A 53,812-nucleotide genomic window follows, 5' to 3' on the forward strand; every position below is an offset into this window, starting at 1 on the left:
CCCAGGCGATCGTGCGCGAGGGCATGAAGTCGGTCGCGGCCGGCATGAACCCGATGGACCTGAAGCGCGGCATCGACCTTGCCGTCTCGAAGGTGGTTGAGGATCTGAAGGCCCGCTCGAAGCCGGTTGCCGGCTCGAACGAGATTGCCCAGGTCGGCATCATCTCGGCCAATGGCGACACCGTCGTCGGCGAAAAGATCGCCGAAGCGATGGAAAAGGTCGGCAAGGAAGGCGTCATCACGGTTGAGGAAGCCAAGGGCCTCGAGTTCGAGCTCGACGTCGTCGAAGGCATGCAGTTCGACCGTGGCTATCTGTCGCCCTATTTCATCACCAACCCGGAAAAGATGCAGGTCGAGCTCGCCGACCCGTATATCCTGATCCACGAGAAGAAGCTGTCGAACCTGCAGGCGATGCTCCCCATTCTGGAAGCAGTCGTCCAGTCGGGCCGTCCGCTGCTGATCATCGCGGAAGACATCGAGGGCGAGGCACTCGCCACCCTCGTCGTCAACAAGCTGCGCGGCGGGCTGAAGGTTGCCGCCGTCAAGGCACCGGGCTTCGGCGATCGTCGCAAGGCGATGCTGGAAGACATCGCCATCCTGACCAAGGGCGAGATGATCTCGGAAGACCTGGGCATCAAGCTTGAGAATGTCACCCTCGGCATGCTCGGCCAGGCCAAGCGCGTCACCATCGACAAGGACAACACCACGCTTGTCGACGGCGCGGGCGACCATGACGCGATCAAGGCGCGCACCGACGCGATCCGCCAGCAGATCGAAGTCACCACCAGCGACTATGACCGCGAGAAGCTCCAGGAGCGTCTGGCCAAGCTCGCCGGCGGCGTGGCGGTGATCAAGGTCGGCGGCTCGACCGAGGTTGAAGTGAAGGAGCGCAAGGACCGCGTTGACGACGCGCTGCACGCCACCCGCGCGGCCGTTGAAGAAGGCATCGTCCCCGGCGGCGGCACCGCGCTGCTCTATGCAACCAAGGCCCTGGAAGGCCTGGCCGGCGCCAATGACGACCAGACCCGCGGCATCGACATCGTCCGCAAGGCGCTCTACGCGCCGGTCCGCCAGATCGCCCAGAATGCCGGCCATGACGGCGCCGTCATCTCGGGCAAGCTGCTGGACGGCAACGATCCGACGCTGGGCTTCAACGCACAGACCGAGCGTTACGAAAACCTCGTCCTCGCCGGCGTGATCGACCCGACCAAGGTGGTGCGCACCGCGCTGCAGGATGCGGCCTCGGTCGCGGGCCTGCTGATCACCACCGAAGCGGCGGTGAGCGAGATGCCCGAAGACAAGCCCGCCCCCGCGATGGGCGGCGGCATGGGCGGCATGGGCGGCATGGACTTCTGATTTCGGACGGGAGCAGCGAAAGCTGCTCCCGACACGAAATCAGAACGGCCGGCGGATCGGCGGCAACGCCGTCGATCCGACCGACGGGTCCCGGCTCCGCCGGGACCGTGCCTCTCACGAGACCTGCCAAACCAAAGCAAAGGGCCGGGGGAGCGATACCCCGGCCCTTTCGCTTTGGGTGCGGGCGTGTCAGGTCGCTCAATAGCTCGCCAACGCGCCGCTGAGCAGAGCTGCGGCGGCGGTTGGGTTTCGCGTACCATCGCCGCAGTTGCAGGCTCTCGGCCATACGGTAAACTGAGCGAATGAAAGCGCATCGCTGGCAATATTTCGGAATGGCAACCCTTGTCGGGCTAGCCATTGCCTTGATCGCGGGTGGCTTGTTGCGTCCCAGTCCAGTGATTGACCTCGGCCCGATCAACCTAACGCCCGGCACGATAGTGCGAGGTACCTTCCAGCCAGGCTATGCGGAAAGATACGCTATTGGCATCAGAATGGACCAGAAGGTCGCGGAGCGCCTTTATCCGTGCGTCGTAAGCATAGAGGCAATGCTCCGGCCAGCTTGCGAGCGCACAACCTCTTTGTGGCCTGTGGCCTTGTCGTTCAAATTATCAGCCGACGGACGCGATATATCTAATCAAATCGAACCGGACAATTCAACCGGTGGCGGCGAATATGAGGGGCAAGAGACTTATACCTGGATCGCTGCATACATTAGGCTTGTGCCCGGAAAAACGTATCAATTGACCGCGCGTTCGACGGGACACGCGTCGCCGCTCGCCTCGGCGCGACCGCACCTGGTGGTGTCTGCGGCGGGCGCTCCGGGACTGTTGGAGGGCATTGCCATCGCGCAGATTGCTGAATTGCTTCTCGGTGCCGTGTTGATCGCAGGCTCGGCTGTCTGGGCGTTGATCGGTTCTCGCTACCGTCGATCGGCTAAGGCGCAGCGGGCATAAGGGCGGCCGGATTCGCTGGTAAGCAGTCAATACTAGGCTAAGGATCCGCCCTCCTGCCGTCACCCGCGCAATATCGCCACCAGCCAATCATACGCCAGCGCATCGATCATCAAATGCACCCAGTCGGTCGCTGCCGGATTGGCGTGTATCAGCCGCACCGGATGCGTCTCGCCCGCCGCGGCGCGCAAAGCAATCGCCAATGACCAAGCCGGCGGCTGCTGCACCACAACGCCCTTTCGCTTGTGGCCTCGCTTGGCTAACGCTGCGCGCATGCAGTCACGTGTCCACGCCCGATGATCCGTCTCGCGATCTTCGACTGCGACGGCACGCTCGTCGACAGTCAGCACAATATCTGCCACGCGGTCGAACTGGCGTTCGATGCCGCGCAGCTGGCACCGCCGCCGCGTGCCGCCATCCGCCGCATCGTCGGGCTGAGCCTGGTTGAGGCGATGCGCGCGCTGCTGCCGGATGCCGACGAGGCGCTGCATCAGAGCCTGGCCCGGGATTACAAGGACGCGTTTTTCCGGCTGCGCTCATCGGGCGCGATGGCCACCGAGCCGCTTTATGACGGCATTGCGCCGCTGCTCGAGGCGCTCGCCGGCGATGGCTGGGCGCTGGGGGTGGCGACCGGCAAGTCCGACCGGGGGCTGGCGCACATTCTGGCCCATCACGACATCGCCCATCATTTCGTCACCTTGCAGACCGCCGACCGTCACCCCAGCAAGCCCGACCCCGCGATGATCGAGGCCGCGATGCGCGACGCCGGCGCGGCGCCCGAGGCGACGGTGATGATCGGCGACACCAGCTTCGACATGGCGATGGCGCGCGCCGGCGCGGTGCGCGCGGTGGGCGTTGCCTGGGGCTATCACCCGGCCGATGAACTGATCGCCGCCGGCGCGCAGCTGGTGGTGGACGATACCGCTGCCCTCGCCGCCGCGCTGGAGGTACCGCAATGAACGAGGAAGACCGGCTCGCCCAGCGACGCTATTTCGTGATGATGATTGCCCGGCTGTCGGGCGCGGCCGGCGCGGTGTTCGGCATCGTTCTGGTCGCGCGCGCGGTGGAGTGGCCGGACAAGGCGATCGGCATCGCGCTCATCATCGCCTCGCTGGTGGAAATGGCGATCGTGCCGCTGGCGCTCGCCCGGCGCTGGCGCAGCGGCGGATGAAGCGGTTCTGGCGCGACGTGACCGTCGAGGAGGGCGCGATCCTGCTCGACGGCAGGCCGGTGCGCACGCCGGGACGCGCGACCCTCGCCCTGCCCCGCCCCGCGCTGGCCGAGGCAGTGGCGGATGAATGGCGCGCAGTGGCGGAGACCATCGACCCGCGCGCGATGCCGCTGACCGGCCTGGCCAATGCCGCGATCGACCGGGTGGCGCCCGACCCGGCGGGCTTTGCCGCGGACCTGGCCCGTTATGCCGACAGCGACCTGCTCTGCTACCGCGCGGACGGCCCGGCCACTTTGGTCGCGCGACAGGCCGCCGCCTGGGACCCGCTGCTCGACTGGGCGCGCGCGCGTTTCGGCATCGACTTTGTCGTGACGACGGGGGTGATCCACCGGCCCCAGCCGCCGGCGACCATCGCCGCGCTTGACGGCGCGATTGCTGCGCAGCCGCCGTTCGCGCTGGCGCCGCTGTCGCCCATCGTCACCATCACCGGCACGCTGGTCGGCGCGCTGGCGCTGGCGCACGGGGCCGCCGATGCCGAGCAGCTCTGGCTCGCCGCGCAGCTGGACGAGGAATGGCAGGCCGAACACTGGGGCGATGACGATCTGGCCGCCCAGGCCCGCGCCGCCCGCCGCGCCGATTATGAAGCGGCGGTGCGGTTTCTGGGACTTGCCGGTTGAAGCTTCGCTGACACAGCACCGTTTCAGCCGCAGCTGAAACGATCAAATCACACGCTTTCGCTGCGCTTCATCAGCTTGCGGATGAAGCCGATCACCCCGGTCTGGCGCGAGCGCTTCAGCCGCTCGGCCGCCAAGATCGTCTTCACGCACTGATAGCATTGCTCGACATCGTCGTTGACGAGCACATAGTCATAGCCGTCCCAGTGGCTCACCTCGGCCGCCGCGCGCTGCATCCGCGCGTCGATCACCTCGGGCGAATCGGTCGCGCGCCGTTCCAGCCGGCCGCGCAGTTCCTCCATCGACGGCGGCAGGATGAACACGCGCACCACGTCGCCGCCGGCGATCTGGAACAATTGCTGCGCGCCCTGCCAGTCGATGTCGAACAGCACGTCCTTGCCGGCGGCCAGCATTGCCTCCACCTGCGCGCGCGGCGTGCCGTAACGCTGGCCGAAGACATGCGCCCATTCGAGGAACTCGTTCGCCGCCACCATGTCGCGGAACCGGTCGAGGGTGACGAAATGATAGTCGACGCCGTCCTCTTCGCCGGGGCGGATCGGCCGCGTCGTCGCCGAGACCGACATGGCGAGGCTCGGCTCGTCCTTCAGCAGCTTGCGCGCAATCGTCGATTTGCCGGCGCCCGACGGGGACGAGAGCACGAACAGCACGCCGCGGCGCTTGAAACCATGGGGGTCGTGGTCGGGATTGGCCATGCGCGCTAGTGGCGCGGGGCTTTGGGCACGTCAAGCCGCGCGTTGCGGGCGGTGCGGCTGGAGATCGTTTCGGTAAACCGAAACTGTTACTGTGCCTGCCCGCTCCCCCACCCGGCCACCCAGCGGTAGTATCTTATGGGTGGCCGGGTGGGGGAGCGGGCAGGTGCCGCTTCAGCGAAGCTGACAGAAAACGCTAAACCATCGTCTCGGGCCGAACGAGCCGGTCGAAGGTCGCTTCGTCGACCAGCCCCAGCGCCAGCCCCGCCGCGCGCAGGGTGAGGCCATGGGCATGCGCGTGCTTGGCGATCTTCGCGGCATTGTCATAGCCGATCTCGGGCGCGAGCGCGGTGACGAGCATCAGCGAGCGGTCGACCAGTTCGGCAATCCGCGCGCGGTTGGGCTCCAGCCCGTCGACGCAACGTTCGGCAAAGCTGGTCATCGCGGTTGCCAGCAGGTCGATCGAGCGCAGGATGTTCGCGCCGATCATCGGCTTGAACACGTTCAGCTCCAGGTGGCCCTGCATGCCCCCCACGGTGATCGCCATGTGGTTGCCGATCACCTGCGCGCAGACCATCGTCAGCATCTCGCACTGGGTGGGGTTGACCTTGCCCGGCATGATCGAGCTGCCGGGCTCGTTCTCGGGCAGGTTCAGCTCGCCGATCCCCGCGCGCGGGCCGGAGCCGAGCAGGCGGATGTCGTTGGCGATCTTGGTGAGCGCGACGGCCAGCGTGTTGAGCGTGCCGGACAGATGCACCAGCGGGTCGTTCGATGCCAGCGCCTCAAAGCCGTTCTCGGCGGTGTGAAAGGGGTGCCCGGTAATGTCCGCGATTGCCGCGCACACGGCGTCGCCGAATCCTTCCGGCGCATTCAACCCGGTGCCCACCGCCGTTCCGCCCTGGGCCAGCCGGTTGGTGCCGTTGACGATGCCGGGCTCGATCCGCCGGCGGCACCGATAGACCTGATTGGCATAGCCCGAAAACTCCTGACCCAGCGTCAGGGGCGTTGCGTCCTGCAGATGGGTGCGGCCGATCTTGACGATGTCGGCCCAGTCCCGCGCCTTGGCATCGAGCGCGGCGAACAGCCGTTCAAGCGCGGGATAGAGCCGCTGCGTGACCGCCAACGTCACCGCAATGTGCATCGCGGTCGGAAAACTGTCGTTCGACGACTGGCTCATGTTGACGTGATCATTGGGATGGACCGGCGCCTTGCCGCCGCGTTTGCCGGTCAGCCGTTCGTTGGCGATGCCGGCGATCACCTCGTTCACGTTCATGTTGGTCTGGGTGCCACTCCCCGTCTGCCAGATGACGAGCGGGAACTGGTCGTCATGCCGGCCCGCCGCCACCTCGGCCGCCGCCGCCTCGATCGCGTCGGCAATGTCGGCGGGCAGGCCGTGCGCGCGGTTCACCCGGGCGGCGGCCTGCTTCACCAAGGCAAGCGCGTGGACGATGCCGATCGGCATCCGCTCATGCGCGCCGAAGGGGAAGTTGGCGATGCTGCGCTGCGTCTGCGCGCCCCAATAGGCGGCGGCCGGCACCTCGATGGGGCCGAAACTGTCGGTTTCGGTGCGGGTACCGGTTGCCACAATCACCTCCGTCATGCCGGACTTGATCCGGCATCCCGCTGTCTGAGCCGGCCGAAACAGCGGGACCCCGGCTCAAGGCCGGGGTGACGAATGCCCCTTATTTTTTTCTTTTGAAGTCCACCGAGACGACGTTCGACCCGTCGCGCGGCGGCTGGTCGTTTTCGGCCTCGTCATGCGGTTCGGGCTCGTCGGGGCCTTCCTGTGCCTGGAAGCGCAGCTCGAAATTGACCGCCGGATCGTGAAAGCCGGTGATCGCCGAATAGGGGATGACCAGCTTCGACGGCACCTGGTTGAAGCTCAGCCCCACCGAGAAGCGGCTTTCGTCGACGATCAGATCCCAGAACCGGTTCTGCAGCACGATCGTCATCTCGTCGGGAAAACGCTCGATCAGACGCTGCGGAATCTCGACGCCGGGCGCCTGGGTCTTGAAGGTGACGTAGAAATGATGGTCGCCCGGCAAGGCGCCGGTATCCGCCACCGTGCCCAGCACCCGGCCGACAACGGCGCGCAGCGCTTCCTGCACGATCTCGTCATAGGGAATCAAACTGTCGGGCAGATGCTCGCTCATGTCATTAGGGTTAGCGAACATGTGCGCGCGGTCAAGCCGGGGCGGCAGAGTGATTGCGCGGCGTGCGCAACGCGTTATGGGAAGCGGCCATGCGCACCGCCCAACTGAACCGCACGACCAAGGAAACCGCAATCGAGGTGGACATCAACCTCGACGGCACCGGCAGCTATGACATCGCCACCGGCATCGGCTTTCTGGACCATATGATCGAGCAGCTGTCGCGCCATTCGCTGATCGACATCCGGCTGAAGGTGGCGGGCGACCTGCATGTCGACCAGCATCATACGGTGGAGGATTCGGCGCTGGCGCTGGGCGAGTGCCTGGCCCGCGCGCTGGGCGACAAGGCGGGCATCCGCCGCTATGGCGATGCGCTGTCGCCGATGGACGAAACGTTGACCCGCGTCGCGCTCGATCTGTCGGGCCGGCCATGGCTGGTGTGGAAATCGGGCTTCAGCCAGCCGCGCCTGGGCGAGATGGACACCGAACTCTTCCAGCACTGGTTCCACAGCTTTGCGCAGACGGGCGGCATCACGCTCCATGTCGAAACGCTCTATGGCCAGAACAATCACCACATCGTCGAAAGCGCCTATAAGGGCCTGGCCCGTGCGCTGCGCCAGGCGGTGGAGATCGACCCGCGCAAGGGCGGCGCGGTGCCGTCGACCAAGGGCGTGCTCTAGGCATGGCGGCGCGCACGGCGCTGATCGATTATGGCGCGGGCAATCTCCACTCGGTCGCCAACGCGCTGAAGGCCGCGGGCGCGACGACGGTTGAGGTCACCTCCAAGGCGGCAGTGGTGGCGGCGGCAGACCGCATCGTGCTGCCCGGCGTCGGCGCGTTCGGCGCCTGTGCGGCAGCGCTCCGCGCGCTGCCCGACATGGTCGAAACGCTGACCGTGCGGGTGATGGGCCAGGGCGTGCCGTTTCTGGGGATTTGCGTCGGCATGCAGCTGATGGCGGTGCGGGGGCTGGAATTCGGCACGCATCAGGGGCTGGGCTGGATCGAGGGCGAGGTGACCGCGCTCGACCCCGCCGACCCCGCCGCCCGGGTGCCGCACATGGGCTGGAACGCGGTCGAGCCGGTGCGGCCGCACACGCTGATCGAACCGGGCGAGGCCTATTTCCTGCACAGCTTCGCCTTTGCCGGCGCCGATGTGCTGGCGACCAGCGACCATGGCGGCCCGATCGCTGCGGCCATCGGCCGGGCCAATATGCTGGGCGTCCAGTTCCACCCCGAAAAGAGCCAGCGTTACGGGCTGGCGCTGCTGGAAAGGTTCCTGAAATGGCGGCCTTGAAAATCCTCCCCGTTCACGGGGAGGTGGCAACGCGAAGCGGTGACTTAAGGGGGCTTGCCCGTGCGCCTGCCCCCTCCACCATCGCTGCGCGCTGGTCCCCCTCCCCGCAGGCGGGGAGGATCGGATGAGCCTGATCGTTTTCCCCGCCATCGACCTGAAGGGCGGGCAGGTCGTCCGCCTGGCCGAGGGCGACATGGCGCGCGCCACCGTCTATGGCGACGACCCCGCCGCGCAGGCAATGCGCTTTGCCGAGGCGGGGGCGGCGCATCTCCATGTCGTCGACCTGGACGGGGCCTTTGCCGGCACCTCGGTCAATGGCGCGGCGGTGCAGGAGATTGTCGCGCGCTTTCCCGGCTATGTGCAGCTGGGCGGCGGCATTCGGGACCGGGCGGCGATCGCGCGCTGGTTCGATCTGGGCGTGGCGCGCGTCGTCATCGGCACCGCCGCGCTCGACAATCCCGATCTGGTGCGGGGCGCGGCGCGTGAATTTCCCGGCGGCATCGTCGTCGCGGTGGATGCGCGCGACGGCATGGTCGCCACGCGCGGCTGGGCCGATGTCTCGACCACCAGCGTCGTCGATCTCGCCCGCCGGTTCGAGGATGCCGGCGTCGCCGCGCTGCTGTTCACCGATGTCGGCCGCGACGGGTTGCTGAAGGGCGCCAATATCGAGGCGACGGTGGACCTGGCCCGCGCGGTGCGGATTCCGGTCATCGCCTCGGGCGGGGTGAAGGGCCTGGCCGACATCCACCTGCTCGCGCTACATGCGAAGGACGGGGTGGAAGGCGTGATCACCGGCCGCGCGCTGTATGATGGCCGGCTGGACCTGGCGGCGGCGCTGAGCGTGGCGGCGGCGGCATGAGCGTTCGCGCGCGCGTCATCCCTTGCCTCGACGTGGCCGAGGGGCGCGTGGTGAAGGGCGTGAACTTCGTCGACCTGAGGGACGCGGGCGACCCCGTCGAACAGGCCCGCGCCTATGACGCGGCCGGCGCCGACGAGCTGTGCTTCCTCGACATCACCGCCAGCCATGAGGCGCGCGGCACCATGCTCGACGTGGTGCGCCGCACCGCCGAGGTCTGCTTCATGCCGCTGACCGTGGGCGGCGGGGTGCGCGCGGTGGCGGATGCGCGCGCGCTGCTGCTGGCGGGCGCGGACAAGGTCGCGGTCAATTCCGCTGCCGTTGCCCGGCCCGAACTGGTCGCCGAGATTGCCGACCGCTTCGGCAGCCAGTGCGTGGTCGGCTCGGTCGATGCGCGCCGCGTCGCACCGGGGCGGTGGGAAGTCTTCACCCATGGCGGCCGGCGCGCGACGGGCATCGACGCGGTCGCCCATGCGCTGAACCTGGCACGGCTGGGCGCGGGCGAGCTGCTGATCACCTCGATGGACCGCGACGGCACCCGCGATGGCTATGACCTGGCGCTGACCCGCGCGGTTGCCGATGCGGTGCGCGTGCCGGTGGTCGCCTCGGGCGGGGTGGGGAGCCTCGATCACCTGGTCGCCGGGATTGTCGAGGGGCAGGCGAGCGCGGTGCTCGCCGCCTCGATCTTCCATTTCGGCGAGGCGAGCATTGCCCAGGCCCATGCCGCGCTGGCCGCTGCCGGGGTACCGGTCCGCCAGCCGGTCAGCGCTTAAGTAGAGCGTCTCGTTTACACCGAAACGTGTTTTTTCCACGCGTTTCCAACATCTCCAACAATTTTAAACTTTCCCCGTTATGCCCGGGGGCATGATCGCGCTTGTGTCCGCTGCGCATTCGGGCGTGCCGCGCCCGCGCACCGCGCCCGAACTGTCGGACGCGGCGCTGTTCGTGATGGCGGTGGTGGGAGTCTTCCTCGCCCGCCGGGCGCTGCGCGCGCGCTTCGCCAAGAACCGCCAGCGCCCGCAGGATTGACGCGGGCGCGCCCCTGCGCCACGCGGGGGACGCCATGGACCCGCTCGACCGCCTGGAAGCCACCATCCGCGCCCGCCGGGGCGCCGCGCCCGACAGCTCCTATGTCGCCCGGCTGTTCACACGCGGCCGCGCCAAGATTGCGCAGAAGCTGGGCGAGGAAGCGGTGGAAGCCGCCATCGCCGCCGTGCAGGACGATGCGGCCGCGCTGACGGCGGAGGCCGCCGACCTGATGTTCCACCTGCTCGTGCTGCTCGCCGATGCGGGGCTCAGCCTGAATGATGTGCGTGCCGAACTCGCCCGGCGCGAAGGCGTGTCGGGCATCGACGAGAAAGCGGCGCGCGCGGATTAGGGTAGATTCAGCTTCGCCGAGGCCGCACCCCTCCGGTTATCCTCCATCCGTTCGTCCCGAGCAAAGTCGAGGGACGTGAAACGAGGCGTGGCGCCCGCCCCCCGTGTCTCGACTTCGCTCGACACGAACGGTGTTTCAGCCTTTAAAGAACGGCACCAAACCGCACCCACCCGGAGCAGCCGATGCCGATCGACGCCACCCTGCCCTATGACGACAGCAACATCTTCGCCCGCATCCTGCGCGGCGAGATTCCGGCGAACAAGGTCCATGAGGACGATTACGCGCTGGCCTTTCACGACATCAACCCGCAGGCGCCGACGCATGTGCTGGTGATCCCCAAGGGCGCCTATGTGAGCTGGGACGATTTTTCGGCCCGCGCGAGCGAGGCGGAGATTGCCGGCTTCGTGCGTGCGGTGGGCATGGTCGCGCGCGCGGCCGGGCTGGTGGCGCCGGGATACCGCCTGCTCGCCAATATCGGGCACGACGCGCACCAGGAAGTGCCGCACCTGCACGTGCACATCTTTGCCGGCCGTCCGCTGGGACCGATGCTGGCGCGGTAAAGCGCCGACACGATAGCGGGCCACACCGATAAAAGGATTGTGCGCAGGCAAATTGCGTTTAGGGTCGCTCGATCATATCGGCGGCGCGGGCATTGCCGCCGTCAGGGAGAGCCAATAGATGATATTCGGGCGCGTCAAACCCCTCGACGCCATTCTTGCAACCGCCGAGAAGAAATCGCTGCACCGCTCGCTCGGCTGGTTCCAGCTGACGCTGTTCGGCATCGGCTGCGTCATCGGCACCGGCATTTTCGTGCTGACGGCGGCCGGCGCGCAGAAAGCCGGGCCGGGGCTGATGCTGGCCTTTGTCATTGCCGGCGCGATCTGCATCGTGGCTGCGCTCTGCTATGCAGAGATTGCCGCGATGATCCCGGTCGCGGGCTCTGCCTATACCTATACCTATGCGACCATGGGCGAATTGCTGGCCTGGACGGTGGGCTGGGCGCTGGTGCTGGAATATGCGGTGGCCGCGTCGGCGGTGTCGGTTGGCTGGTCGGGCTATTTCACCGGCACGATATTGGGCAATTCGCTGGGCGTACATCTGCCCGCCTGGATGACGGCGGGGCCGGTGGCGCTGGGCGGGGCCGAGGGCGGGCTGGTCAACCTGCCGGCGGCGGGCATTGCGCTGCTCGTCACCTGGCTGCTGATGATCGGCACCACCGAAAGCGCGCGGGTGAACGCAGTGCTGGTGGCGATCAAGGTCACCGCGCTGACGGCGTTCATTGTGCTGACGCTGCCCAAGACGAATACGGCGGAGTTCAGCCCCTTTCTGCCGGCGGGCGTGTTCGGCGGCTTCGGCACCGGCGTGGGCGCGGTGGGCGCGGCGGCGACGATCTTCTTTGCCTATGTCGGCTTCGATGCGGTGTCGACCGCGGCGGAGGAAACCCGCAACCCGCAGCGCAACGTGCCGATCGGCCTGATCGGCTCGCTGCTGTTCTGTACGGTCTTCTACATTCTGGTCGCCGCCGGGGCGATCGGCACCATCGGCGGCCAGCCGATCCTGGGGCTGGATGGCACGCCGCTCGCCACCGGTTCGCCCGAACTCGCCCGGCAATGCGCGCTGCCGCAGCATGCCCAGGCGCTGGTCTGCTCCAACGAGGCGCTGGCGCATGTGCTGCGCGTGATCGGCTTTGGCGCGATCGGCAATGCGCTGGGCTATGCCGCGTTCATCGCGCTGCCCTCGGTCATCCTCATCCTGCTGTTCGGGCAGACGCGCATCTTCTTCGTGATGGCGCGCGACGGGATGCTGCCCGAATGGCTGGCCAAAGTGCACCCCAAATGGAAGACGCCGCACATCGTGACCGCCTATACCGGCGTGGTGACGGCGCTGGCGGCGGCGTTCTTCCCGGTGGGGCAGCTCGCCGACTGGGCCAATGCCGGCACGCTCTATGCCTTCATGATGGTGGCGATTGCGGTGATGGTGCTGCGCCGCACCGCGCCCAACGCGCCGCGCAAGTTCCGCACGCCGGCGCTGTGGCTAGTCGGGCCGGCGACGATTGGCGGCTGCATCTTCCTGTTCGCCAACCTGCCATGGCAGGCGGTGCTGGTGTTCGGCATCTGGGCGGTGATCGGGCTGGCGGTCTATTTCGCCTATAGCCGCCAGTCGAGCCATCTGGGCCAGGGCCGGGTGGAAGTGCACGAAGCCGATCTGGACACGGCACCGCCCGGCACCGTCTGAGTGTCTGGTTCGAAATTCGCGAAAGAGCGAATTTCGAGGCGGCGCCGGCCCGCTCTCCCGCCCGGCCACCCACGAGAGTACCCTGAATGGGTGGCCGGGCGGGGGAGCGGGCCGGTGCCGGGCTATCCGAAACCGAGTTTCGGATCAGACACTGACGCACGCGGCGTTTCACAAGCAAAGAAAGGCCGGCGGGGAAGCTTCCCGCCGGCTCTTTTTTGTGTGGAGCGTGATTGCCTTAGCGTTGGTTGCAATCGGGAAGGTTCGCGTCGCCCCGGCCACCGAGCCGGGGCTTGGCTTGTTCTTCGGTCGTCACAAGACAGCCTGGCCCCGGCTCAAGGCCGGGGCGACGGATAGGTTTGATCGCAAACCGCCCCGGTCGCCCTCTTGCCAAAGCCCCTCCCCTTCAGGGGAGGGGTTGGGGTGGGGCCTCTGCCAAAAAGGCCGCCCGGTCAGGCGGCGACGCCCAGCTTTTCGGCCGCCAGCGCCTTCAGGTCGACCATCGGCCGCGCGCCGACATGGCTGATGATTTCGGCCGCGCAGATCGCGCCCAGGCGCAGCGACGGCTCCAGCCCCAGCCCGCGCGCCTGGCCGTGCAGGAAGCCGGCGGCGAACAGGTCGCCCGCCCCGGTGGTGTCCACCACCTTGTCGATCGGCTCGGCCGGCACCTCGGCGCGCACGCCGCCGGCAATCGCCAGCGCGCCCTTTTCGCTGCGGGTGCAGACGAGCAGCGGCACCTGCGGCGCGATGGTGGCAATCGCCGCTTCGAAATCTTCCTGCTCGGCCAGCGCCAGCAGCTCGTTTTCATTGGCGAACAGGATGTCGATCAGCCCGTCCTTCAGCAGCTGGCGGAAATCGCCGCCATGCCGGCCGATGCAGAACACGTCGGACAGGGTGAACGCCACCTTGCGCCCGGCGCTGCGGGCAATGTCGATCGCGGCGCGCATCGCGGCGCGCGGCTCCTCGGGGTCCCACAGATAGCCTTCGAGATAGAGGATCGCGGCCGAGGCGATCAGGTCGGCGTCGAGCGCATGCGCGGGCAGGAACTGCGACGCGCCCAGAAAGGTGTTCATCGTGCGCTGCCCGTCGGGCGTCACGAAGATCAGGCAGCGCGCGGTCGACGGCTCACCGGCGCGCGCGGGCGTGGCAAAGGCAACGCCCACCGAGCGGATATCGTGCGCGAACACCTGGCCCAGCTGGTCATCCGCGACCTGGCCGATAAAGCCGCACTGGCCGCCCAGCGCCGCGATGCCGGCCACGGTGTTGGCGGCCGAACCGCCGCTCGCCTCGATCCCCGGCCCCATCTTGGCATAGAGCGCATCGGCCTCAGCCGGCGAGAACACCAGCTGCATCGATCCCTTGGCCATGCCTTCGGCCGCGATGAAGGCGTCGTCGGCATGGGCGAGCACGTCGACGATCGCGTTGCCGATCGCCACCACGTCAAGATTGGCTTGCGTCAATTACAGTCTCCCGAAAAGCTTTGTGCTCGCCTAGAGAGGCGCATCGCTTCTGGCAACGGGGAACACCATGGGGCACATGCCATGCGCGCACTGATCCTGACCGGGCTGCTCGCCGGCTGTGCAAGTGCAGGCGGGGCGCCGCCGCCGGTGCAGCGCGCCGCGCCCGTTCCCATCCCCACCACGCCGCGCGGCGCGGCCACCGCCGCCGGGCTGATCGGGCGCGACGCGCGCGCGCTGATCGCCCAGTTCGGCCAGCCCGCCGCCGATATGAGCGAGGGGCGCGCGCGCAAGCTGCAGTTCGTCGGCACCGCCTGTGTGCTCGACGCCTATCTCTATCCCAAGGGGTCGGGCGCGCCGGTCGTCACCCATGTCGACACCCGCCAGCGCGACGGCAGCCCGATCGACCGCGCCGCCTGCGCCGCCGCGCTCAGCCGGCGGGGGCGGTAGCGGGGAGCAGCTGCGCGAGCGCCCAGCCCGCCGCCTCGCGCACCACGTCGGACGCATCGTCCAGCAGCGCGGTAAGCGGGGCGGCGAGCGCCACATCGCCGCTGTTGCCGGCGGCGATGCAGGCGTTGCGCACCATCCGGTCGCGGCCGATGCGCTTGATCGGCGATCCGGCAAACACCTGGCGAAAACCCGCATCGTCCAGCGCGAGCAGATCGGCCAGCGCGGGTGCGGCCAGCTCTGCGCGCGGCAGAAAGGCGCGGTGCGCGGCGGCCTGGCTGGCGAACTTGTTCCACGGGCACACCGCCAGGCAATCGTCGCAGCCATAGACGCGGTTGCCGATCCCGGCGCGCAGTGCGAGCGGGATCGCGCCCTTATGCTCGATGGTGAGGTAGGAGATGCAGCGCCGCGCATCGAGGCGATAGGGTGCGGGGAAGGCATCGGTCGGGCAGGCGCGCTGGCAGGCGTCGCAGCTGCCGCACCGGTCGCGCGCCGGGGTGTCCGCCGGCAGCGCCAGCGTGGTGTAGATCGCCCCCAGAAACAGCCAGCTGCCCTGCGCGCGGCTGACCAGATTGGTGTGCTTGCCCTGCCAGCCGAGCCCGGCGGCTTCCGCCAGCGGCTTTTCCATCACCGGCGCGGTATCGACGAACACCTTCACCTCGCCGCCCGCCTGTTCGACCAGCCAGCGCGCCAGTGTCTTCAGCGCGCGCTTCACCACATCGTGATAATCGCCCCCTTGCGCATAGACCGACACACGGCCGCGCTCCGGATGCGCGGCGAGCGCCAGCGGGTCGCGCCCGGGCGCATAGCTCATGCCAAGCGCGATCACGCTCTCCACCGCCGGCCACAGCCCGCGCGGGCTGGCCCGCTCGCCCGCGCGCGCCTCCATCCACAGCATCTCGCCATGCGCGCCCTCGTCCAGCCAGGCGCGCAGTCGCGCGGCCGCCTGTGGCGCGGCATCGGCCGGGGCAATGCCACAGGCGGCAAAGCCGATTTCGGCAGCTTTTGCCTTCAGCGCGTCTGCGAATGGCTTGTCTTTGTTCATCCTTGCCCGTTACCACATGCGCCAACGGCAGATATCGGGGAAGCGGGCTTGAACCAAGACTTGGCGATCAGTGCTGCGGGGCTGGTGAAACGGTTCGGCGCGCGGCGGGTGGTGGACGGGGTCGACATCGCCGTGCCCCGGGGCATGATCTATGGCGTGCTCGGCCCCAATGGTGCGGGCAAGACGACGACGCTTCGCATGCTGCTGGGCATCATCGAGCCCGACGCGGGCAGCCGCACGCTGCTGGGCCGGGCGATCCCGCGCGAGGCAAGCGATTTCGTCGGCTATCTGCCCGAGGAGCGCGGCCTCTATCCCGCGATGAAGGCGCGCGAGGCGATTGCCTTCATGGGCGCGCTGCGCGGGCTGGACTGGCGCGAGGGGCGCCGCCGCGCCGACACGCTGCTGGAAAGCGCGGGCCTTGCCCATGCCGCCGACCAGAAGATCCGCAAACTCTCCAAGGGCATGGCACAGCTGGTGCAGCTGCTCGGCTCGGTGGTGCACCAGCCCGAGCTGCTGGTGCTGGACGAGCCGTTTTCGGGGCTCGACCCGGTCAATCAGGAACGGCTGGAGGCGCTGATCCTGGCCGAGCGCGACCGGGGGGCGACCGTGCTGTTCTCCACCCACATCATGGGCCATGCCGAGCGGCTGTGCGACCGGCTAGCGATCATCGCCGGCGGCAAGCGCCGGTTCGAGGGGACCGTGGCACAGGCGCGCGGCACGCTGCCCGCGCAGGTGCATTACACGCCGCGCGTCGCGCTCGACGGGATCGACCGGCTGCTGCCCGCCGATGCCCGGCATCAGGAGGGCGAATGGGTGTTCACCCTCCCTGAAACCGGGATGGAAGCGCTGCTGATGCCGCTGATTTCGGCCGGGCACGGCATTGCCGCGCTGTCGGTCGAGCGGCCGCGCCTGCACGACGCGTTCGTGCGCATCGTGGGCAGCGAAGGGGTGGAGACCGCGCAATGACCAGCAACCGCCAGCGGTTGATCCGCCAGACGCTTACCATCGCCCGGCGCGACTTTACCGCCACCGTGTTCACGCCGCTGTTCCTGCTGTTCCTGCTGTCGCCGCTGATCATGGTGGCGTTCGGGTCGCTGGGCGCGCTGGGCGGCGCGACCTTTGCCGCCGGCGCCGAGGGCAAGGCCCGGCTGATCGCGATTGCCGCACCTGCCGACCAGGCCGGGCTGCGCGCCGCCGATGAACGGATGCGCCGCATCTTCCGCCGGGGCGACGCGCCGCCGCCGCTGATCATCGAGGCGCCCGGGGCCGACCCCGCCGCCCAGGCGCGCGCCGCGTTCGACCGCAAGGATTATGACGCGACCGCCGTGCTGCACGGGGCCCTCGACCATCCCGACATTCTCTACAGCAGCACCGGCACGCGCGCGGCGGATTATCTGGCGGCGCTGGCGGAAGCGACGCTGGACAGCCGGGCGCGGCGCGGCACCACGCTCAGCCAGGCCCGCAAACAGCCCTTCACCCGCACCACCATCACCCGCAGCGGACAGAACCAGACCGCGTTTCTGGCGGTGGGCGGCATCTTCTTCCTCACCCTGTTCCTCTCGGGCCAGTCGGTCAGCGTGATGACCGAGGAACGCAGCAACAAGGTGATCGAGATTCTGGCCGCCGCCGTGCCGCTGGAGGCGGTGTTTCTGGGCAAGCTGATCGGCATGTTCGGGGTGGCGGTGCTGTTCGTGCTGTTCTGGGGAACACTGGTCAGCCAGATCGGCCATTTCATTCCCGGCGGCGGCGCGCGGGTGCTGGCGGAGATTGGCCCGGCCGTTGGGCTGCCCATGTTTGTCGTGCTGTTCTTCAGCTATTTCACCATGGCCTATATGCTGCTCGGCGCGGTGTTCCTCAGCATCGGCGCGCAGGCGCAGACGATGCGCGAGGTGCAGCTGCTGTCGCTGCCCATCACCATTTTGCAGATGGCGATGTTCGGGCTTGCCTCGGCCGCAGCCGGCGACCCCGGCTCGACGATTGCGCATATCGCCGAAATCTTCCCGCTGTCCTCGCCCTTTGCGATGGTGGCGCGGGCGGCAAACAGCGCGCCGCTCTGGCCGCATGCGCTCGCGCTCGCCTGGCAGGCTTTGTGGGTGGCGGTCACCATCTGGGTGGGTGCCGGCGCGTTCCGGCGCGGGGTGCTGAAATCGGGTGGCGGGCCGGGCGGATTGTTCGCGCGGCGAATGGCAACGACCCCTATTGACAATAATGTCAATTAACGCTGTCCTGCTCGGCAAAGGAGAGAGTGACCATGGCGACTCTGGCGACTGACGCGACGCAAAGCCTTCCGATCGACCCGCTCGACGTGACCCGGCCCGAGCTTTACCGCGACGATGTGTGGCAGGCGCCGTTCCGCGAACTGCGCGCCAAGGCCCCCGTCTATCGCTGCGAGAACAGCGATTTCGGCGCCTATTGGTCGCTCTCCACCTACAAGCCGATTGTCGAGGTTGAATCGCTGCCCGATCTCTATTCGAGCGAGATGGGCGGCATCGTCGTCGCCGACCTCAATCCCGAGCGCGGCGACATCAAGGCGCCGATGTTCATTTCGATGGACCGGCCCAAGCATACCGGCCAGCGCCGCACCGTCGCCCCCGCCTTCACCCCCAGCGAGATCGAGCGCATGGCGGTCGATGTGCGGCGCCGCACGATCGAGGTGCTCGACAGCCTGCCCTATGGCGAGACGTTCGACTGGGTCGATCGCGTCTCGATCGAACTGACCACGCAGATGCTCGCCATCCTGTTCGACTTTCCGTGGGAAGAGCGCCGCAAGCTGACCTATTGGTCGGACTGGGCGGGCGATATCGAACTGTCGAAGAGCGACGAACTGCGCCAGCAGCGCCAGACGATCATGTTCGAATGCGCGGCCTATTTCAAAACCTTGTGGGACTCGAAGATCGGCAAGGAGCCGACGCCCGACCTGATCTCGATGATGATCCATTCCGAGGCCATGGCGCACATGGACGACATGGAATTTCTGGGCAATCTCATCCTGCTGATCGTGGGCGGCAACGACACCACGCGCAATTCGATGACGGCGGCGGCCTATGGCCTCGACCTGTGGCCCGACCAGCGCGCCAAGCTGGAGGCCGACCCTGGCCTCATTCCGAACGCGGTGCAGGAAATCATCCGCTGGCAGACGCCGCTGGCCCATATGCGCCGCACCGCGACGCAGGACACGGTGCTGGAGGGGCACCAGATCAAGGCCGGCGACAAGCTGGTGATGTGGTACATCTCCGCCAACCGCGACGAGAGCGTGTTCGGCGCGGACGCCGACCAGATCGTGGTCGACCGGCCCAATGCCCGGCGCCACCTGGCGTTCGGCCATGGCATCCACCGCTGCGTCGGCGCGCGGCTGGCCGAACTGCAGATCGGCGTGCTGCTGGACGAAATGGCCAAGCGGCGGATGCGCGTGAATGTGGTCGGCGCGCCGGAGCGGGTCGCGGCCTGCTTCGTCCATGGCTATCGCAAGCTGCCGGTCGAACTCAGCCGTTATTGACGCATCCGCCGGCGCCCGGGCGACGTAACTTCGGCCGTCTGCTGCACGTAGCAGGGCAAGAAGGAGCATTGCCATGAACGACCGTCGCCAGTTTCTGTCGCTTGCCGCCTTGGGGAGCGGCCTCGCCATTCTGGGTGGCTGGCCGTGGAGCAGCCGCGCCGGCGCTGCGGAAAAGTTCGAAGTCACGCTCAGCGATGCGCAGTGGCGCAAGAAGCTGTCGCCGGCCGCCTATCAGACGCTGCGGCACGAGGCGACCGAAACCCCCTTCACCAGCCCGCTGGTGAAGGAACATCGCGCCGGCACCTTCCTGTGTGCCGGGTGCGATCTGCCGCTCTATTCATCGCGCACCAAATATGACAGCGGCACCGGCTGGCCCAGCTTCTGGCAGCCCCTTGCCAATGCTGTGCGCACCAAGAGCGACCGGCTGCTGGGCTTTGAGCGGGTTGAAGTGCATTGCCGCCGCTGCGGCGGCCATCTGGGCCATGTGTTCGACGATGGGCCGCAGCCGACCGGCAAGCGTTACTGCATGAACGGCGTGGCGATGAAGTTCCGCCCCGGCGCCGCCTGAGCGGGCGTTCAGTCGACGGTCGCGAAGGTCAGGATGCCGCGCGCGGTGCCGGTGGCGATCTGCACCGGCACCATCGGCGCGGGCTGAATGGGCTGGAGCAGCGGCGCGGTGCCGGCATAGATGAAGCCGTGCGCGGGATAGACCGTCAGCCCCAGATCGCGCATCGGGCCGTACCACACGCGCACCTGGCTCCAGTCCCCCGCCGGTGACACGTCGATAGCGCGGACATCGCGCTCAATGCCGCCGCGCCGCGACCAGTTGGCATGAGTGAGCAACACTTCGCGGTCGCTGAGGATCGCGCTGACCATGGCGACATGGCCCAGGCGCATCTTGCCATGCGCGGCAAAGGCCAGCACTGCGCCCACCTGCGGCACCTGACCACGCGCATAGCGCCCCTCGGCCTGTGCCCACCAGGTGTACGCATTGCCGCGAATTTCGATGCCGGAAACCTGCCGCGCGAAGGGAACGCACTGGAGGATCTTGGCCGAGGCAGGCATCGCCGCGCCGAACAAAATCATCACCATCAGCGCGAAACGCGCTGCAAAGCCCTTGCGTTGCATGGACCCCCCAAAGGTCGCTGGAACTGCCGTTGATCCTGTCAAAGCAGATCGGGACTTGCGTGAAAACCCGTAAGGGACCGCTTCCGGGACGAGTTGAGCCGACCGGGCGATGACCTGCGCCGGGCGGTGTTTTCTGAGTCGTTTTTCGGCAGAGCGCAAAAAGACCTTTGCGCACCCGGGGCGCTCCCGGCGGGCGGCAAAACTGCCCCGGCTGTTTCATTGCGGCGCAGATCGGCCCGGCGCCACGGCAATCCTAACGCTTCCTTAACCCGCTCAATCGCATAGCTTTCGCCAAATTGGGCAGGAGTATGCGGCGATGAAGCGGGCAGGGATCGGGCCATGGCGGGCGTTGGGCGTGGCCCTGGCGCTGGCGGCATGTGGCGGTGAAGACCCCAACCGCAATCTCGACTCGCTCGATGCCGAACTCGCCGACGGCAATTCCACCGGCAATCAGCGCGACCCCGCCCTGACCAGCGCGCTGCGCGACCAGATCATGGTCGATCCGCAACTGGCCGCGCAGAGCAACCCCGATGCGGTGCGCCCGCCCAGCCGCCCCTATTCGGCGCCGATGCCCGCCGATCAGCCCAACCGCGCTGCCGCCGCCGAAGCGCGCACCAGCGAAAAGCTGAAAACCGCGCCGCCTGCGGCCCAAGGGTGCAGCCAGTGCGCCGCGCGGCGCGACGCGATGACGCTGGGGGGGCTGGCCGCCCGCCAACGCGGCAGGACCAGCGCGTGCGCGGCGAATATCGGCTATTCCACCCGCTGGGCGACGCTGCTGCCGGCGGACGTGCCGCTCTATCCCGATGCCCGCGTCACCGAGGCAGCCGGCAATTCGCGGGACGGTTGCCAGCTGCGCGTGGTGAGCTTTGCCACCTCGGCATCGGTGCAGACCGTGCTCGACTGGTATTACACCCGCGTCTCGAACGCCGGCTATTCGGCCGAGCATCAGGCCGATGGCAGCCAGCATGTGCTGGCCGGCACCAAGGGCGAGGGCGCCTATGCGATTTTCGTTGCCAAGCGCGAGGATGGCGGCGCCGATGTCGACATGGTGGTGAATAACGGGCGGTAGGGTTTTTGGGGGGAGCGGGCCGGCACCGCGACAAAAACCCTCAACACCCGCCGGTCAACACGCCGGGTTTCCAAGCCGGGCGCGGCGCGCTACGCCGCTGGATGATGAACGGCTTTCTTCTGGTGATGCTGGGCGGTGCTGCCGGTTCGGCGGCGCGCTATGGGCTGGGGCGGGTGATTGCCGCCTGGGCCGGCACCGGCTTTCCCTGGGGAACGCTGGCGGTGAACCTTATTGGCGGCCTCGCCATGGGTGTCCTGGCCGGTCTGCTCCCGCGCTGGACGGGGGCTGAGGCGGCGCGCCTGCTGCTATCTATCGGATTTCTGGGCGGATTTACCACCTTCTCCAGCTTCGCGCTGGAAACCGTGGCGCTGATCGACCGGGGCGCCGCACCGCTTGCCATCGTGTACACGACACTGTCTGTTTTGGGGGCGGTGGCGGGCGTCTATGCCGGACGGGCCCTGGCATGAGCGAGGTCCGCCAGTTCACCGTCGCCGCCGATGACGAGGGCATCCGGCTCGACCGCTGGTTCAAGCGGCATCTGGAGGGGACCAGCTTCACCACCATCGCCAAATGGGCGCGCACCGGCCAGCTGCGCGTCGATGGCGCCCGCGCGACCCCGGGCGACCGGCTGAGCGCGGGGCAGGTGATCCGCGTGCCCCCGCCCGAGCCCAAGGCCGCGCCCCGGCCGCAGCGCGTGCGCCCGCCGCTGAGCGACGACCAGACCACCTTCATCCGCGAGCTGGTGATCCACCAGGACGCCTCGGCCATCGTCATCAACAAGCCGCCGGGCCTGGCCACCCAGGGCGGCACCAAGACCAGCGAGCATGTCGATGCGCTGCTCGACGGGTTGCGGTTCGAGGCGGAAGGGCGGCCCAAGCTGGTCCACCGGCTCGACAAGGATACGTCGGGCGCGCTGCTGGTGGCGCGCAACGCCCGCGCTGCCGGCTTTTTCGCCAAGAGCTTTTCCGGACGCACCGCGCGCAAGGTCTATTGGGCGCTGGTGGTCGGGGTGCCCTCGATCGACGACGGGATGGTCGAGCTGCCCATCGCCAAGCAGCCCGGCACCGGCGGCGAAAAGATGCATGTCGACGAAGCCGAAGGCCAGCCGGCGCGCAGCCGCTACCGGGTGATCGAGCGCGCCGGCAACCGCGCCGCCTGGGTCGAGCTGCAGCCCTTTACCGGGCGCACCCATCAGCTGCGCGTGCACATGGCCGCGATCGGTCACCCGATTGTGGGCGACGGCAAATATGGCGGGCAGGCCGCGTTCCTGACCGGGGGCGTCAGCCGCAAGATGCACCTGCACGCGCGCCGCATCCGCATCGACCATCCCGATGGCGGAGTGGTCGACGTGGCGGCCGAGCTGCCGGCGCATTTTGCCGAGAGCATGGCGCTGCTGGGCTTCGACCCGGCGCTGGGCGATGCGCTGCCGCTCGACACGCCGCGCCTGCCGGAAGGGGAGGCGCGCCGCCGCCGGGCCGCTGCCCAGGCTAAGGACCGGCGCCAGGCACGCAAGGGCGAGCGCCGCAACCGCAGGCGATAGCGGGCCGTGCACCCCAACCGCGCCTTCCACCCCGGCCCCGAGCATGACGTGCTGGCAGAGATTGCAGCGATCGGCTTTGCCCGGGTGATCGCGGCAACGCCCGCAGGCGTCCGCGTCGCCCATGCGCCGGTGGTGCGCGCCGGTGTCGACCGGCTGCGCTTCCACCTGGCCAAGGCGAATGCGCTCTCGCCACATCTGGCCGGGGCAAGCGCGCTGGTGCTGGCGGAAGGGCCCAATGGCTATATCAGCGCCAACTGGTATGCCGACCAGCGCGGTGCGGTGCCGACCTGGAATTATTGCGCGGCGGAAGCCGAAGGGACCGTGCAGGCGCTTGACCGCGACGCGCTGATCGCGCTGCTCGACACGCTGGCCGCCACCTTCGAGCCGCGCGTGGGGGAGGACTGGACCCGCGCCAAGATGGAGCCCGCCCGATTCGAGGCGATGCTGGGCGCGATCACGGCGTTCGAGCTGCGCGTGACCGCCACCCGCGCCACCCACAAGCTGAGCCAGAACAAGGACGCCGCCACCATCGAGCGGCTGGCCGGGGCAGTGGCGGCCAGCGGCAATGATGCGCTCGCCCGCCGGATGCGGGGCGACTGAGCTTATTGCTTGGGGTCGGCCGGTGGCAGTTCGGGCTGTTCGGCGAGCGCGGCGGGCGTGGGTGCAGCGGGCGCGCGACACCCGCGCGCGGCGCCCAGCCCCTTCAGGAACGACCGCCGCACCGTGCCCGCATGCACCGCCGCCTCCGCCCGCCGCTGCGCCTTGTCGGCCCCGGTGATGACGCGGACGACGCCCAGCCCGGGGATCAGCGCGCCCACCGCCGCCCGGGTCGCGGCGGCCGCCACCGCAGCCCCTTCGCCCTTGGGCTTGCCGGGGATATCGACATCGTCACCCAGCGCTTTGGTCAGCTGGGCAACTTGGTCGGTAATCTGCGCGCAACTGCGCGTGTTCGTCATGCTATAGGGTGCCGACTGCGCCATCAGCAGCACTGGCGGAATCTTGTCCTTCTCGATCCTGGTATCGCGCAGCGGCTCGGTCGCCGCGCGGCCGACGCTGTCGTCATTGCGCACTTGTGCCGCGGCAATCGCGGGCAGCGCGACCAGGGCAAGAATCATCACGCGCATCATCTGCTCCTCCATGCCCCGCCGTCACTCTAGGCGGTGCGCGGCATGGATGATAGCGGCGCCGTGGTTGCGCGCGCGCATCGCATGCGCCATGCCGCGCGGATGGCATGGTGGCTGCCCCGGATCGGAACGCTGGCAAGCGCGCTGCTGCTGTTCGCACTGTGGATGCACCCGGCGGTGCTCGATCCGCTGAACGCCGGCTGGCTGCTGACGGGCAGTGACCGGGGGCAGACGGCGCTGGGGCTGGCGGCCTATCTGCGCGGCGGCGGCTGGCCGGGGCTCAGCCAGCAGCTGCTGATGGCGCCGGAGGGGACCAGCCTGCTGCTGACCGATTCGATCCCGCTGCTCGGCGTGCTGGTCGGGCCGTTCGCGCGCTGGCTGCCGCCGGGAGTGCAGCTGGTCGGGCTGTGGTATCTGGCGTGCGTGCTGCTGCAGTTCGGTTTCGCCTGGGCGCTCATCCGCCCGCGCGCGCCGGACGGACTTTCGGCCTGGGCCGCCAGCCTGTTGCTGGCGGCAGCACCCGTGCTGCTCAACCGCTATATCCACCCCAGCCTGTGCGCCCATTGGCTGCTGCTCTGGGCGCTGTGGATCTATGTCGAGCCCGCGCGCGCCGGGCGGATCGGCTGGTGGCTGGCGGTGCTGGGGGTGACGGCGCTCGTCCATAATTACCTGCTGCTGATGGTCGCCGCGATCTGGGCGGGACACCTGCTTGAGCGGCTGGCGGCGGGCGGTTGGCGGCGCGTGCTGGTGGAGGGCGCACTGGGGCTGGCGCTGGTCGCGGCGATCATCGTTTGGCTGGGGGTGGCCGGGCTGCGCTATCCGCCGACCGGCACCTATGGCGCGTTTCCGATGGCGCTCGACGGCTGGGTGAACCCGGCCAATCCCAGCTATTCGGTATTCCTGCCCTCCAGCCCCGAGGATCGCGGCCGCGGCTATGAGGGGTTTCAGTATCTGGGCGCGGGGCTGATCGGGCTGGCGGTGGTGGCGTTGATCGCGGGCACCGCCACCGCGCCGACGAAGGGCGACACCGGCCTTAGGCGGCTGGGCTGGCTGGTGCCGGGATTTGCGGTGCTGGCGCTGCTCGCCTTTGGCCATCACTGGGTGATCTGGGGGCAGACGGTGGTGAAGTGGCCGCTGCCGCCGGCGATCGTCGATGCGCTTGATCCGGTGCGGGCGAGCGGCCGGCTGTTCTGGCCGATCACCTATTGCTTCGTGTTTATGGTGCTGGCGCTGGTGCTGCGGATGAAGGCCGCGCGGCTGTTGCTGGCGGCGGCGCTGGCGGTGCAGATGCTCGACCTCAGCGCAATGCTCGCCGCGATCCGCCCGACCAGCGCGCGCGCGGCCGATGCCACGCTTTATCAGCGTACGCGCGATCCGCGCTGGGCGCAGCTTATCGCCGGCGCGCGCGCGGTCGATTTCATGCCGGCAAGCGTGACCGCCGATCTTCAGCTGATGCACGAGGTCAGCTGGCGCGCGGTGCTGGCCGGCAAGCCGGTGGGCTTCACCTATACCGCCCGGCTGCCGGGGCCGAGCGCGGCGCGGCTCGCGCGCGAGGCACGGGCCTTTGCGCAGGGGCAGGTGGCACCCGGGCACCTGGTCGTGCTGCTGGGGCATCGGGTGCCGGCGATCTGGCGCACCCGCGTGCAGCGGATCGACGGCGTTCCCGTCATCATCGGCTGAGCCGGGCGGCCGCCCCCGCGCCGCCCGGCCCCCACCGGGGGTCAGGCCGTGGCCGCGACCTGGTGGAAGAAATCGATGAACCCCATCACCGATGCGTCATAGCCCAGCACCTTGGGATTGGTGCTTTCGATCAGCAGATACTCGTCCGGCGCGTGGGCGCCATTGCCATGGCCGAAGCCGAACTGGCCCGCCGCCATCGACACCGGCGCCGAAGTGAAGACATAGCCCGGCCACGACCCCGCCAGCCGGGGCGAGACCGACGTGGTGACGCCGGCGCGGGCATAGGTTGCGAGCTCCGCCTTGATCAGCGGCGAATTCTCGTCGGTTTCGGTCGGGTCATAACCGCCCGTCACCTTCACCTCGATATCGCCAAAGCCGCGCTTGGCCAGATGTGCCTTCAGCTTGGCGACGCATTCGTCATGCGTCTGGTTGGGCACCAGGCGGAAGTCGAGCTTCGCCACCGCCCGCGACGGCAAAATGGTCTTGCCCCCCGGCCCGGTATAGCCCGCGACCAGCCCCTCGATATTGACGGTCGGCTGCGATGCCAGCCGTTCGAGCACCTGCGGCCAGGGCTGGTCGTCGATAAAGTGGCGCACGCCCATCTGCCGCTTGGCGACGTCTTCCTTCTCCTTCACCGCGGCATCGGCGATCAGCGCCTTTTCCCGCGCGGTCAGCGCGCGGACATTGTCATACCAGCCATCGATCGCGGGCTTGTTGCCATCGGCGGTGACCAGCGTCTGCAATGCCTCGACCAGGTGCCAGGCGGGGCTGTCGACCACCGCCTTCATCGACGAATGCAGGTCGCGCGCCGGCCCGCGCCCCCATTTCTCGCCGCTGGCAATCAGTTCGCATTCGATGATGCCCTTGGCGCCCAGATTGATGCTGGCGCTGCCATCGACCGGCGATTGCCAGGCGCTGGGGATGACCACACCCACGGTCTTGCGCAGCGCCGCGGTAATGTCCGGCCGGCGCACCACCTGCGCGAAATGGGGCGAGCCGATCTCCTCCTCGCCCTCGCACACCAGCACCAGATTGACCGGCGGCTTGCGCCCGGCGGCCTTCAGCGCGTGAAGCGCGGCGAGCACCACCGATTCCGGCCCCTTCTGGTTCACCGCGCCGCGCCCGATCAGCACCTTGCCCAGCCCCGGCCGGTCGACGATCCGCCCTTCAAGTGGGGGCGATGACCATTCGGCGGGGTCGAACTGTTTGACGTCGTACATGAAATAGAGGCCGAGCGTTTTCTTCGCGCCATTGTCCATGGTGGCATAGACGCCGGGCAGGCCGCTGGTCGGCACGATCTCCACCTTCTGGAAACCGGCGTCGCGGGCCAGTTCGGCCATATAGGCCGCGCCCTCGGTCACGTTGCGTCCCTCGGCGGCGATGGTGGGCAGCGCAATCCAGTCGCGCAGCCGCTTGATCGCGGCGTCGTGCCCGGCGGTGATGGCGGCGGCGAGCGCCTCCTGCTCGCGCGCGGCAAGCGCCATTCCGGGCATGGCCAGCCCCGCCCCCAGTGCGGCGAGTTTCAGCACGTCCCTGCGATCGGTCATCCCCAGCCTCCCTTGTTTTTAGCGTCGCGCATGATGCGCTGCGGGGCGGGTTAGGCAAGCCCTTGCTTGACTTAACCCGGGGCACTCCCTAACTGCACCGCCAGCGAGGCCTCATGCAGCGTGATCGGGGATTGCCCCGGCTCGGCCTCGGTTGATTTCCCAGCTTCCCAAATCACGCGGGGGGTTAAACCCCGCCGCCGCGCTTCCATTGTGGGAGCCCGCTGGCTCATATTGAGAGTTTATTTCATGCCTTTCGAAACGCTTGGCCTTGCCGAGCCGCTGCGCCGCGCGCTGGCGGCCAAAAATTATGCACAGGCCACCCCCATTCAGGAACAGGCGATCCCGCCGCTGCTCGACGGGCGCGACCTGCTCGGCATCGCCCAGACCGGCACTGGCAAGACGGCAGCGTTCATGCTGCCTTCGATCCAGCGGCTGGTGGCGGCACAGGGCGTCCGCCGCCCCCGGAGCTGCCGCATGCTGGTGCTCGCGCCGACCCGCGAACTGGCCGGCCAGATCGCCCAGAGCGCGCGCGACTATGCCCGCTTCACCAAGCTCAGCATCGCGGTCGTGTTCGGCGGCACCTCGGTCAACAAGGACCGCGCCACGCTCAGCCCGGGCGTCGACATTCTGGTGGCAACGCCGGGCCGCCTGCTCGATCTGGTCGATCAGCAGGCGCTGTCGCTCGGCCAGATCGAGATTCTGGTGCTGGACGAGGCCGACCAGATGCTCGACCTGGGCTTCATCCATGCGCTGAAGCGCATTGTGCGGCTGGTACCGGCGCAGCGGCAGAGCCTGTTCTTTTCCGCCACCATGCCCAAGTCGATCCGCGAGCTGGCCGACCAGTTCCTGACCAAGCCGGTCACCGTCTCGGTCACCCCGGTGGCGACCACGGCCGAACGCGTGGACCAATATGTCACCTTCGTTCAGCAGGCCGAAAAGCAGGCGCTGCTGACGATCACGCTGCGCGACCCGGCGATCGAGCGGGTGATCGTTTTCACCCGCACCAAGCACGGCGCCGACCGGGTGGTGAAGCTGCTTGCTGGCAACGGCATCGCCGCCAACGCCATCCATGGCAACAAGAGCCAGGCACAGCGCGAGCGGGCGCTGGGCGAGTTCAAGACGGGCAAGGCCAAGATCCTGGTCGCAACCGACATCGCCGCGCGCGGCATCGACGTGTCGGGCGTCAGCCATGTCATCAATTTCGAGCTGCCCAATGTACCGGAACAATATGTCCACCGTATCGGCCGCACCGCACGTGCCGGTGCCAGCGGGGTCGCGATCGGCTTTTGCGCAGAGGATGAACGCAGCTACCTGCGCGACATCGAGAAGCTGACGCGCCAGAAGATCACCGTGCGGCCGCTGCCCGACAATTTCATCGCCCAGTCTGAAAAGCTGAAGGCCGAGCGCGCCAAGGTGATCGGCAAGGACCCGATCCGCGAGGATCGTCCGCGCGATCCGGGCCCGCGCGCGCCGCGTGCGACGCACTCGGCCCGCCCCACCCATGGTCGGCCGGCACGTCCGGCCGACGGGCGCCCCCAGCGCGAGGGGCAGGCAGCGCAGCGCCCGGCGGGTGAGCGTGGCCATTCCGCGCGCGGTCGTGGTGGGCGCGGTCGCGGCGGTCGCCCCGGCGGCGGCCCGCGCATGGCCAATGGCTGACGGCTGACCAAAGCCCCTCCCTTTCGGGGGAGGGGCCGGGCCTTGCCACCAATCCAGCCCGACTAAATCAGTGATGGAGGGTCAGCCACTCGCCGCTGTCGGCGCGGGTGGTGCGCAGCGCATTGGCCGGTTCGGCCGGGTCCTCATGGCCGATTGCCATGCCGCAGAACAGCATCCGCTCGGCCGGCGTGCCGAGCGCCGCTGTCACGGTCTGCGGGAACATCGCCCAGCATTCCTGCGGGCAGGTGGCAAGCCCGGCTTCCACCGCGAGCAGCATGACGTTCTGCAGATACATGCCCAGGTCCCCCCATTGCGGCGGCCCCATATGCCGGTCGACCGTGCAGAACAGCGCGGCGGGCGCGCCGAAAAAGGCGAAGTTGCGCGCAAACCACAACCGCCGTGCGGACTTGTCCTCGCGCGGAATGCCGAGCGTCGCATAAAGCGCCTCGCCGACGGCAAAGCGCCGGTCGCGATAGGGGGCGGGCAGTTCCGGCGGATAAATGTCATAGGCGGGCGTCTCGGTTTCGCCCCGCCACAGCTTGGCCGCGATCGCAGCTTTGAGCGCGTCCAGCGCCGCGCCGGTCAGCAGGTCGATATGCCAGGGCTGCAGATTGCCGCCGGTCGGCGCGCGCGCGGCCCTCTCGGCAATCGCGCGCAGCACCGCCATATCGACCGGGGTGCTCAGAAATCCGCGCACGCTGCGCCGCGCGGCAATGGCTTCGGTAACGGTCATCAGTGCCTCAATTTTTCGAGTGCAGGGTATGCCGCAAGCCTTGCCCAGCCGGACCATTTACGCAATGGTGCGCGCCAAATTCAGCCTTGGGAGAGAGTGAATGCCTGAAGCCTATATCGTCGATGCCGTGCGCACTGCGGGCGGCAAGCGCGGCGGCAAGCTGGCCGGGTGGCACCCGGTCGACATGGCGGCCTCGGTGCTCGATGCAATCGTCGCGCGCACCGGCATCGATGGCGGCGCGGTGGACGACGTCATCATGGGCTGCGTGATGCAGGGCGGGCAGCAGGCGGGCCAGGTTGGCCGCAATGCCGTGCTGGCGGCGAAAAACCTGCCGGACAGCGTGCCCGCCGTGTCGATCGACCGCCAGTGCGGCTCGTCGCAGCAATCGATGCAGTTCGCCGCGCAGGCGGTGATGTCCGGCACGCAGGACATGGTGATCGCCGCCGGCGTGGAAAGCATGACGCGCGTGCCGATGGGCACCACCGCGACGCTGTTCATGAAGGAAGGGCTTGGCCACTATAAATCGCCGCGGCTGGAGGAGAAATATCCCGGCATCATGTTCAGCCAGTTCATGGGCGCAGAGATGATGGCGAAGAAGCACGGCTTCACCCGCGGCGATCTGGACGCCTTTGCGCTGGAAAGCCACCGCCGGGCGGCCGCCGCGACCCAGGCCGGCGCCTTCAACGACGAAATCGTGCGGCTGGAGATCGAAACGCCCGAGGGGCCGGAGCAGCACCATGTCGACGAAGGCATTCGCTTCGACGCGACGCTGGACGGGATCGGCTCGGTCAAGCTGCTGCAGGAAGGCGGCACGATCAGCGCGGCGAGCGCCAGCCAGATCTGCGACGGCGCCAGCGCGGTGCTGATCGTCAGCGAAGACGCGCTGAAGCGCCATGGCCTGACCCCGCTTGCCCGCATCGTCAACCTGACGGTGACCGCCGGCGACCCCGTCATCATGCTCGAAGAGCCGCTGTTCGCGACCGACAAGGCGCTGTCGCGCTCGGGCCTGAAGATCGACGATATCGACCTGTACGAAGTGAACGAGGCATTCGCGCCGGTGCCGCTGGCATGGATGAAGCATCACGGTGCCGACCATGCGCGGCTGAACGTGAATGGCGGCGCGATCGCGCTCGGCCATCCGCTCGGCGCGTCGGGCACCAAGCTGATGGCGACGCTCGTCCATGCGCTGAAGGCGCGCGGCGGCCGCTATGGCCTGCAGACGATGTGCGAGGGCGGCGGCGTCGCCAATGTGACGATCATCGAGCGGCTGTAAGCACCATTTCCAACCATGTGTCCCCGCGAAGGCGGGGACCCGGACTGGGCTCCCGCCTGCGCGGGAGCACAACAAGAGGGTAGTATAATGATCATCGATTCATCGATTGCCGCAGTCGTTACCGGTGGCGCCTCCGGCCTGGGCGAGGCGACCGCGCGGGCGCTTGCCGCCAAGGGCGCGAAGGTCGCGATCTTCGACCTGCAGAAGGACAAGGGCGAAGCAGTCGCGGCCGAAATTGGCGGCATTTTCTGCGAAGTGAACGTGACCAGCGACGAGTCCGTCGATGCGGGCTTTGCAAAGGCGCGCGCCGCGCATGGGCAGGAACGGGTGCTGATCTGCTGCGCCGGCACCGGCAATGCGGTGAAGACGGCCAGCCGGTCCAAGGAAGATGGCAGCATCAAGCACTTCCCGCTCGCCGCGTTCGACTGGCTGATCCAGATCAACCTGATCGGCACCTTCCGCTGCGTCGCCAAGTCGGCGGCGGGTATGCTGACGCTCGAGCCGATGGAAGATGGTGAGCGCGGCGCGATGGTGATGACCGCGAGCGTCGCCGCCGAGGATGGCCAGATCGGCCAGGCCGCCTATTCCGCGTCGAAGGGCGGTGTGGTCGGCATGACGCTGCCCATCGCGCGCGACCTGATGGGCGAGGGCATTCGCATCAACACCATCCTGCCGGGCATTTTCGAAACCCCGCTGATGCGGGGCGCGCCGCAGAATGTGAAGGATGCGCTGGCGGCCTCGGTGCCCTTCCCCAAGCGGCTGGGCAATCCGCCCGAATATGCGCAGCTGGCGCTCACCATGGTGGAGAACAGCTATTTCAACGGTGAGGATGTGCGCCTGGACGGCGCGATCCGCATGGCGCCGCGCTGACCGGTGGCCGGGGCGGGCGCATTTGTCCGCCCCGGCGCGCCTGTTTTCCTGTTCAGGTTGAAGGACCGCCATGGCCCGCCCCGCCCCGTGGCGCCTGTCGCCCGATGCTTACCCCCATCATGAAGCGATCCAGACCCGGTTTCAGGATCTGGACGTGCTCGGCCACATCAACAACGTGGCCTATGCCGCGCTGTTTGAAAGCGGGCGGGTGCGCTTCAACAACGCGGCCGGCCTTGCGCGCTGGCCGGGGCATCGCTGGCTGGTTGCGCAGGTCATCATCAACTATCTGGCCGAAGGGCATTTTCCTCAGGATGTGACGATCGCCAGCGGTATTGGCGACATCGGCACGCGCAGCTGGCAGATCCTGTCTGCCGCGTTTCAGGGCGGCACCTGCATCGCCAGCTGCGATGTCGTGCTGGTGCTCAGCACCGATGGCGGTGCAACCGCCATTCCGGCAGAATTCCGCGCCGCGCTGGACAAATGGCGCGTGCGCGGCGCGTAAACCCCCTGCTCAGTCCGCGAAGGCGGGCGCGCGCTTCTGCATGTTCGCCATCACCGCTTCCACCTGATTGGGCTGGCGGATGATCGACAATTGCAGCTCGGTCTCGGCATGGAGCACGCCGGTCTCGTCCAGATCGGCGGCGCGGTTGTAGAGCGACTTGGCGGCGCGCACCGCGTGCGGGCTGCGCGCGGCAATCGCGCGGGCCAGCGTCATCGCCTCGGCCCAGGGGTCTTCGGCAAGCCTGGTGACGAAGCCGTGGCGCAGCGCTTCCTCGCCGTCAAACTCGCGCGCGGTATAGGTCAGCTCGCGGATCACATCCTCGCGCGCCAGGCCGCGCCACAGGGCAGGGCCGGCCATGTCGGGGATCAGCCCCCAATGCACTTCGCGGATGGCAAAGCGCGTGTGCGGCGCGGCGATGCGGATGTCGGCGCCCGACATGATCTGGAATCCGCCGCCAAAGGCAACGCCGTGCACCGCCGCGATCACTGGCATCGGCAGCGTGCGCCAGCCCCAGGCGACCTGCTGCACGATGTTGGCGCCATTGCCATAGGGGCGCGCGGCGATTTCCAGCCCCGACCCGCCACCGGCCATGCTGACCATGTCGAGCCCCGCGCAAAAGGCACGGCCCTGGCCCGACAGCACGACGCAGCGCACCTCCGCCATGGTGGCAAGCTTGTCGATCGCGGCACAGATTGCGTCGAACATCGCCGGGTCGAGCGCGTTCATCTTGTCGGCGCGGACGAGCTTCACGTCGGCGACATGGTCGCTGACCGAAATGGTGACGCGGTCTTCCATGGCAATGTCCTCAAAAAAATCCGTGGTCGCCCGCGCAGCATGTCGCAGCGGCGCGGGCAAGGCAACCGGTGGGGCAACCGGTGGGAGATGTGCCGCACCACCCGGCGCCGCGTAGCCAGAAGTTGGCGGCTGTCTGCACAGGTTCACGTCGCCCCGGCCCCCGAGCCGGGGCTTGGCTTCTTCTTCGGCGGTCGCAAGGCAGCCTAGCCCCGGCTCAAGGCCGGGGCGACGGTTCGGCGTGATCGCAAAGTGCTTTAGACGATGCGGCTGTCGCTGTTCCCCCAATAGCGGTCACGCACCAGCCGCTTGTAGAGTTTGCCGGTCGGGTGGCGGGGCAGCGCGTCGGTGAAGTCGATCTGGCGCGGCGTCTTCACGCCCGAAAGCTCCGCGCGGCACCAGGCGGTCAGCTCGTCGGCCAGCGCCGGGCCGGCCTCTGCCATGTCGACCGGCTGGACGACCGCCACCACGCGCTCGCCCATTTCCGGGCAGGGCGCGCCGATCACCGCGACATCGGCGACGCGCGGATGGGTGATCAGCCGGTTCTCGATTTCCTGCGGATAGATGTTCACGCCGCCCGAGATGATCATGAAGCTCTTGCGATCGGTGAGGTAGAGATAGCCTTCCTCGTCCATCCGGCCGATATCGCCCAGCGTCGTCCAGCCCTTGGCGTGGCGGGCCTCGGCGGTCTTTTCGGGGTCGTTGTGATATTCGAACTGGGTGCCGCCCTCGAAATAGACCAGCCCCTCCTGCCCCGGCGGCAGTTCGTTCCCCGCCTCGTCACAGATGTGGAGGATGCCATAGGCGGCCTTGCCGACCGATCCCTGATGGGCAAGCCATTGCGCGGAATCGATGGTGGTGAGGCCATTGCCTTCCGAGCCCGCATAATATTCGTAGATCACCGGCCCCCACCAGTCGATCATCGCCTGCTTCACGGGAATGGGGCAGGGGGCGGCGGCGTGGATCGCGACTTTCAGGCTCGACAGGTCGTGCGCCGCGCGCTGCTCGGGGGAGAGCTTCAGCATCCGCACGAAATGCGTCGGCACCCACTGGCTGGCGTTGACGCGGCAGCGCTCGATCGCGGCGAGGGCGGCTTCCGGCTCGAAATGCTGCATCATCACCACGGTGCCGCCCAGCCGCATCACCGTCATCGACCAGCGCAGGGGTGCGGCATGATAAAGCGGCGCGGGCGAGAGATAGATGGTCTCCGCCGAAAAGCGGTAGAGCATCTGCGCGAGCATCGTCAGCACCGCCGGCGCGGTGAGCGAGGGATCCTCTGGCAGCGCGACGCGCACGCCCTTGGGCCGGCCGGTGGTGCCCGAGGAATAGAGCATGTCGGTGCCGGCGCGTTCATCCGCAATCGGGGTGGTGGGGAGCGCTGCCACCGCCGTTTCCCAGCTGTCCCAGCCGGGCACGGTGCCGTGCAGCATCAGCCGGGTGACGGCGGCGGCATGGTCGGTCAGCGCGGCTGCCACCCCGGCCAGCGCGTGCGACGCCACCACCAGCCGCGCGCCCGAATCCTGCAGGATATAGGCCACTTCGGGCGCGGTCAGTTTCGACGAGATGCACACATAGAACAGCCCCGCGCGCTGCGCGCCCCAGGCGATCTCATAGAATTCGGGGATATTGTCCATGAACAGCGCGACCGTGTCGCCCTGGTTCAGCCCGTGCTGGCGGAACAGATGCGCGGCCCGGTTCGATCGCGCCTCCAGCTCGGCATAGCTGGTGGTCTGCCCGGTTTCGGCAACGATCAGCGCCGGTTTGTCCGGCATGGTCTGGGCGTGAACGCTTGGATGCACTGGCCTCTCCCGATGATATTTCGGGGCAGGCTAACGCGCGCTCCCCTGCGCTTCAACGGCGAAGGCGGGCGGGGTCGCCAGGCGATAGCCCTTGCCCTTTTCGGTCACCAGCATCGGCGCGGCAAAACCCCGGTCGAGCTTCGCGCGCAGGCGCGAGACATGCACCTCCAGCACATTGGTGCCGGGGTCGATCCGCAGGCCGCACACCCGCTCGAGCAGGGTCTTGCGGCTGACCAGCGCACCGCCCGCGCGCGCCAGCTCCAGCAGCAGCTGATATTCGCGCGGCAGCAGCGCGATCGGCCTGCCCTCCCGCATCGCGCGGCGTTCCAGCGTGTCGATGCACAGCGGCCCCAGCTGCACGTAACGGTCCTCACCCTTGCGCCGCAGCAGGGCGAGCAGGCGCGCGGCGATCAGCGCGTCGCTGGCGGAGGCGGGCACGGCATCATCGGCGCCCGCGTCGAGCGCGGCGATCTGCGCGCTGTCCTGCTCGTCGGTGAGCAGCAGCAGCGGCGTGCGCGGCAGGCTGGGCAACAGCCAGGGGAGCAACGCGGCCTGCGGCGTTGCGTGCGCGATCCGCGCCGCGTCGCTGGCGCAGATGCTCGCCGCCGCTGCCACGCCGCGCGTGCCGAGCGCGGCAATCAATCCCGGTCGTTCGACCCCGACAAGCGCCACTCGCAACATAAGGGGAACGTATCGCGCCGGCGGGCGATGCGCGCCGCCAACTGGCTCCATTCCGGCGGTAAACGCTAGCGTGCGAGCGCCGCCAGCCGGGCGCGGGCCTGCTCGGCCACCTGGGGATGGGGATCACCGGCCGCGCGGGTCAGCACCGCCTCGCCCATCTCGGGCCGGGCGCCGGCGAGCGCGGTGACCGCGGTCATCCGCAGGCGCGGGCTGGGATGGTCGCGCGCCAGCTGCTCGGCGAGCGTCACGCCGCGGGAATCCAGATGCACCGCAAGCGCGACCAGCACTTCGGACGGGGTGGTGGTCAGCCCGGCGGCGATGCGGTTGCCGGCAATGTCGAGCCGGTACTGATCGCGCCAGGGCTGGGCCGGGTCCGACGCCAGAATGTTGATCGACACCGAAAACGCATCGGGCGGCAGCTGGGCATGCACGTCGCGCCGCGCGCGATAGAGCATCAGCTGTCCCGGCTCCAGCCGCGCGCGGCCGACAAAACGCAGCCCCGCCGGCTCGCCCGGATAGCCGGCCAGCGCGGCTGCGTCATACTCGTAATAATCGCTCCAATAGCCCGGCCCCCAATAGCCACAGGTCAGGAACGGGAAATTATGGTCGTGCGGCATGCCATAGAAAAAGGCCGCCGGGCCGCTGGCTGCGAACGCTGGATCGCCCGCTGCCGGCCAGAAATTGGCGCGCAGCACATAGCGGCCACCGGGCGGTTTCAGCAGCATCACCTGCGCGCCATACAGGGCGCTCCCGATGCCCTGCCCGCGCGCTTTCAGCACCGCCACCGCCTGTTCGGCCAGAAAGTCCCGGTTGCGCCCCAGCCGCGCGAGCACCGGGCCGAGGCTCGCCAGCCCATCCTCATCGCGCGCGTCGATGGCGGTGCTGTCGAGCAGCTCGACCGCCTCTGCCAGGCTGATCGGGCTGCCGCTGCCGGGGTCGATCAGTCGGGGCATGGCGCGCTCAGCCGCGCGATCATCGCCCGGGCGGCGGCGCGGACCTCGGGATGGGGGTCGTCACCCATTTGCCGCAGCCGGGGGAGCGCGGCGCGGGCGTCCATCGCCAGCCATTCGCGCATTGCCGCCCAGCGCAGGAAATGCGCCGGGTCGTGGCTGGCCGCCTCGAACGCGGCCGCCGCCTCGGCCCGGCTGGCATGGCGCAGAAAGGTCAGCATCAGCTCGGCCCGGCTCGGCCAGTCATCAAGCGCGGCGGCGCGCAGGAAGCGGCCGCTCGCCCGGTCATATTCACGCGAGAGCAGGGCGGCGCCGGCGCGGATATTGGCGGTCAGCGTCACCACGTCGCTGACCGGCGCGACCAGCTGGGCATGGGTGCGCCCGTCGATCCGCCGCACCAGCCCGTCGGCCAGCGCAATCGCGGCGGCGGGCAGGCAGGGCGTGGCGTTTGCGGCGCAGAAATCGTCCCCGGCCGCCGCCGTCCGCCACAGGTGAAGCACCCCGCTGCCGCGATGATAGCGCACCACCGTCATCCGCCCGGGCACGACGATGGTCTCGGCCGGCGGCAGGCCGGCAAGCGCGTCTGCCGACAGGATGGTCGCGGTGATCGAGGCGGCAGGATGATCGATCAGCACCGCACCCAGCTTCAGCGCGTCGCGCTGCACCCGGAAGGGCGGCTCGGCGAGCGGATCGGCCGCCAGCGCGGCAACCAGTGGCACCAGCAGGTCCGCGACCCAGCCGCCATCGGCGAGCAGCCGCATCGCCCGCGCGGCGACCGCTTCGGCGCCGTCATCGGCCGGCCCCTCAAGCGTGGCGATGGCGTGGCGATAGGCGGCGCTGTTCTGCCAGTCCCGCGCCTGGGCCTGGTCGCGGGTGCGCCGCGCCGCCAGCCCGACGCGGTCGGCGAGCAGCGCATCGAGCGCCGGGGTCATTGCGCGGGTCAGAGCGGGCTGGTCTCGTAGATGACGACCGCGATGCCGACCAGAAATTCGAACAGATCGTCGGCCGCCAGCACATCGGCACGGATCGCGCCCGCGGTCGCAATCGGGGTGGCAAGGTTGGCAATCTCGGACGGGTCCAGGCGAAGCGGCATGCTGCATCTCCCACAAGCTGGCCTCATCGTTAGGGATGCCGCCCCGGCGGCGGAATTTAATTCGCTGTAACCGCCACAGGCTTGGCAGCGCGCGCCGGGCGGCTATAGCAGCGCCGATGAGCGAAATGGCTTTCGATCCCCGGCTGTTCCTGAAGTTCGGCAAGCACGGCCATGGCGGGCATCTGGGCATCGGCTATCACGACCATGGCGCCGACTGGGCCGAGCTGATGCTGCCCTATGACCCGCGCCTGGTGGGCGACCCTGATACCGGGGTGCTCGCCTCCGGCCCCATTCTCACCATGATGGACATGGCGACCAGCATGGCGGTGTGGCTGAAGCTGGGCAAATTCCGCGCGCATGCAACGCTTGATCTGCGCATCGACTATCTGCGCCCCGCCACGCCGGGCAAGACCGTTTATGGCCGGGGCGAATGCTATCGCATCACCCGCGCCATCTCGTTCATCCGGGGGCAGGCGCATGATGGCGACCCGGCCGACCCGCTCGCCCATGTCGCCGGCACCTATATGTTCACCGAGGTGCAGCCATGAAGCTGCCCCCCTATGCCGAGGTGCTGGGCCTGTCGGTGGAGCCGGGCGAGGGCGCGCCGGTGCTGATGATGCCCTTTGCCGATAAGGTGATGGGTCGCCCCGGCTTTCTGCACGGCGGCGCGATTGGTGGCCTGCTGGAAGTGGCGGCGATCGCCGCGCTCTATCAGGCGCTGGGCGGCACTGACGAGGCGCATGTCAAGCCGATCAACGTGACAGTGGACTATATGCGCGGCGGGCGGGTGAAGGAAACGCGGGCGCGCGGCTTCGTCACCCGGCTGGGCACCCGGGTCGCCAATGTCGATGCGATTGCCTGGCAGGACGGGCCGGAAAAACCCATCGCCCGGGCGCGGATGAACTATCTGATCGTCCGGCTCTGAGGCGCTCCGGGAACGGCTTTGGTAGAGCGTGTCGTGGACACCGAAACGCGGTTTTTTCGAAACTACGTCAAGCTAAGCCTTTGTAAAATATAGGCGTTGCAAGCAGGCCGGCCGCTGGGCGCCGCGCCGCCGTCACCGCGCGCACACCGCCATCCGTTGCGCCCAGGCCAGTGTTTTCCTGCCCAGCTTCGGCGTATCGTCCGTGGTGCCATAGGCTTTGAGCCGGCGATAGCGATTGATGAAACCGGCACCCGTTGGATCGGCAAGCAGCGCGGCAATCGCCTTTGGCCCCTGCTCGCGTTCGATCGCCTTCGCCATTACATAGCCCAGCGCGTACAGGATCTCGTCGCCGTAGAAACCCAGCGCATAAACAGAGTCGTAGTCGATCGCTCTGGTCGCCAGCGCATGCACCGACAGTTCGAGCAGGGCAACGCTGCGGCTGACCAGGCCGACATTGCGGGCGAATTTGCGGCGCTCCTCGGCCACGGTGCCGCTGCCATCCTTGGGCAGCGCCAGCACGTCGCCCACGGCACTGGCCGTGCCTTCCTGCGCCAGTGAACCGAACAGATCAGTGAGATGCGCCGGGATGCGCGCGCGGGCCAGGCATTTGCTCACACGCGCCTGGCGTGCCGGCGACGCGGCCGCACCCTGAATGGCATGATAAAGCTCATGCTCCAGGATGGTGGTGGCCAGCCGGGCGTCCGGGAAGTAACCCAGGTTGAGGTAGAATTGCGGGTCGCCGAACGCGAACCCGCCCGAGGTGCCGCCAACCACCAGATAGCCGGTGATGGGCGTGTCGAGCCCGGCCGGGGTATAGTCGGCAATCCGGCGCTTGGCCGCCTCGATCAGCCCGGTTTGCCGGTCTTCCAGCTCGGCGAGCACGCGGCGCAGGACGGCGCTTTGCCGTCGCACCCCGGCAAAGTTGAACCCGCTGGGATCAGCCGCCTTGTCGTCGCCATGCGCGGCGGCAACCAGCGCCGCCGCAAAGCTTTCATCGTCGGCCGGGTTGCCATAGCTGCGCGATTTGCGGATCAACCCCTGATTGCCCGGCAGTCGGGCAATGGCGCGCGCCTGATCGGCGGTAAGCGTGGTGGAGTCCAGCGCATCGAGCACCGCCCGCGCCGCGCTTGCATCGATGGTCAGCTTCAGCGGCGCGGCCTGCGCAGGTGCCCAGGCCCACAACAACGCCAGCATGACCAGCAGCAATCGATAGCGCATCGCGGCATGCCTCATCCTGTCGATGCGGTCAGCCTATCGCGCCCGGGCGGGGGGTCAACGGGATTGAGGGGCCTCAGCCCCCGCAATCACTCGTAATCGCCGCCCAGATTCTGGTTGCGCGGGGGTGCGGCCGCGGTCAGGCGCAGCGCTTCCGCCGATGCGGAGAGCGAGGCCAGCTCGTCGGGCGCGTCGTCATCGTCGATCTGGACGCGCTGCAGGCTCTGCACCAGCGCTTCTTCGAGATGCGCCGGGCGCACGGTTTCCTCGGCGATTTCGCGCAGCGCGACGACCGGGTTCTTGTCCCGGTCGCGGTCGATGGTCAGGTCGGCCCCGCCCGAAATCTGCCGCGCGCGCTGGGCCGCCATCAGCACCAGGTCGAACCGGTTGGGGATCTTGTCGACACAATCTTCGACGGTAACGCGCGCCATGACGATTCCTGATTGGACTAGCTGTCTGGAAAGGGGAGCGCATAGGCGCCGGCGCGGACGGAGTCAATCGGCGCGGACGAGCCGGCCGGTTGCGATATGATTTCAAGAACGGTAATTGATGAAATCATATCGTAACCCATATGGGGCTATCAGGCAGCCCTCCCCCGGGGGGCCGCAAGCAGGAGGCGTTGAGCGATGACGACGGCCGTGGCGCGCATATTGGACGACCTGAAGGCCAAGGGCGGCCTGCAGGGAAAGGACATTGCCAACATCACCGACGTATCGATCGCGACCGTGTCGCGCTGGTCGCATGGCAACGGCACGCCCGGCCTGCACACGCAGACGGTGATTGCCGATCTGCGCTACGTCGTCGACCGGTTGTCTGACTTTTACACGCCGGACGAGACCCGGCTGTGGCTGCATGCGCGGCACCCGTTGCTGAACGGCGCGCGTGCCATCGACCTGATCAACGGGGATCGCACCGAGGAGGTGCTCGCCGTGATCGACCGGCTGGACGCGGGCGCGTTCATCTAGGCCGTGGTCGACCGCCGCGCCCGCGATCTGGAGCTGCTCGACAGTCTCGACCGGCACCAGGGCGTGGCGTTCCGGGGCGAGGTCTGGCGCATCGTCCGCGCCGGGCGCGACGTGCTGCAGGGCTACCCCGCCGGCGCGCGATGGGACCCGGGCCGCTTCGACGTGCTCTACACCGCGCTGGAGCGCGACGGCGCGCTGGCCGAGATCCATTTCCACCTCACCCGGCAGCCGGTTTTCCCGTCAAAGCTGCAATCGGTGCTGCACCGGCTTTCGGTCAGCACCCGGCGCACGCTGAAGCTGGCTGATCTGGGCGCGATTGCCGAGCTTGGCGTCAGTGCCGACGCCTATCAAAGCCTGGATTATGCGGCCACGCAGGCGATTGGCGACGCCGCCTACTTTCTGGGGTTTGACGGCATTCTTGCCCCATCCGCCCGCTGGCCGTGCCAGAACCTCATCCTGTTCACCGACCGGCTCGGCCCCGGCGATCTGGAAGTGGTGGACGGCGAGCCGGTCGATTGGGCGGCTTGGCGCGCAGCGCGGCGCCCTGACCGTTAAGTGTCTGATCCGAAACTTCGTTTCGGATAGCCCGGCACCGGCCCGCTCCCCCGCCCGGCCACCCAGTCAGGATACTCTCGTGGGTGGCCGGGCGGGGGAGCGGGCCGGTGCCGCCTCGAAATTCGCTCTTTCGCGAATTTCGAATCAAACTCTTCAGACTCTCGGGCAAGACCGGGCGCCCAAGACAGGGCTTGGCGGCTGCGCGCCTTGCCCCTAAGCCGCCGCCATGGGGACGCGAACCGGCCAGACGGTGGTCATTTTCATTGCCCGGCGCACGGCCGAGGATGCGGCGGGCTATGCCGAGGCGGCGGCCGCGATGGACGCGCTGGCCGCCGCCCAACCCGGCTATTGCGGGATGGAAAGCGTGCGCGGCGCCCACGGGCTGGGCATAACCGTCAGCTTCTGGGCCGATGATGCGAGTGCGCGCGCCTGGCGCGACCATGCCGACCACCGCGCGGTGCGCGATGCCGGGCGCGACCGCTGGTACCATGATTATCAGCTGAGCGTCGCCACCATCACCCGCGATTATGACTGGGCGCGCGCATGAACAACCGCGACCGCAACTTCATGCTGCTGTTCATGGTGATGTTCACCATCGCCGCCGGCAACACCGCGTTGCAGTCGGTACTGCCCGCCATCGGCCGTGAACTGAAGGTGCGCGACAGCTGGGTGGCGGCGGCCTTTTCGGTCTCGGCGCTGCTGTGGGTGATTGCCGCGCCCTTCTGGGCCAACCGGTCGGATCGGCGGGGGCGGCGGGTGATGGTGCTGCTGGGCCTGAGCGGCTTTGTCTGCTCGCTGTCGCTGTGCGGACTGTTCCTGATGGCGGGCATCAATGGCTGGATCGGCGGCACGCTGACCTTCTTCCTCTTCATCGGCGGGCGGCTGCTCTATGGCCTGTTCGGCTCGGCGGCGCCGCCGGCGGTGCAGGCGCTGGTCGCCGGCAGCACCACGCGCGAGGAGCGGACCAAGGCGCTGACGTTGCTCGGCTCCGCCTTTGGCCTGGGCACCATCCTGGGGCCGGCGATTGCCCCCTATCTGGTGGTGGGCAGCATCGGCAGTGTGCGGATCGGGCTGGCCGGCCCGGCCTTTATCGCGGCGATCTTCGGTGCGCTCATCCTGTCGGTGGTCGCGCGGCTGCTGCCCAACGACACGGCGATGGCGGAGGCGCATGGCGCGGCGACCGCTTACCCCTCCATCGGCGGCCAGTCTTCGGGGGCCAGCATTACCGCTGCCACCCATCCGGTGATGGAGCGGGTCGCCTATTTCGACCCGCGCGTGCGCGCCTGGATGATTGCCGGGCTGGTGATGGGCCATGCGCAGGCGATGACGGGGCAGGCAATCGGCTTTCTGGTGATCGACCGGCTTCACCTCGATCCGGTGGCCGCGCTGCAGCCGCTGGGGCTGGTGCTGATCATGGGGGCGGGGGCCGCGCTGCTGGTGCAATGGGGCATCATTCCGCTGCTGAACCTGAAGCCGCGCGGGCTGGTGCTGATCGGCCTGTGCGCGGCAAGCATCGGCACCGCGCTGACCGGCCTGGCCACCAGCCATTATGGCATTGCGCTGGCGTTCGCGCTGTCTTCCGCCGGGTTCGGCTTTGCCCGGCCGGGGTTTACGGCGGGCGCCTCCCTCGCGGTCGGGCCGGGCGGGCAGGGGTCGGTGGCGGGCAAGGTGACCTCGGTCAACGGCGCGTCGTTCGTGCTGGGGCCGTCGATCGGGGTGGGGCTGTACGAACTGTCAAAGCCGCTGCCCTATCTGCTGGCGGCGGCGGCGCTGGTGGCGATGATGGCCTATGGCTGGCGGGCGCTGGCCGCACCGGCACCGGTTGACGCGCTCCCCGGGGAGTGACAGGAAGCGGCCAGACAAAAAAAGAGCCGGTCAGACGACCGGCTCGTGAAAGTTTTTAGGAGAGGATGCCTGAAAGGCCCTTTCTATGTGCAGTGCAGCACGGCCTTTCGCAAGTGCGAAATAATACGTAACGATTGCGTGCCATGCAATCCTTTGCAACGCCCTTGCATTTTCAGCAAAATCACCCAATTTCCGCTTAGGGTGCACCGCAAAACTACGAGCATCAGGAGGGGGAGCAGGCGATGCGCAGATTGCCGCCGCTGACCGCGATCGAGGCCTTTGTCCAGGTCGCGCGGCTGGGCTCGGTGAAGGCCGCGGCCGAGGAACTGGCGCTCTCCGCCCCCGCGCTCAGCCGGCGCGTGCAGGCGCTCGAACGTTTCATCGGCCGCCCGCTGTTCGACCGGCGCCATCAGGCGATGCAGCTGAACAGCGATGGCGAGCGGCTGATCGGCCATATCGCGCCGGCGCTCGACATGATGGCCGATGCGGTGGAAGCGATGACCAGCGCGACCGACGTGCTGCGGCTCAGGCTCGGCGTGTTGCCGCTGTTCGCGTCGCAGCGGCTGTTCCCGCGCCTGCCCGAGCTGCGCGCCGCGCATCCCGAACTGCACCTCGACATCGATACCGGCGGCCACAGCACCACCCGGCTGGGCGAGGGGCTGGACGCCGCGATCGTGCTGGCGCGCGACATCGACCCCGCGCTCTATGCCCGGCGGCTGGACCGCAACCGCATCATCGTGATCGGCTGCCAGAGCCTGCTCGACGGGCCTGATCCGGTGACCCGGCCCGAGCAGCTGTCGCGGCTGACCGCGCTCGTCCACCGCGACATACCCGATACGGTGGCGACATGGCGGCTGGCGGCGGGCCTGGGCGATATCGAGCCGGCCGCGATCGACCATTTCGATTCGGGCGCGCTGATGCTGGAAGCGGCGGCACAGGGGCTGGGCGTTGCCTTCATGCATGAAAGCCATTTCGAGGATGCGCATGATCCCCGGCTGGTGCGGCTGTTCGATATCGTCGTCGAAAGCCCGTACAGCTACTGGTTCGTCTGCCGCCCGCGCGCGCTGGTGCTGAAGCCGGTGAAAATCTTCCACCAGTGGCTGATCACGGCGATGGACGTGCCGGCCTGATCAGCGCCGCGCCCGCCTCATTGTCTGATCCGAAACTTCGTTTCGGATAGCCCGGCACCGGCCCGCTCCCCCGCCCGGCCACCCACAAGAGTATCCTGAATGGGTGGCCGGGCGGGGGAGCGGGCCGGCCCCGCCTCGAAATTCGCTCGTTCGCGAATGTCGGCTCGGCCCCTCAGTGGCAGCAGCCGCAGGCGCAGGTCCGCTTGGGCGCCGGGCGCCATTTGCGCACCGGCTTGCGCCACACCCGCCGCGCGACGCTGCGCGTTTCATAGACATATTCGGTGGTGGTCGTGGTCGTCACCACCGGCGCGGCCGACGCGACCGTCACCGTCGTCGCGCTGCCCGGCGCGGTCGGGAAGAACTGGCCGTTCACCGTCACCCCGCTGGCATAGGCGCCCGCGCCATAGGTGTTGACGATGCCCTGCGGCGGCAGCGGCTGCACCACCGGCTGCGGCTGATAGGTCACCGCCGGCGGCGCGACATACTGGCCCTGATAGCTGCCCTGCCAGCCATAGCCATTGGCGTAAGTGCCGGAATAAGTGCCCGAATAGGGCGTGCCGACGCCGGCCTGGGCATAGCCATAGTCATAGCCGCCGTCATAGCGGTTCCAGTCGATGCCCTGGGCAAAGTCCACCACGCGGCCACGCCCATCGACCAGCACCGCATCGTCATAATAGCGCGACCAGTGATAGCCGACCGGCGGCACGCCCAGCCCGAACCCGCTGTAATTGGTGATGATGAAGCTGTCCTGGTTCCAGTAGCTGGGCAGGCGCCAGCCGCGCGTGGGGCGGCGATAGGCGTTCCAGCCGCCCGGCGCACGCGCACCGCCCGCCCAGCGCCCGTCAATCTGCTCGCCCCAGCCCCAGCCAGTGTTCGGCTGGCCGGCCCAGCCGGGCTGCGGCTGGCCGTGCCACCCGGCCTGCGGCGGCGGTCCGCCCCAGCCGGTCTGCGGCGGCTGGCCGTTCCAGTTGGGGCGCGGCGGCGGCCCCGGAATCTGCTGCTGCGCGATGGGCGGCGTCCATTGCGGCGCCTGGCCCTGCCACTGCGGCGCGGGCGGCAGCTGCGCGCCCGGCAGCGGGGCGGTGCCCCATTGCGGATTGGCCGCAGGAATGGGGTAGGGGGCCCCCGGCCGCTGCGCCTGAGCCGGCTGAGTCGCCAGCCCGGTGGCCATCGCCCCCGACAGTGCAACCAGCGCAATCGTGCGGATCAGCATGGTAAACGCCTCCTTCATCGCCGGGCGGCGCCACCCGCCAAACCCCGTTCGTTAGCGAATTGATTACCATTTCGGCGCGATTGTCGCCAGTTACCCGCTTTGTGCCACTTTGGGCCAGGGGGATGCCACCAAGGGTGATGCCGGCCGCATCATCTTCCGCCGCCAGCTGGTCGCCATCATAATGGAACAGCGTCGTCCCTTGCGGCCCCGACACCTGCCACAGACGGCCCAGCGGATCATAGCTGAGCGACACGCCGCCCGCCTGACCGATGGTCGATGCCGCAACCAGCCGGTTCTCTGCGTCATAGGTGTAGCTGCGGCTGCCGTCGGAGATCAGGTTGCCGTTTGCGTCATACGCAAAGCTCGCCGGGCCGGCGCTGGTGTACTGGTTCAGGCCGTTGGTGGTGTAATTGCGGTTGACGCTCACATAGCCGGCAAAGGCATAATCGTCATTGTTGCGCACCGTCTGGGTGACCTGGCTCGCCGGGTTATAGGCAAAGCTCGTGCTCACCGCGCCGCCGGTGATCGCGTGCGACAACGTGGTCAGCCGGCCGACCCCGTCATAGCCATAGCTGGTGGCAAGCGGCAGGGAGCAGTCTCGCGCCTCGAACAACAGCTCGCTCCTGCCAGCCACCTGCCCGTGGCGACCCGCTTTAACTGCACTAAAAAACTCTCATCAAAAACAACAGTTTAGCCCGATGACACATTGTCCCAGAAAAGTGCGGCGCCTGTTGGACAGAAGTTCCATGACTAAATCAATGCCTTACGCCGCTGTCCCCGCGTAGGGTGTGGTCCATATCATCACCCTCAGCCCGCACAAAGCCCACGATCTCGCACCCCTGTTATCGTCTCCCAACTCCGTTACCGGAGGGACACTCTCCCCAACGAGGGCAGTGCCATGATGGTGCCGGTGTCTCGCAGAGGGTGACGCTTGTCTTGGTAAATTCAGACGTGCAGACAACAGCATACCCCACAGGGGGAGCCACTGCTTTTATGTTGCTATTCGGCCTTATGCGCTTTTTTCGTTGGGAACCGACGCTCGATCCAGTTCAGCAGACCATAGATCGCAAAGCCATCGACCAGCGCAAGTGGAAGGCCCATCAAGCCGAATTTGATCTCTGGGACGGGAATGAGGGCAATCGCGATAAAATGCAGGGCTGCCACACACAGTAGCAGAGCCCAAAAGCGCCCGTTCTTCCAGCTATCCCGCTTCGTTTGCGCGACTGCCATGAACACACTGAAGCACAAAGCGAATGCGAACGCCTTTTCAATATAAGACACCATCGCAACCGCTAGAAAGACGATAGCAGTCGAAACAACCAGGGCTACGTCAGATCGACGCGATGGTGATATTGACCAAACGCGCATCACTCGCCCGCCATGCACTTGTTGTACGCCTTGACCGCTTTCGCTAAGTCAAGCATCGTGGACGCCGCGAGTGCGCCAAGGCCAAGCCTACGTCCAAGTGCCGATCCAGCGCCTCTTAGCATTCCCTCGGCAGCATTTGCCTGTTTTCCCGCGTAAGCAATGCCACCGGCAGCGGGGTCACGATCATGGACCGCGACGGCTATGCCAGTTACTCCGATTGCTGAGCCAACGATTGCGACCGCTGCTGATCCTTCGGGCAATAATACGGTTGCGACCCAACCCGCCCCATCTAAGGCAAGTCCTTGCCAGTTTTCGACCGCTGCCTCTAGCGCACATTGGGTACGAGTCTTCGCCGGTTTTGTCTGCGTCTTTTGCGGCGCCGACGCACGTCCCGGGTTGGCGCCTAGCCTTGCCGCAGTTCCCGGCACCCCCGCCTGAGTTGTGTCGCGTGGCGGCGGTGTCCGGCATCCTGTGACCGTCACCTCATCGCCGACTGTCTTTTTCGGCACATTTTTACACTCCAGCCCGTCGGGGTCGATGTTGTTCATGGGATCATTCCCGACGTATCCATAGAGATTGACCTGATCGTCATACCCAATGGGATCGGTCAGGAGGAACCTTCCCAGCGTGGGAGAGTAGAGCCGGGCCTTGTAGTGATACATGCCCAGTTCGGCGAGCCAGGCTTGCCCAGTATACTGGAACCGGCCGGTATTGCCGGTGCCGGTGAACGGGCCGGCAACGCCGGACGGGGCAGGGGCGGGCCTGGGGATGCCATATTCGTCATAGCTGTTGACCGCGAGCCGGTTACCGTTCGCGTCCGCCACCGCCACCACCGATCCCTGATGGTCGCTGTAGAGGTAGCGCGGCGAACTGACGCCGGCACCTTCATACCAGACCAGCGGATCGTCGTCACCCAGGCCGTGCACATAGCGCCTGAGCATAGTGCCCCCCGCGATCACGACCGTTCGAGCAATTTCTCGCGCGCGATCTTGTCGCGCCACACCAGGGGCGCGAGCTGGTGGACATTGTTGCCGTCCGCATCCACCGCCACCGTCACCGGAAAATCGCGCACCTCGAACTCGTAGATCGCCTCCATCCCCAGATCTTCGAACCCCACCACGCGGCTGCCCTTGATCGCGCGGGCGACCAGATAGGCCGCACCCCCCACCGCCATCAGATAGGCGCTCCTGCCTTCGGCGATGGCGGCCGTCGCATCCGGCCCGCGCTCGGCCTTGCCGACCATCGCCAGCAGGCCCTGGTCGAGCATCATGCGGGTGAACTTGTCCATCCGCGTGGCGGTGGTGGGGCCGGCGGGGCCGACCACTTCCTCGCCCACCGGATCGACCGGGCCGACATAATAGATCACCCGGTCGCGGAAGCTGACGGGCAGCGGCTCGCCCCGGTCGAGCATGTCCTTGATGCGCTTGTGCGCGGCGTCGCGCCCGGTCAGCATCTTGCCGTTCAGCAGCAGCCGGTCGCCCTGTTTCCAGCTTTGCACCTCGGCGCGGGTGAGCGTGTCGAGATCGACGCGCCGCGCCGCACTGTCCGGCTGCCAGTCGACCTTGGGCCAGTCGTCCAGTTTGGGCGCCTCCAGATAGGCCGGGCCGCTGCCGTCGAGCGTGAAATGCGCGTGGCGGGTGGCGGCGCAATTGGGGATCATCGCCACCGGCTTTGACGCGGCATGGGTTGGCCAGTCGAGAATCTTCACGTCGAGAATGGTGGCAAGGCCGCCCAGCCCCTGCGCGCCGATGCCGAGCGCGTTGACCTTGTCGAACAGCTCGATGCGCAGCGCCTCGATATCGTTCTGGGGCCCGCGCGCCTTCAGCTGCGCCATGTCGATCGCGCCCATCAGGCTCTGCTTGGCGAGCAGCATCGCTTTTTCCGCGGTGCCGCCGATGCCGATGCCCAGCATCCCCGGCGGGCACCAGCCGGCGCCCATCTGCGGCACCATTTCCAGCACCCAGTCGACGATCGAATCGCTGGGGTTCATCATCTTGAACTTCGACTTGTTCTCGCTGCCGCCGCCCTTGGCCGCGACATCGACCGAGACGGTCGCGCCCGGCACCATCTCCACATGGAGCACCGAGGGCGTATTGTCCTTCGTGTTGCGCCGGGTGAAGGCGGGGTCGGCCAGGATCGAGGCGCGCAGCTTGTTTTCGGGGTGGAGATAGGCGCGGCGCACGCCCTCGTCGATCACCTCCTGCAAGGATCGGTCGCCTTCCAGCCGGCACTCCTGCCCCCATTTCACGAATATGGTGACGATGCCGGTGTCCTGGCAGATCGGCCGGTGCCCCTCGGCGCACATGCGGCTGTTGGTCAGGATCTGCGCGATCGCGTCCTTGGCGGCCGGGCTCTGTTCGGCTGCATAAGCGTCACCCAGCGCGCGGATATAATCCATCGGGTGGAAATAGCTGATGAACTGCAGCGCGTCGGCAACGCTGTCGATCAGGTCGGCGGCGCGGATGGTGACGGTCATGGGCAAGGATTTCCTGCTGGAAGGTCAAGGGCGTGGCCCATGCCCATAATCGCGCCGCCGGTCTCCGCCAAGCGGGTGCGCGTGGCCCGTGTCAGCGATTCGTTAAGCCGTTCGCGCTAAGCCGTTCAGCGGCATTGCATAATCAAGAGAAGAAATGGCCCGGTCGTCCGATTCCTCCCGCCCCACCACGCATGTCCGCGCCAGCAGCCTGCCGGAAGCGCTGGGGCTGGCGCGCGGCGACGGCCCGGCGGAAGCGGTCGACTTCATGGGCCAGGTGCGCCAGCTGGCGACGATCTGGCCGTTCGCACTGTTCGCGCATGTCGCCACCGCCTTCACCATCGGCCTGCTGACCTTCCTGAGCGAGGATCTCACCCGCATCCGCCATGTGTTCACCCAGGCCGGCGCGATGATGGTGCTGAGCCTGGTGATGCTGGTCCTGCTCGCGCTGCGCAGCCGCACCGCGCAGCAGCAGATCCGCGTGGCGGTGGTGGTGGGCATCGGTCAGGCGGTGCTGGTCGGCGCGCTGCTGTGGGAGACGCAATATCTGCCCGGCCAGAACAGCCAGACGACGGCGGCCATTGCCGCGCTGGGGGCCATTTCCGCGACGGGAATCGCGCTCTATCCGGTGCGCGCGGCGCTGTTCGGCTTCTGCGCGGCGCTGACGGCAATGGTGTTCGTGCTGGTCGGGCCGACGACCGGCGCGCTGATCGCCTCGGGCTGCCTGTTCATCCTGGCGGTGGCGACGCGGCGCATGGCGCTGCTCGACGTGGCGCAGGCGCAAAAGAGCTTCACCGACCCCGGCAACGGCGTGATGGCCGAGCGCCTGATCCGCGAGTTCGAAACACAGGGCACCGGCTGGTTCTGGCAGACCGACCGCGACGGGCGCCTGACCTATCTTTCCGAAAAGGTGGCCGAGGTGATGGCCGAGGCCGGCCATTCGCCGATCGGCAGCCCGCTGACCGACGCGTTCCAGATGGATACCACGGCGCCTGGCACCGAGCGGACGCTGGGCTTCCACCTGTCCTCGCGCACCGGTTTTTCCGATTACACCGTTCGCCCGGCGATGCGGCTGGCGGTGGAGCGCTGGTGGTCGATCTCCGGCCGGCCGGTGATCGACGATGCCGGCCGCTTCCAGGGCTTTATCGGTTCCGGCGCGGACCTGACCGAAAAGCGCCGGGCCGAGGCGGAGATTACCCGGCTGGCGCTGTATGACGGGCTGACCGGCCTTGCCAACCGCCAGCGGATGCGCGCCTCGCTCGACCAGAGCCTGAACCAGCCGGTGGGGCCGTATCGCCCGACCACGCTGTTCCTGCTCGATCTCGACCGGTTTAAGGCGGTGAACGATACGCTGGGCCACCAGACCGGCGACGCGCTGCTGAAGCAGGTGGCGCAGCGCCTGCTGCGCGCGGTGGGCGATGCTGGGCTGGTCGGCCGGCTGGGCGGCGACGAGTTCCAGGTCATCCTGCCCGGCGAGAACGAGGCGGATCGCCTGCCTGACCTGGCGCGCGAGATCATCGGGTCGCTGTCGCAGCCTTATTCGATCGGCGGTAACACCATTTCGATCGGTTGTTCGATCGGCGTCGCGATCGCGCCGCAGGACGGGCGCGATTCGGAAACGCTGGTGCGCAACGCCGACCTCGCGCTCTATGCCGCCAAGGCCGACGGGCGCGGCGTGCACCGTTTCTATCGCGAAGAGCTGCTCCAGGGCGCCAAGAACCGCAAGCAGATGGAAGACGATCTGCGCCACGCGCTGGTGCAGAACCAGTTCCACCTCGTCTATCAGCCGGTGGTGTGCACCGAAAGCGCGCGGCTGGTGGGGTTCGAGGCGCTGCTGCGCTGGGAACACCCCGATCGCGGGCCGATCAGCCCGGCCGATTTCATTCCCGTGGCCGAAGATTGCGGGATGATCGAGCAGATCGGCGAATGGGTGCTGCGCACCGCCTGTCTGGAAGCGGCCAAATGGCCCAGCCATGTGCGCGTCGGCGTGAACGTGTCGACCATCCAGTTTGCCAATCCGGCGCTGCCCTCCATCATCGCCAACGCGATTGCGCGCGCCGGCATTCCGGCCAGCCGGCTGGAGCTGGAAATCACCGAGAGCGTGTTCCTGGACGAAAGCGACAGTGCCGATGCGATGTTCAAGGCGCTGAAAGGGCTGGGCGTGCGGCTGGCGCTCGACGATTTCGGCACCGGCTACTCGTCGCTCGGCTATCTGAAGAGCGCGCCGTTCGACAAGATCAAGATCGACCAGAGCTTCGTGCGCGGCGCCGCCATTACCGACAGCCGCAACGCGCCGATCATCCACGCGATCGTGACGCTGGCCAGCACGCTGGGCATGGAAACGACGGCAGAAGGCGTGGAAACGCTGGACGAGATCGAGCTGATCCGCACGCTGGGGTGCAGCCACATCCAGGGCTATGTCTATGGCAAGCCGGTGCGCGCGCCCGATGTGCTGGTGATGCTGCGCGATGGCAACGGCATTGCCACGCCGCTGGGCTATCGCACCAGCCGGCCGCCGCGCCTCACCCTCATGCGCAACGCGCTGATCGCGATCGGCCAGAATGTGGGCGAGGTGCGACTGCGCAACATTTCCGCCTCGGGCGCGATGATCGACGGGCTGGACTTCAACCGCGACCCGGTGGGCGTGGCGGTGCGGCTGGAAATCATCGAGGGCGAACAGGTGGCGGCCACCATCCGCTGGGCGCGCGACGGCAAGGTCGGCCTGGAATTCGCCAAGCGCTTCGACATCGAACGGCTCAACACCGTGGTCGACCCGATGCGCTTCAAGAAGGCGGGCTGAGGCCGGTTGGGATTTATCCACAATTTTGCACCCAGCAAAATTACCGCGCCAAAAATATGCTTTGTTCCGCACCCGTTCCCTTGCGTTTCGGCAACACGGCCTGAAAGCGCGCGTCGCCGCGTTGCAGCATCGCTCCAGGCGCCAGATCGCGGCGGTAAGTTGAGTCTTTCCAGCGGCGAACCGAGTCCTTAATTTGTCATTTACGCTCTTGCCTCTGCGGACAAATGGCCACAATATCTAGTGGCTACGTCAGGGGGCTGACCCAAGCGCTGGTGAATCAGCGCCGCAACACCATATTGCGGCGAGGGTAATCTTCGGCTCTTGGCATCAGCAATGTCCACTTTTTGTTCTCATTGATCCCCCCTTCGGTGTAGGATGGGGCTCGGCTTGCCGAGTCGTGTGTATGGTAGGCTCAACAGGCGGGACGATAGCGATGGACTTCAGAGATATGGACAGCGGCACCACCGACCTGATCGACACCCCGGCCGAGGCCGGCTCGCAAGCGGCGACGGCACCGGCACCGGCGGTCGCGACGTCTGCCGTGGTGGTGGACCATGCGCGCGACGCGCTGCTCACCGATTTCGGCAAGGAAACGCTGACCGACCGCTATCTGCTGCCCGGCGAGCGGTTTCAGGACCTGTTCGCGCGCGTGGCCGCTGCCTATGCCGATGATGCCGCGCACGCCCAGCGGCTTTATGACTATATCTCGCGGCTGTGGTTCATGCCGGCGACGCCGGTGCTCTCCAACGGCGGCACCGGGCGCGGGCTGCCGATCAGCTGCTATCTCAATTCGGTGCCCGACAGCCTCAACGGCATTGTCGACACCTGGAACGAGAATGTGTGGCTGGCCAGCCGCGGCGGCGGCATCGGCACCTATTGGGGCGGGGTGCGCGGCATTGGCGAGCCGGTGGGCCTCAACGGCAAGACCAGCGGCATCATTCCCTTCGTCCGGGTGATGGACTCGCTGACGCTCGCCATTTCGCAAGGGTCGCTGCGGCGCGGCTCGGCCGCCTGCTATCTCGACATCAGCCACCCGGAGATCGAGGAGTTTCTCGAAATCCGCAAACCCTCGGGCGATTTCAACCGCAAGGCGCTCAACCTGCACCACGGCGTGCTGATCCCCGACGCCTTCATGGAAGCGGTGCGCGACGGCGCCGAATGGGAGCTGAAAAGCCCCAAGGACGGCAGCGTGCGCGCCAAGGTGGATGCGCGCAGCCTGTTCCAGAAGCTGGTCGAAACCCGGCTGGCAACGGGCGAGCCCTATATCGTCTTTGCCGACCATGTGAACAAGGCGATGCCCCGGCACCACCGCGAGCTGGGCCTCAAAGTCTCGACCTCCAACCTGTGCAGCGAAATCACCCTGCCCACCGGCCGCGACCATCTGGGGCAGGATCGCACGGCGGTGTGCTGCCTGTCGTCACTCAACCTGGAAACCTGGGACGAGTGGCAGGGCGACAAGAGCTTCATCGAGGATGTGATGCGCTTCCTCGACAATGTGCTGAGCGACTATATCGCGCGCGCCGAGCCGGGCATGGAGCGGGCCGCCTATTCGGCGATGCGCGAACGCTCGGTGGGGCTGGGGGTGATGGGCTTCCACTCCTTCCTCCAGGCGCGCGGCCTGCCGTTCGAAGGGGCGATGGCCAAGCAGTGGAACCTCAAGATCTTCAAGCA

General features: G+C 67.8%; 57 protein-coding genes (1 of these 57 cut by a window edge). 36 read left to right on the forward strand and 21 right to left on the reverse strand.

Annotated elements, in window-relative coordinates; all coding sequences use genetic code 11:
- The 5 genes from groL to K2Y03_RS08965 all read left to right on the forward strand — a co-directional run.
- Positions 1 to 1,355, forward strand: a 1,355-nt coding sequence (gene groL, locus K2Y03_RS08945; protein WP_294090155.1) for a chaperonin GroEL, incomplete at its 5' end; no start/stop codon positions are given.
- A 302-nt stretch (positions 1,356 to 1,657) separates the two neighbouring features.
- Complete coding sequence (locus K2Y03_RS08950) at positions 1,658 to 2,308, forward strand: hypothetical protein (RefSeq protein ID WP_294090157.1); 651 nt, start codon at positions 1,658 to 1,660, stop codon at positions 2,306 to 2,308.
- A gap of 293 nt (positions 2,309 to 2,601) precedes the next feature.
- The gene (locus tag K2Y03_RS08955) at positions 2,602 to 3,264 is read left to right on the forward strand and encodes an HAD-IA family hydrolase (RefSeq protein WP_294090159.1); all 663 of its coding nucleotides are present in this window, start codon (positions 2,602 to 2,604) and stop codon (positions 3,262 to 3,264) included.
- On the forward strand, positions 3,261 to 3,476 hold the full coding sequence (locus K2Y03_RS08960; protein WP_294090160.1) for a hypothetical protein: 216 nt from the start codon (positions 3,261 to 3,263) through the stop codon (positions 3,474 to 3,476). The genes K2Y03_RS08955 and K2Y03_RS08960 overlap by 4 nt, the downstream gene beginning before the upstream one ends.
- Complete coding sequence (locus K2Y03_RS08965; RefSeq protein WP_294090161.1) at positions 3,473 to 4,153, forward strand: ATP12 family chaperone protein; 681 nt, start codon at positions 3,473 to 3,475, stop codon at positions 4,151 to 4,153. The genes K2Y03_RS08960 and K2Y03_RS08965 overlap by 4 nt, the downstream gene beginning before the upstream one ends.
- Before the next feature lie 47 nt (positions 4,154 to 4,200).
- Here the strand turns inward: K2Y03_RS08965 and gmk are convergent, their stop codons facing one another.
- From gmk to K2Y03_RS08980, 3 genes are all read right to left on the reverse strand, one after another.
- Positions 4,201 to 4,863 carry a guanylate kinase gene (gmk, locus tag K2Y03_RS08970; protein ID WP_294090162.1) on the reverse strand — a complete coding sequence of 221 codons (663 nt, stop codon included), beginning with the start codon at positions 4,861 to 4,863 and terminating at the stop codon, positions 4,201 to 4,203.
- 193 nt (positions 4,864 to 5,056) lie between these two features.
- A complete protein-coding gene (gene fumC / locus K2Y03_RS08975) occupies positions 5,057 to 6,460 on the reverse strand; it encodes a class II fumarate hydratase (protein WP_294090163.1) in 1,404 nt (467 codons plus the stop codon).
- Positions 6,461 to 6,542: 82 nt separating this feature from the next.
- On the reverse strand, positions 6,543 to 7,013 hold the full coding sequence (locus tag K2Y03_RS08980) for an SspB family protein (protein ID WP_294090164.1): 471 nt from the start codon (positions 7,011 to 7,013) through the stop codon (positions 6,543 to 6,545).
- An 89-nt stretch (positions 7,014 to 7,102) separates the two neighbouring features.
- On the opposite strand from K2Y03_RS08980, the gene hisB reads away from it, so the two are divergent.
- The 8 genes from hisB (at position 7,103) to K2Y03_RS09020 (ending at position 12,773) form a co-directional block, all read left to right on the forward strand.
- A complete protein-coding gene (gene hisB / locus K2Y03_RS08985; RefSeq protein ID WP_294090165.1) occupies positions 7,103 to 7,690 on the forward strand; it encodes an imidazoleglycerol-phosphate dehydratase HisB in 588 nt (195 codons plus the stop codon).
- Between the two features lie 2 nt (positions 7,691 to 7,692).
- Positions 7,693 to 8,304: an imidazole glycerol phosphate synthase subunit HisH gene (hisH, locus tag K2Y03_RS08990; RefSeq protein WP_294090167.1), complete on the forward strand. Its 612-nt coding sequence runs from the start codon at positions 7,693 to 7,695 to the stop codon at positions 8,302 to 8,304.
- Between the two features lie 124 nt (positions 8,305 to 8,428).
- A complete protein-coding gene (gene hisA, locus K2Y03_RS08995; RefSeq protein WP_294090168.1) occupies positions 8,429 to 9,163 on the forward strand; it encodes a 1-(5-phosphoribosyl)-5-[(5-phosphoribosylamino)methylideneamino]imidazole-4-carboxamide isomerase in 735 nt (244 codons plus the stop codon).
- The gene (gene hisF / locus K2Y03_RS09000) at positions 9,160 to 9,933 is read left to right on the forward strand and encodes an imidazole glycerol phosphate synthase subunit HisF (protein ID WP_294090169.1); all 774 of its coding nucleotides are present in this window, start codon (positions 9,160 to 9,162) and stop codon (positions 9,931 to 9,933) included. Before hisA ends, hisF begins: the two co-directional genes overlap by 4 nt.
- 91 nt (positions 9,934 to 10,024) lie before the next feature.
- Entirely contained in the window at positions 10,025 to 10,189 is a 165-nt protein-coding gene (locus K2Y03_RS09005; RefSeq protein WP_294090172.1) for a hypothetical protein, read from the forward strand.
- A 34-nt stretch (positions 10,190 to 10,223) separates the two neighbouring features.
- Entirely contained in the window at positions 10,224 to 10,538 is a 315-nt protein-coding gene (locus K2Y03_RS09010) for a phosphoribosyl-ATP diphosphatase (protein ID WP_294090173.1), read from the forward strand.
- Between the two features lie 182 nt (positions 10,539 to 10,720).
- Positions 10,721 to 11,098: a histidine triad nucleotide-binding protein gene (locus tag K2Y03_RS09015; protein ID WP_294090175.1), complete on the forward strand. Its 378-nt coding sequence runs from the start codon at positions 10,721 to 10,723 to the stop codon at positions 11,096 to 11,098.
- A gap of 118 nt (positions 11,099 to 11,216) precedes the next feature.
- Positions 11,217 to 12,773, forward strand: a complete 1,557-nt coding sequence (locus K2Y03_RS09020; protein WP_294090176.1) for an amino acid permease — start codon at positions 11,217 to 11,219, stop codon at positions 12,771 to 12,773.
- Between the two features lie 449 nt (positions 12,774 to 13,222).
- Here K2Y03_RS09020 and K2Y03_RS09025 read toward each other — a convergent pair whose 3' ends face one another.
- On the reverse strand, positions 13,223 to 14,230 hold the full coding sequence (locus tag K2Y03_RS09025; RefSeq protein ID WP_294090177.1) for an adenosine kinase: 1,008 nt from the start codon (positions 14,228 to 14,230) through the stop codon (positions 13,223 to 13,225).
- Positions 14,231 to 14,311: 81 nt separating this feature from the next.
- On the opposite strand from K2Y03_RS09025, the gene K2Y03_RS09030 reads away from it, so the two are divergent.
- A complete protein-coding gene (locus K2Y03_RS09030; protein WP_294090178.1) occupies positions 14,312 to 14,677 on the forward strand; it encodes a hypothetical protein in 366 nt (121 codons plus the stop codon).
- On the opposite strand, the gene queG is transcribed toward K2Y03_RS09030, so the two are convergent.
- Positions 14,658 to 15,719: a tRNA epoxyqueuosine(34) reductase QueG gene (gene queG, locus K2Y03_RS09035; RefSeq protein ID WP_294090179.1), complete on the reverse strand. Its 1,062-nt coding sequence runs from the start codon at positions 15,717 to 15,719 to the stop codon at positions 14,658 to 14,660. The genes K2Y03_RS09030 and queG overlap by 20 nt on opposite strands.
- Before the next feature lie 48 nt (positions 15,720 to 15,767).
- On the opposite strand from queG, the gene K2Y03_RS09040 reads away from it, so the two are divergent.
- The 4 genes from K2Y03_RS09040 (at position 15,768) to msrB (ending at position 19,783) form a co-directional block, all read left to right on the forward strand.
- Positions 15,768 to 16,685, forward strand: a complete 918-nt coding sequence (locus K2Y03_RS09040) for an ABC transporter ATP-binding protein (RefSeq protein ID WP_294090180.1) — start codon at positions 15,768 to 15,770, stop codon at positions 16,683 to 16,685.
- Entirely contained in the window at positions 16,682 to 17,938 is a 1,257-nt protein-coding gene (locus K2Y03_RS09045) for an ABC transporter permease (protein WP_294090181.1), read from the forward strand. Before K2Y03_RS09040 ends, K2Y03_RS09045 begins: the two co-directional genes overlap by 4 nt.
- Before the next feature lie 32 nt (positions 17,939 to 17,970).
- Positions 17,971 to 19,215: a cytochrome P450 gene (locus K2Y03_RS09050; protein ID WP_294090182.1), complete on the forward strand. Its 1,245-nt coding sequence runs from the start codon at positions 17,971 to 17,973 to the stop codon at positions 19,213 to 19,215.
- A gap of 73 nt (positions 19,216 to 19,288) precedes the next feature.
- Positions 19,289 to 19,783: a peptide-methionine (R)-S-oxide reductase MsrB gene (gene msrB, locus K2Y03_RS09055; protein WP_294090183.1), complete on the forward strand. Its 495-nt coding sequence runs from the start codon at positions 19,289 to 19,291 to the stop codon at positions 19,781 to 19,783.
- Between the two features lie 8 nt (positions 19,784 to 19,791).
- On the opposite strand, the gene K2Y03_RS09060 is transcribed toward msrB, so the two are convergent.
- Positions 19,792 to 20,343 carry a CHAP domain-containing protein gene (locus K2Y03_RS09060; RefSeq protein WP_294090184.1) on the reverse strand — a complete coding sequence of 184 codons (552 nt, stop codon included), beginning with the start codon at positions 20,341 to 20,343 and terminating at the stop codon, positions 19,792 to 19,794.
- Positions 20,344 to 20,659: 316 nt separating this feature from the next.
- On the opposite strand from K2Y03_RS09060, the gene K2Y03_RS09065 reads away from it, so the two are divergent.
- From K2Y03_RS09065 to K2Y03_RS09080, 4 genes are all read left to right on the forward strand, one after another.
- On the forward strand, positions 20,660 to 21,412 hold the full coding sequence (locus K2Y03_RS09065) for a hypothetical protein (RefSeq protein WP_294090185.1): 753 nt from the start codon (positions 20,660 to 20,662) through the stop codon (positions 21,410 to 21,412).
- Positions 21,413 to 21,516: 104 nt separating this feature from the next.
- Entirely contained in the window at positions 21,517 to 21,879 is a 363-nt protein-coding gene (crcB, locus tag K2Y03_RS09070; protein ID WP_294090188.1) for a fluoride efflux transporter CrcB, read from the forward strand.
- Positions 21,876 to 22,952: an RluA family pseudouridine synthase gene (locus K2Y03_RS09075; RefSeq protein ID WP_294090190.1), complete on the forward strand. Its 1,077-nt coding sequence runs from the start codon at positions 21,876 to 21,878 to the stop codon at positions 22,950 to 22,952. The genes crcB and K2Y03_RS09075 overlap by 4 nt, the downstream gene beginning before the upstream one ends.
- Before the next feature lie 6 nt (positions 22,953 to 22,958).
- Positions 22,959 to 23,552 carry an FMN-binding negative transcriptional regulator gene (locus K2Y03_RS09080; RefSeq protein WP_294090192.1) on the forward strand — a complete coding sequence of 198 codons (594 nt, stop codon included), beginning with the start codon at positions 22,959 to 22,961 and terminating at the stop codon, positions 23,550 to 23,552.
- A gap of 2 nt (positions 23,553 to 23,554) precedes the next feature.
- Here K2Y03_RS09080 and K2Y03_RS09085 read toward each other — a convergent pair whose 3' ends face one another.
- Positions 23,555 to 24,076, reverse strand: coding sequence for a hypothetical protein (locus K2Y03_RS09085; protein WP_294090194.1), 522 nt, complete (start codon positions 24,074 to 24,076; stop codon positions 23,555 to 23,557).
- A 45-nt stretch (positions 24,077 to 24,121) separates the two neighbouring features.
- Between K2Y03_RS09085 and K2Y03_RS09090 the strand changes: the two genes are divergently transcribed.
- Entirely contained in the window at positions 24,122 to 25,756 is a 1,635-nt protein-coding gene (locus tag K2Y03_RS09090; protein ID WP_294090196.1) for a DUF6311 domain-containing protein, read from the forward strand.
- A 41-nt stretch (positions 25,757 to 25,797) separates the two neighbouring features.
- On the opposite strand, the gene K2Y03_RS09095 is transcribed toward K2Y03_RS09090, so the two are convergent.
- On the reverse strand, positions 25,798 to 27,303 hold the full coding sequence (locus K2Y03_RS09095; RefSeq protein ID WP_294090198.1) for a M20/M25/M40 family metallo-hydrolase: 1,506 nt from the start codon (positions 27,301 to 27,303) through the stop codon (positions 25,798 to 25,800).
- A 246-nt stretch (positions 27,304 to 27,549) separates the two neighbouring features.
- Here K2Y03_RS09095 and K2Y03_RS09100 point away from each other — a divergent pair, with 246 nt between their 5' ends.
- Positions 27,550 to 28,959 carry a DEAD/DEAH box helicase gene (locus K2Y03_RS09100; RefSeq protein WP_294090200.1) on the forward strand — a complete coding sequence of 470 codons (1,410 nt, stop codon included), beginning with the start codon at positions 27,550 to 27,552 and terminating at the stop codon, positions 28,957 to 28,959.
- Positions 28,960 to 29,026: 67 nt separating this feature from the next.
- On the opposite strand, the gene K2Y03_RS09105 is transcribed toward K2Y03_RS09100, so the two are convergent.
- Positions 29,027 to 29,692 carry a nitroreductase gene (locus tag K2Y03_RS09105; RefSeq protein WP_294090202.1) on the reverse strand — a complete coding sequence of 222 codons (666 nt, stop codon included), beginning with the start codon at positions 29,690 to 29,692 and terminating at the stop codon, positions 29,027 to 29,029.
- Between the two features lie 100 nt (positions 29,693 to 29,792).
- Here K2Y03_RS09105 and K2Y03_RS09110 point away from each other — a divergent pair, with 100 nt between their 5' ends.
- The 3 genes from K2Y03_RS09110 to K2Y03_RS09120 all read left to right on the forward strand — a co-directional run bounded on the left by K2Y03_RS09110 (position 29,793) and on the right by K2Y03_RS09120 (position 32,337).
- The gene (locus K2Y03_RS09110; RefSeq protein ID WP_294090204.1) at positions 29,793 to 30,965 is read left to right on the forward strand and encodes an acetyl-CoA C-acetyltransferase; all 1,173 of its coding nucleotides are present in this window, start codon (positions 29,793 to 29,795) and stop codon (positions 30,963 to 30,965) included.
- Between the two features lie 87 nt (positions 30,966 to 31,052).
- Complete coding sequence (locus K2Y03_RS09115) at positions 31,053 to 31,835, forward strand: SDR family NAD(P)-dependent oxidoreductase (RefSeq protein ID WP_294090207.1); 783 nt, start codon at positions 31,053 to 31,055, stop codon at positions 31,833 to 31,835.
- A 70-nt stretch (positions 31,836 to 31,905) separates the two neighbouring features.
- On the forward strand, positions 31,906 to 32,337 hold the full coding sequence (locus K2Y03_RS09120; protein ID WP_294090208.1) for a thioesterase family protein: 432 nt from the start codon (positions 31,906 to 31,908) through the stop codon (positions 32,335 to 32,337).
- Between the two features lie 9 nt (positions 32,338 to 32,346).
- On the opposite strand, the gene K2Y03_RS09125 is transcribed toward K2Y03_RS09120, so the two are convergent.
- The 6 genes from K2Y03_RS09125 to K2Y03_RS09150 all read right to left on the reverse strand — a co-directional run bounded on the left by K2Y03_RS09125 (position 32,347) and on the right by K2Y03_RS09150 (position 37,652).
- Positions 32,347 to 33,132 carry a crotonase/enoyl-CoA hydratase family protein gene (locus tag K2Y03_RS09125; protein ID WP_294090210.1) on the reverse strand — a complete coding sequence of 262 codons (786 nt, stop codon included), beginning with the start codon at positions 33,130 to 33,132 and terminating at the stop codon, positions 32,347 to 32,349.
- A gap of 254 nt (positions 33,133 to 33,386) precedes the next feature.
- Positions 33,387 to 34,901, reverse strand: a complete 1,515-nt coding sequence (locus tag K2Y03_RS09130; RefSeq protein ID WP_294090212.1) for an acyl-CoA synthetase — start codon at positions 34,899 to 34,901, stop codon at positions 33,387 to 33,389.
- Positions 34,902 to 34,958: 57 nt separating this feature from the next.
- Positions 34,959 to 35,570, reverse strand: a complete 612-nt coding sequence (locus tag K2Y03_RS09135) for a winged helix-turn-helix domain-containing protein (RefSeq protein WP_294090215.1) — start codon at positions 35,568 to 35,570, stop codon at positions 34,959 to 34,961.
- Between the two features lie 104 nt (positions 35,571 to 35,674).
- Positions 35,675 to 36,562, reverse strand: a complete 888-nt coding sequence (locus tag K2Y03_RS09140) for a transposase (protein WP_294090217.1) — start codon at positions 36,560 to 36,562, stop codon at positions 35,675 to 35,677.
- Positions 36,550 to 37,491, reverse strand: a complete 942-nt coding sequence (locus tag K2Y03_RS09145) for a hypothetical protein (protein ID WP_294090220.1) — start codon at positions 37,489 to 37,491, stop codon at positions 36,550 to 36,552. Before K2Y03_RS09145 ends, K2Y03_RS09140 begins: the two co-directional genes overlap by 13 nt.
- 8 nt (positions 37,492 to 37,499) lie before the next feature.
- Entirely contained in the window at positions 37,500 to 37,652 is a 153-nt protein-coding gene (locus K2Y03_RS09150) for a hypothetical protein (RefSeq protein ID WP_294090222.1), read from the reverse strand.
- Between the two features lie 116 nt (positions 37,653 to 37,768).
- Here K2Y03_RS09150 and K2Y03_RS09155 point away from each other — a divergent pair, with 116 nt between their 5' ends.
- Both K2Y03_RS09155 and K2Y03_RS09160 read left to right on the forward strand, forming a co-directional pair.
- The gene (locus K2Y03_RS09155) at positions 37,769 to 38,200 is read left to right on the forward strand and encodes a PaaI family thioesterase (protein ID WP_294090224.1); all 432 of its coding nucleotides are present in this window, start codon (positions 37,769 to 37,771) and stop codon (positions 38,198 to 38,200) included.
- The gene (locus K2Y03_RS09160; protein WP_294090226.1) at positions 38,197 to 38,577 is read left to right on the forward strand and encodes a PaaI family thioesterase; all 381 of its coding nucleotides are present in this window, start codon (positions 38,197 to 38,199) and stop codon (positions 38,575 to 38,577) included. Before K2Y03_RS09155 ends, K2Y03_RS09160 begins: the two co-directional genes overlap by 4 nt.
- Positions 38,578 to 38,709: 132 nt before the next feature.
- Here K2Y03_RS09160 and K2Y03_RS09165 read toward each other — a convergent pair whose 3' ends face one another.
- On the reverse strand, positions 38,710 to 39,771 hold the full coding sequence (locus tag K2Y03_RS09165) for a DUF5700 domain-containing putative Zn-dependent protease (protein ID WP_294090228.1): 1,062 nt from the start codon (positions 39,769 to 39,771) through the stop codon (positions 38,710 to 38,712).
- Between the two features lie 110 nt (positions 39,772 to 39,881).
- Entirely contained in the window at positions 39,882 to 40,223 is a 342-nt protein-coding gene (gene rpoZ / locus K2Y03_RS09170; RefSeq protein ID WP_294090230.1) for a DNA-directed RNA polymerase subunit omega, read from the reverse strand.
- Positions 40,224 to 40,418: 195 nt separating this feature from the next.
- Here rpoZ and K2Y03_RS09175 point away from each other — a divergent pair, with 195 nt between their 5' ends.
- The 5 genes from K2Y03_RS09175 (at position 40,419) to K2Y03_RS09195 (ending at position 44,287) form a co-directional block, all read left to right on the forward strand.
- The gene (locus tag K2Y03_RS09175) at positions 40,419 to 40,757 is read left to right on the forward strand and encodes an antitoxin Xre/MbcA/ParS toxin-binding domain-containing protein (RefSeq protein WP_294090233.1); all 339 of its coding nucleotides are present in this window, start codon (positions 40,419 to 40,421) and stop codon (positions 40,755 to 40,757) included.
- 3 nt (positions 40,758 to 40,760) lie between these two features.
- Complete coding sequence (locus K2Y03_RS09180) at positions 40,761 to 41,312, forward strand: RES family NAD+ phosphorylase (RefSeq protein WP_294090235.1); 552 nt, start codon at positions 40,761 to 40,763, stop codon at positions 41,310 to 41,312.
- A gap of 226 nt (positions 41,313 to 41,538) precedes the next feature.
- Positions 41,539 to 41,859 carry an antibiotic biosynthesis monooxygenase gene (locus tag K2Y03_RS09185; RefSeq protein WP_294090237.1) on the forward strand — a complete coding sequence of 107 codons (321 nt, stop codon included), beginning with the start codon at positions 41,539 to 41,541 and terminating at the stop codon, positions 41,857 to 41,859.
- A complete protein-coding gene (locus tag K2Y03_RS09190; RefSeq protein WP_294090239.1) occupies positions 41,856 to 43,157 on the forward strand; it encodes an MFS transporter in 1,302 nt (433 codons plus the stop codon). Before K2Y03_RS09185 ends, K2Y03_RS09190 begins: the two co-directional genes overlap by 4 nt.
- 242 nt (positions 43,158 to 43,399) lie before the next feature.
- Positions 43,400 to 44,287 carry a LysR substrate-binding domain-containing protein gene (locus K2Y03_RS09195; protein ID WP_294090241.1) on the forward strand — a complete coding sequence of 296 codons (888 nt, stop codon included), beginning with the start codon at positions 43,400 to 43,402 and terminating at the stop codon, positions 44,285 to 44,287.
- A gap of 172 nt (positions 44,288 to 44,459) precedes the next feature.
- Here the strand turns inward: K2Y03_RS09195 and K2Y03_RS09200 are convergent, their stop codons facing one another.
- From K2Y03_RS09200 to K2Y03_RS09215, 4 genes are all read right to left on the reverse strand, one after another.
- Positions 44,460 to 45,518 carry an RcnB family protein gene (locus K2Y03_RS09200; protein ID WP_294090243.1) on the reverse strand — a complete coding sequence of 353 codons (1,059 nt, stop codon included), beginning with the start codon at positions 45,516 to 45,518 and terminating at the stop codon, positions 44,460 to 44,462.
- 981 nt (positions 45,519 to 46,499) lie between these two features.
- A complete protein-coding gene (locus K2Y03_RS09205; protein WP_294090246.1) occupies positions 46,500 to 46,781 on the reverse strand; it encodes a hypothetical protein in 282 nt (93 codons plus the stop codon).
- An 86-nt stretch (positions 46,782 to 46,867) separates the two neighbouring features.
- Positions 46,868 to 47,809 (reverse strand): RHS repeat-associated core domain-containing protein, encoded by a 942-nt coding sequence (locus K2Y03_RS09210; RefSeq protein WP_294090249.1) that lies wholly within the window; start codon positions 47,807 to 47,809, stop codon positions 46,868 to 46,870.
- A gap of 14 nt (positions 47,810 to 47,823) precedes the next feature.
- Complete coding sequence (locus tag K2Y03_RS09215; RefSeq protein WP_294090253.1) at positions 47,824 to 49,344, reverse strand: fumarate hydratase; 1,521 nt, start codon at positions 49,342 to 49,344, stop codon at positions 47,824 to 47,826.
- A 154-nt stretch (positions 49,345 to 49,498) separates the two neighbouring features.
- Here K2Y03_RS09215 and K2Y03_RS09220 point away from each other — a divergent pair, with 154 nt between their 5' ends.
- Together K2Y03_RS09220 and K2Y03_RS09225 are read left to right on the forward strand one after the other, a co-directional pair.
- A complete protein-coding gene (locus K2Y03_RS09220; RefSeq protein WP_294090256.1) occupies positions 49,499 to 52,141 on the forward strand; it encodes an EAL domain-containing protein in 2,643 nt (880 codons plus the stop codon).
- 433 nt (positions 52,142 to 52,574) lie between these two features.
- On the forward strand, positions 52,575 to 53,812 hold the 5' portion of the coding sequence (locus K2Y03_RS09225) for a ribonucleoside-diphosphate reductase subunit alpha (protein WP_294090259.1). Its footprint extends 652 nt past the window's final position; 1,238 of the gene's 1,890 nt are visible here — the first part of the coding sequence; it begins with the start codon at positions 52,575 to 52,577; its stop codon lies off the right edge, out of view.

The organism is Sphingomonas sp., assembly GCF_019746015.1.
Lineage (GTDB): Bacteria > Pseudomonadota > Alphaproteobacteria > Sphingomonadales > Sphingomonadaceae > Sphingomonas.

What these genes read in the sequence shown, in the direction of transcription:
- K2Y03_RS08950 (WP_294090157.1), top strand. Translation starts at nt 1,658, where the DNA reads ATGAAAGCGCATCGCTGGCAATATTTCGGAATGGCAACCCTTGTCGGG.
- K2Y03_RS08955 (WP_294090159.1), top strand. Translation starts at nt 2,602, where the DNA reads ATGATCCGTCTCGCGATCTTCGACTGCGACGGCACGCTCGTCGACAGT.
- K2Y03_RS08960 (WP_294090160.1), top strand. Translation starts at nt 3,261, where the DNA reads ATGAACGAGGAAGACCGGCTCGCCCAGCGACGCTATTTCGTGATGATG.
- K2Y03_RS08965 (WP_294090161.1), top strand. Translation starts at nt 3,473, where the DNA reads ATGAAGCGGTTCTGGCGCGACGTGACCGTCGAGGAGGGCGCGATCCTG.
- gmk (WP_294090162.1), bottom strand. Translation starts at nt 4,863, where the DNA reads ATGGCCAATCCCGACCACGACCCCCATGGTTTCAAGCGCCGCGGCGTG.
- fumC (WP_294090163.1), bottom strand. Translation starts at nt 6,460, where the DNA reads ATGACGGAGGTGATTGTGGCAACCGGTACCCGCACCGAAACCGACAGT.
- K2Y03_RS08980 (WP_294090164.1), bottom strand. Translation starts at nt 7,013, where the DNA reads ATGAGCGAGCATCTGCCCGACAGTTTGATTCCCTATGACGAGATCGTG.
- hisB (WP_294090165.1), top strand. Translation starts at nt 7,103, where the DNA reads ATGCGCACCGCCCAACTGAACCGCACGACCAAGGAAACCGCAATCGAG.
- hisH (WP_294090167.1), top strand. Translation starts at nt 7,693, where the DNA reads ATGGCGGCGCGCACGGCGCTGATCGATTATGGCGCGGGCAATCTCCAC.
- hisA (WP_294090168.1), top strand. Translation starts at nt 8,429, where the DNA reads ATGAGCCTGATCGTTTTCCCCGCCATCGACCTGAAGGGCGGGCAGGTC.
- hisF (WP_294090169.1), top strand. Translation starts at nt 9,160, where the DNA reads ATGAGCGTTCGCGCGCGCGTCATCCCTTGCCTCGACGTGGCCGAGGGG.
- K2Y03_RS09005 (WP_294090172.1), top strand. Translation starts at nt 10,025, where the DNA reads ATGATCGCGCTTGTGTCCGCTGCGCATTCGGGCGTGCCGCGCCCGCGC.
- K2Y03_RS09010 (WP_294090173.1), top strand. Translation starts at nt 10,224, where the DNA reads ATGGACCCGCTCGACCGCCTGGAAGCCACCATCCGCGCCCGCCGGGGC.
- K2Y03_RS09015 (WP_294090175.1), top strand. Translation starts at nt 10,721, where the DNA reads ATGCCGATCGACGCCACCCTGCCCTATGACGACAGCAACATCTTCGCC.
- K2Y03_RS09020 (WP_294090176.1), top strand. Translation starts at nt 11,217, where the DNA reads ATGATATTCGGGCGCGTCAAACCCCTCGACGCCATTCTTGCAACCGCC.
- K2Y03_RS09030 (WP_294090178.1), top strand. Translation starts at nt 14,312, where the DNA reads ATGCGCGCACTGATCCTGACCGGGCTGCTCGCCGGCTGTGCAAGTGCA.
- queG (WP_294090179.1), bottom strand. Translation starts at nt 15,719, where the DNA reads ATGAACAAAGACAAGCCATTCGCAGACGCGCTGAAGGCAAAAGCTGCC.
- K2Y03_RS09045 (WP_294090181.1), top strand. Translation starts at nt 16,682, where the DNA reads ATGACCAGCAACCGCCAGCGGTTGATCCGCCAGACGCTTACCATCGCC.
- K2Y03_RS09050 (WP_294090182.1), top strand. Translation starts at nt 17,971, where the DNA reads ATGGCGACTCTGGCGACTGACGCGACGCAAAGCCTTCCGATCGACCCG.
- msrB (WP_294090183.1), top strand. Translation starts at nt 19,289, where the DNA reads ATGAACGACCGTCGCCAGTTTCTGTCGCTTGCCGCCTTGGGGAGCGGC.
- K2Y03_RS09060 (WP_294090184.1), bottom strand. Translation starts at nt 20,343, where the DNA reads ATGCAACGCAAGGGCTTTGCAGCGCGTTTCGCGCTGATGGTGATGATT.
- K2Y03_RS09065 (WP_294090185.1), top strand. Translation starts at nt 20,660, where the DNA reads ATGAAGCGGGCAGGGATCGGGCCATGGCGGGCGTTGGGCGTGGCCCTG.
- crcB (WP_294090188.1), top strand. Translation starts at nt 21,517, where the DNA reads ATGAACGGCTTTCTTCTGGTGATGCTGGGCGGTGCTGCCGGTTCGGCG.
- K2Y03_RS09075 (WP_294090190.1), top strand. Translation starts at nt 21,876, where the DNA reads ATGAGCGAGGTCCGCCAGTTCACCGTCGCCGCCGATGACGAGGGCATC.
- K2Y03_RS09085 (WP_294090194.1), bottom strand. Translation starts at nt 24,076, where the DNA reads ATGCGCGTGATGATTCTTGCCCTGGTCGCGCTGCCCGCGATTGCCGCG.
- K2Y03_RS09090 (WP_294090196.1), top strand. Translation starts at nt 24,122, where the DNA reads ATGGATGATAGCGGCGCCGTGGTTGCGCGCGCGCATCGCATGCGCCAT.
- K2Y03_RS09095 (WP_294090198.1), bottom strand. Translation starts at nt 27,303, where the DNA reads ATGACCGATCGCAGGGACGTGCTGAAACTCGCCGCACTGGGGGCGGGG.
- K2Y03_RS09100 (WP_294090200.1), top strand. Translation starts at nt 27,550, where the DNA reads ATGCCTTTCGAAACGCTTGGCCTTGCCGAGCCGCTGCGCCGCGCGCTG.
- K2Y03_RS09105 (WP_294090202.1), bottom strand. Translation starts at nt 29,692, where the DNA reads ATGACCGTTACCGAAGCCATTGCCGCGCGGCGCAGCGTGCGCGGATTT.
- K2Y03_RS09110 (WP_294090204.1), top strand. Translation starts at nt 29,793, where the DNA reads ATGCCTGAAGCCTATATCGTCGATGCCGTGCGCACTGCGGGCGGCAAG.
- K2Y03_RS09115 (WP_294090207.1), top strand. Translation starts at nt 31,053, where the DNA reads ATGATCATCGATTCATCGATTGCCGCAGTCGTTACCGGTGGCGCCTCC.
- K2Y03_RS09120 (WP_294090208.1), top strand. Translation starts at nt 31,906, where the DNA reads ATGGCCCGCCCCGCCCCGTGGCGCCTGTCGCCCGATGCTTACCCCCAT.
- K2Y03_RS09125 (WP_294090210.1), bottom strand. Translation starts at nt 33,132, where the DNA reads ATGGAAGACCGCGTCACCATTTCGGTCAGCGACCATGTCGCCGACGTG.
- K2Y03_RS09130 (WP_294090212.1), bottom strand. Translation starts at nt 34,901, where the DNA reads ATGCCGGACAAACCGGCGCTGATCGTTGCCGAAACCGGGCAGACCACC.
- K2Y03_RS09140 (WP_294090217.1), bottom strand. Translation starts at nt 36,562, where the DNA reads ATGCCCCGACTGATCGACCCCGGCAGCGGCAGCCCGATCAGCCTGGCA.
- K2Y03_RS09145 (WP_294090220.1), bottom strand. Translation starts at nt 37,491, where the DNA reads ATGACCCCGGCGCTCGATGCGCTGCTCGCCGACCGCGTCGGGCTGGCG.
- K2Y03_RS09150 (WP_294090222.1), bottom strand. Translation starts at nt 37,652, where the DNA reads ATGCCGCTTCGCCTGGACCCGTCCGAGATTGCCAACCTTGCCACCCCG.
- K2Y03_RS09155 (WP_294090224.1), top strand. Translation starts at nt 37,769, where the DNA reads ATGAGCGAAATGGCTTTCGATCCCCGGCTGTTCCTGAAGTTCGGCAAG.
- K2Y03_RS09160 (WP_294090226.1), top strand. Translation starts at nt 38,197, where the DNA reads ATGAAGCTGCCCCCCTATGCCGAGGTGCTGGGCCTGTCGGTGGAGCCG.
- K2Y03_RS09165 (WP_294090228.1), bottom strand. Translation starts at nt 39,771, where the DNA reads ATGCTGGCGTTGTTGTGGGCCTGGGCACCTGCGCAGGCCGCGCCGCTG.
- rpoZ (WP_294090230.1), bottom strand. Translation starts at nt 40,223, where the DNA reads ATGGCGCGCGTTACCGTCGAAGATTGTGTCGACAAGATCCCCAACCGG.
- K2Y03_RS09175 (WP_294090233.1), top strand. Translation starts at nt 40,419, where the DNA reads ATGACGACGGCCGTGGCGCGCATATTGGACGACCTGAAGGCCAAGGGC.
- K2Y03_RS09185 (WP_294090237.1), top strand. Translation starts at nt 41,539, where the DNA reads ATGGGGACGCGAACCGGCCAGACGGTGGTCATTTTCATTGCCCGGCGC.
- K2Y03_RS09190 (WP_294090239.1), top strand. Translation starts at nt 41,856, where the DNA reads ATGAACAACCGCGACCGCAACTTCATGCTGCTGTTCATGGTGATGTTC.
- K2Y03_RS09195 (WP_294090241.1), top strand. Translation starts at nt 43,400, where the DNA reads ATGCGCAGATTGCCGCCGCTGACCGCGATCGAGGCCTTTGTCCAGGTC.
- K2Y03_RS09200 (WP_294090243.1), bottom strand. Translation starts at nt 45,518, where the DNA reads ATGAAGGAGGCGTTTACCATGCTGATCCGCACGATTGCGCTGGTTGCA.
- K2Y03_RS09210 (WP_294090249.1), bottom strand. Translation starts at nt 47,809, where the DNA reads ATGCTCAGGCGCTATGTGCACGGCCTGGGTGACGACGATCCGCTGGTC.
- K2Y03_RS09215 (WP_294090253.1), bottom strand. Translation starts at nt 49,344, where the DNA reads ATGACCGTCACCATCCGCGCCGCCGACCTGATCGACAGCGTTGCCGAC.
- K2Y03_RS09220 (WP_294090256.1), top strand. Translation starts at nt 49,499, where the DNA reads ATGGCCCGGTCGTCCGATTCCTCCCGCCCCACCACGCATGTCCGCGCC.